Here is a 57,671-nt window from a genome sequence, read left to right as displayed (position 1 = left end):
GCAGGCACTCCTGCAAAGCCTTGCCGATGAGCTGAGTGAAGGATGCCCTTTTTCTGAGGCGCTGAAGCGCTGGCCCGCGGTATTTAGCCCACTGTATGTGTCGATGGTGAAGACCGGCGAGCTAACCGGGAAGCTGGAGACGTGCTGCCGTGAACTTGCCCAGCAACAAAAATCACAGCAGCAACTCAGTGCGAAAGTGAAAAAGGCACTGCGTTACCCGATGGTAATCCTGGCTCTGGCGGTACTCGTGGTGCTGGCCATGGTCACTCTGGTCTTGCCCGAATTCGCCGCCATCTACAAAACGTTTAATACCCCGCTCCCGATGCTGACACAAATAGTCATGGGAATGGCAACGTTTATACAGTCCTATGCCCTCGCGCTGTTCGCGGGGCTACTCCTTCCTGTGAGCATCGCCTGGGCTTGGCGGCAGGATCCACGCTGGCAACACGTACTGCTGCATATCCCCGTCATGGGTGCACTGGCTAAAGGACAAAAGCTGGGGCAAATTTTTACCGTGCTGTCGCTCACGCAGCAGGCGGGCATCGCTTTTTTAAAGGGTCTGGAGAGTGCAGAAGAGACGGTTGAGAGCAGGTACTGGCAGGGGATACTCCGCGCCATCCGGGAAGACGTTGAAAAGGGTTATCCCCTTTGGGCATCCTTTCAAAAGGCGGCGGTTTTTACTCCGCTGTGTATTCAGCTATTACGAACCGGTGAAACGTCAGGTGCGCTCGATATCATGCTGGTAAACCTGGCGCGTCACCACACGGAGCAAACCTTTCAGTCAGCAGATAACCTGGCTGCCGTGCTGGAGCCTGTGCTGCTGATCGTGACGGGTGTGATTATCGGCACGCTGGTGGTGGCAATGTATCTGCCTATCTTCCATCTCGGGGATGCGATGAGTGCGGGATAACGCTGGCACACGGATGCGCGCCAGCTTACGCGATTACAGGCTATTGAAAACGCGGTTTTCCTGTTCCTGAACGCGGATAAAGGTCGTGCGTTTCGTCAACTCTTTCAGGCGGGATGCCCCCACATAGGTGCAGGCCGAACGCAGGCCACCAAGAATGTCACGTGCGGTATTCTCAACCGGGCCGCGCAGCGGCAGCTTCACGGTTTTGCCTTCTGCCGCACGGTATTTTGCAACGCCACCCACGTGACGGGTCATCGCCGATTCAGAGCTCATACCGTAGAACAGCATAAATTTCTCGCCGTTCTCTTCCACCACGGTACCGCCACTCTCTTCATGACCTGCCAGCATACCGCCAAGCATCACGAAGTCTGCGCCGCCGCCGAAAGCTTTCGCGACATCACCCGGGGTAGTACAACCACCGTCACTGATGATCTGGCCGCCCAGGCCGTGCGCAGCATCGGCACATTCAATAACCGCAGAAAGCTGCGGATAACCGACACCGGTTTTCACACGCGTGGTGCACACGGAACCCGGGCCAATGCCCACTTTGACGATATCTGCGCCAGAGAGGATCAGCTCCTCACACATCTCGCCGGTCACTACGTTACCCGCAATGATGGTTTTGTTCGGCCAGGCTTCACGCGCCTTGCTCACGAACTGCACGAAGTGTTCGGAATAACCATTCGCTACATCAATACAGACGAAGTTCAGCGCGGGGTTACTCTTGAGGATTTGTTTGGTCTTTTCGAAATCGGTATCTGAGGTTCCGGTAGAGACCATCACATGCTTCACGACCTCAGCAGAAGCGGATGCCACAAAGGCGTTCCACTCTTCAGGGCTGTAGTGTTTGTGAACTGCCGTGAGGATGTCGAACTGTGCCAGCGCGGTTGCCATCTCGAAGGTTCCCACGGTATCCATATTGGCAGCGATGATCGGCACGCCAGACCAGGTCTGACCGGAATGTTTAAAGGTGAATTGACGTTCGAGTTCAACGTCTGAGCGACTTTTCAGTGTAGAGCGTTTAGGGCGGATAAGAACGTCTTTGAAACCTAACTTCAGATCTTCTTCGATACGCATGTGCGGATTCCTGGGGTTAGAGGCAAATATGTTAAAAGCACAACTCCAGTGACGTTATCATACGCACTAATACCTGCTCCGCAAGACTGCGAAATTCTCTTTTTTTACGCTACAATCCTATAAATTTACCTGGTAAAAAGCCGGTAAAGAGAGCTAAACATTGGCTGGCACACGTTTGAATTTCAACCAACTGATTTTAATAATGAATAATTCCCAGGATTTGATTTAATGGGGTATACCGTCGCATTAACCGGCGGCATCGGTAGTGGCAAAAGTACCGTTGCGGACGCTTTCGCTCGCCTGGGTATCGCGATTATCGATGCCGATATCATTGCCCGTCAGGTGGTAGAACCGAATACACCCGCGTTAAAGGCCATTGAAGAACATTTTGGCCCGGCCATCATCAATGCGGACGGCACGCTAAATCGCCGGCAGCTTCGCGAATGCATTTTTTCCGATTCTGCGGAAAAGGTCTGGCTTAATGCCCTGCTCCACCCCATTATCCACCAGGAAACCCAGCGTCAGATTGCCGCCGCCCGCTCACCGTATGTGCTGTGGGTAGTTCCGTTGCTGGTAGAAAATCAGCTGCAGAAGAAAGCCGATCGGGTTCTGGTCATTGATGTCCTTCCTGAAACGCAAATCCAGCGAACCATAACGCGCGATCGCGTCTCGCGCGTACATGCCGAACAAATTCTTGCCGCTCAGGCCACGCGCGATCAGCGCCTGGCCGTTGCGGATGATGTTATTGATAATAACGGCGCACCAGATGCCATTGCATCGGATGTTGCCCGTCTGCACGCGCAGTATTTGACCTTCGCCGCGCAGGCCGTTGCACAGGAAAAACCATAATGTCGACTCACATCCTTTTTGAGCATCCACTTAACGAAAAAATGCGTACCTGGCTGCGTATCGAATTTCTTATTCAACAACTCTCGCAACACCTGCCTGTCAACGATCACGCCACTGCGTTGCACTTCTTCCGCAATGTGGGCGACCTGCTGGATGTGATTGAGCGTGGAGATGTTCGCACCGAATTACTGAAAGAACTTGAGCGTCAGCAGCGTAAACTGCAGGCATGGGCGGAAGTCCCGGGTGTTGATCAAAGCCGTATCGATTCCCTGCGTCAGCAGTTAAAAAGCAGTAGCAGCACGTTAATGGCTGCCCCTCGCGTTGGCCAGTTTTTGCGTGAAGATCGCTTGATTGCCCTGGTACGCCAGCGCCTGAGTATACCCGGTGGATGCTGCAGCTTTGACCTGCCGACGCTTCATATGTGGCTGCACATGCCGCAAACGCAGCGTGATGCGCAGGTGAATATCTGGCTGGAAAGCCTGGAGCCGATGCACCGGACGTTATCGCTGATCCTCGATCTTATCCGTAACTCTGCGCCGTTCCGCAAGCAGACCAGCCTGAACGGTTTTTACCAGGATAACGGGGACGATGCCGATCTGCTGCGACTGAACCTTTCGCTCGACGTGCAGCTTTACCCGCAAATCTCCGGGCATAAGAGCCGTTTTGCGATTCGCTTTATGCCGCTGGACAGTGAAAATGGCACCGTGCCGGAACGCCTCGATTTTGAACTGGCCTGTTGTTAAGGAGTGCCAATGTCTGACGTAACCATCGTAAACTGCCCAACCTGTGGCAAAAGTGTTGTCTGGGGCGAAGTGAGCCCATACCGCCCATTCTGCTGTAAACGCTGTCAGTTAATTGACCTGGGCGAATGGGCGGCGGAAGAGAAACGCATTCCGAGTGAAGGCACTCTTTCGGACAGCGATGACTGGAGTGAAGAACAGCAGTAAATTAAACGCCCTGCACTAACCGGGTAATCACAGGCTCATTTGCCGGCGGGAATTTGTCGGCATCGCTTGCCTGCAGTTCAACCCAGTTACCCGGTTGCCCCTCTTTGCCCCAGGGATCCCCCTCCCAGTTTTCCACCAGCCAGAACCAAAGCGTAATGTGACGATCGGGAAACTGGTATTCGAGCTTGTCAAACAGCGTTGCGCCAAGCGGGGTGATCCCCACTTCTTCCTGAAGCTCACGGATCAGCGCCTGTTCCGGCGTTTCGCCTGACTCGATTTTCCCGCCCGGAAACTCCCATTTGTTCGCCATATGGGCGTCGGCGGCGCGCTGGGTGATAAAGAACTGGTTTTGCGGGTTGCGAATAATCCCGACGGCAATTTGCAGTATTTTCATATTGTCACTTCCATAAAAAAGGCGCAGATTTCTGCGCCTTTTTGTTTTGTTATGAATTTAGCTCAGACGACCGTGGCACGCCTTGTATTTTTTACCGGAACCACACGGGCACGGATCGTTGCGGCCAACTTTACGATCGCCAGTCTGGGCCGCGATCGCTGCCGCAGCTTCGCTCTCGTCAGTCTGGTGGCTCAGCTGTTGCATCTGTGCCAGACGCTCAGCTTCTTCACGGCGCTGTTGCTCCATTGCTTCCACTTCTTCTGGCATGCGTACCTGAACTTTGCTCAGGGTGCTGATCACTTCATACTTCAGTGACTCCAGCATGGACGCAAACATGGCGAAGGATTCACGCTTATACTCCTGCTTCGGATCTTTCTGCGCGTAACCACGCAGGTGGATACCCTGACGCAGGTAGTCCATCGCCGCCAGGTGCTCTTTCCACAGGGAGTCCAGCGTTTGCAGCATCACGCCTTTTTCGAAGTGACGCATCATCTCAGCGCCAACGACTTCTTCCTTACGCTTGTATACGTCCAGCGCGGTTTCGAAAATACGTTCACGCAGGGTCTCTTCGTGCAGCTCAGGCTCTTTGTCCAGCCACTCTTTGATTGGCAGTTCGAGGTCGAAGTCGTTTTTCAGGCGTTCCTGCAGACCTTCGATATCCCACATTTCTTCCAGAGACTGCGGTGGAATATGCGCGTCGATAGTCGCTTTGAATACGTCTTCGCGAATGCTGTTGATGGTGTCGCTCACGTCGGACACGTCCAGCAGTTCGTTACGCTGGGTATAGATGGCACGACGCTGGTCGTTGGCCACATCATCATATTCCAGCAGCTGCTTACGAATATCGAAGTTGCGGCTTTCCACTTTACGCTGGGCGTTAGCAATCGCTTTGGTGACCCACGGGTGTTCAATGGCTTCGCCAGGTTTCATACCCAGTTTACGCATCATGCCGGAAACACGGTCGGAGGCGAAAATACGCATCAGCGCATCTTCCATAGACAGGTAGAAGCGGGAAGAACCGGCATCGCCCTGACGACCCGCACGGCCGCGCAGCTGGTTATCGATACGACGAGATTCGTGACGTTCGGTACCAATGATATGCAAACCACCGGATGCCAGCACCGCGTCATGGCGTACCTGCCAGTCCGCTTTAATCTGAGCAATCTGCTCCGGCGTTGGGTTTTCCAGCTCGGCAATCTCTGCCTGCCAGCTACCACCCAGCATAATGTCGGTACCACGACCCGCCATGTTGGTGGCGATTGTTACCGCTGCCGGGTAACCCGCCTGCGCAACGATATCCGCCTCTTTGGCGTGGAATTTCGCGTTAAGAACGTTGTGTTTGATGCCCGCTTTGGTCAACTCATTGGAAACCACTTCGGATTTCTCGATGGAGATTGTCCCCACCAGCACCGGCTGGCCATTAGCGGTACGATCGCGAATATCTTCAATGATCGCCTGAATTTTTTCCGCTTCGGTCATGTACACCAGGTCCGGCATATCCTTACGGATCATTGGGCGGTTGGTTGGAACGACCACGGTATCCAGTTTGTAGATGGAGCTGAATTCAAATGCTTCGGTATCTGCAGTACCGGTCATCCCCGCCAGCTTCTCGTACAAACGGAAGTAGTTCTGGAAGGTAATAGAGGCCAGCGTCTGGTTTTCATTTTGAATATCAACGCCTTCTTTGGCCTCAACGGCCTGGTGCAGACCGTCAGACCAGCGACGTCCCTGCATGGTACGGCCGGTGTGCTCATCAACGATGATAACTTCACCGTCTTTCACGATGTAGTCGACATCACGGGTGAACAGCGCGTGGGCACGCAGCGCGGCAGTGACGTGGTGCATCAGCATAATGTTAGTCGGCGAGTACAGAGACTCGCCCTCTTCCATGATGCCTTCAGCCACCAGCAGCTCTTCAATTTTCACCAGACCGCGTTCGGTCAGGTTCACCTGGCGCGCTTTTTCATCGACAGAGAAGTGACCTTCACCCTGGAAGGTGTCGGAATCTTCTTTCTCCTGACGCAGCAGGTGCGGAATGATTTTATCGACTTTACGGTACATCTCGGAGCTGTCTTCGGCCGGGCCGGAGATGATCAGCGGGGTACGCGCTTCATCGATCAGGATGGAGTCCACCTCATCCACCAGCGCATAGTGCAGTTTACGCTGCACGCGCTCTTCAGGGCTAAACGCCATGTTGTCACGCAGGTAGTCGAAGCCGTATTCGTTGTTGGTACCGTAGGTGATATCCGCGTTATAGGCTTCACGTTTGGCGGGGGCCGGCAGACCGGACATGTTGATGCCAACGGTCATGCCCAGGAATTCGAACAGGGGACGGTTGTTTTCGGCATCACGCTGTGCCAGATAGTCGTTGACAGTAACGACGTGAACGCCTTTACCGGTCAGTGCGTTCAGGTAGGCGGGCAGCGTTGCGGTCAGGGTTTTACCTTCACCGGTACGCATTTCCGCGATGCAGCGCTCGTTAAGCACCATACCACCCAGCAGCTGAACGTCGAAGTGACGCATGCCAAACACACGTTTACTGGCCTCACGCACAACGGCGAAGGCTTCCGGGATCAGGCTTTCCAGCGTTTCGCCTTTTTCAAGACGCGCGCGGAATTCTACGGTTTTCGCTTTCAGCTCGTCATCAGAGAGCTTCTCCATCGCCGGCTCCATGCCATTGATGACGGTAACAGCTTTGCGCATACGGCGCAGGGTACGATCGTTACGACTCCCAAAAACTTTTGTTAACAATTTGATTAGCATAATAAATTCTCAAACGCCCCAGGTTGGGCAGATAAATTAAGGTATTGAAAAAAGGTTAATTTAGCTGAGGCGTTGAGGCCCGGCGCGGATGCCGTGGGCCTGGCTAATCCATGTCGAAACGGAGAAGGTCGCAGGAGGAACGTTAGCGATTTGCGAGGTCTGACGCACCATGACGGGTGGTTGACTGTCCTGCGTAAGCAGCGCGTTAAGCGTGTCCAGCAGAGCAAGATGCTGCGCCTGTACCGGCAGCGTCTCTTCAGCAACAGGCAGTGCCTGCGGAGCCATCGCAAATGACAGATGGCGAATAACGGTACGGATCGCATGCTGGTGCCAGTAATCCACCGAGAAATTCGGGCGGCGATTGGCTTCAAGCCACGCCAGGTTAGTAAAATTAACCCGCGTGTTGAGATCGTGTTTGGTTGTGGAGGTCTTCGTCGGCGTCGCCGCTTCCGCACTGTTGCTGAGCGCAGGCAAGCCGAAACTCGCCGCGACCATCCCTAATAAGAGATGCGGCCAGAAGTAACGTCTGCCAAATTGTCGCCAGCGCGTCAGTATTCCGCTCACTTGCTCCACCACATTAAGCCAGCCTTCAACAGGCTGAATTCAATTATTCTTTTAAGCGCCCAGATATTACCACTAAAGCCAATACACAGCAGCAGGAATGACGTATTGCTGCGGGGAAAAACGGTCAAGAATGCAGCTAACGCACAGATTTTCTGCACCGGGCAAACGAGAAGTGACGCTGGGGCAAATAAATGAAGAAAGGTAAAAATAAAAACGACTGGTCTCCCTGGTCGGAGAGAGTACCAGGTTAACCAGTCGATTTTTTACGAAACGGCTTTAACCGTTACGCCAGTACCGTGTTCGGTGCTTTGAAGGCCAGCGGCAGCTCAGCTTCGTCTTCAAAGGTCACATATTCCCAGGCTTCCTGTTTTGCCAGGACTGCCTGCAACAGTTTGTTGTTCAGTGCATGACCGGATTTAAACGCGGTAAATGCACCAATGATGTTGTGACCACACATAAACAGGTCGCCGATAGCATCCAGCATTTTGTGACGAACGAATTCATCTTCAAAACGCAGACCATCTTCGTTCAGTACGCGATAATCGTCAACAACGATGGCACAATCGAAGCTGCCGCCCAGGCACAGGCCGCGGGACTGCAGATATTCGATATCACGCATGAAGCCAAACGTACGGGCACGGCTGATCTGGCGCATAAACGCATCAGCAGAGAAGTTCATCGCATAGCGTTGGGTGCTGGCATCAATCGCCGGATGGTTAAAATCGATGGTAAAGTCCAACGAGAAACCATTGTACGGTTTGAATTCAGCCCATTTGTCGCCATCTTCGACGCGAACGGTCTCTTTGATACGAACAAATTTTTTCGCGCAGTTCAGTTCTTCGATGCCGGCATCCAGCAACAGATAGACGAACGGAGCAGCACTACCATCCATGATCGGGATTTCTGGCGCATCGACTTCAACCATAATGTTGTCGATACCCAGACCCGCCAGGGCGGCGTTCAGGTGCTCTACGGTAGAAATCCGCACGTCATGCTCGTTCACCAGACAAGTACAGAGCATAGTATCACGCACAGATTTGGCATCGGCCGGAAAGTCTACCGGTGGATTCAAGTCGGTGCGACGATAGATGACCCCGGTATTGGCCGGCGCAGGGCGTAACGTCAGTGTGACTTTCTTGCCGGTATGTAAACCGACACCAGTCGCCTGAACGATACGTTTAAGTGTCCTTTGTTTGATCATCGTATAATCTCGCCAAATTAACTATCCAACCGAAAGTGTATATCACTGACGGTGGGCCAGTTTAGCACAAAGAGCGAAAATCCCCAAATTCCAGCCAATTCTTAGTCAGCTTGCTTGCGCAGGAACGCCGGGATATCCAGATAATCTGGCTCTTTCGCCGTTTGCGGAGTGGGGTCGTTAACCACTTTCGCGGCCGGTTTCTGCTCCTGAGTCAGAGGAGACATACCGTGCTGCTGGTAACGATCCATAACCGGCTGCTGAGTCTGTTTGTTGGTCACCAGGGTGATCTCAGGACGCTTGTCCATACCGATACCGGTAGCAACAACAGTAACACGCAGCTCGTCGTTCATTTCCGGGTCAAGGGAAGTACCGATTACCACGGTAGCGTTGTCAGAGGCGAACGCACGGATAGTGTTACCCACGGTTTCAAACTCATCCAGACGCAGGTCGAAGCCAGCGGTAATGTTGACCAGCACGCCGCGCGCACCAGACAGGTCGATATCTTCCAGCAGTGGAGAAGAGATAGCCATTTCAGCCGCTTCTTCTGCACGGTCTTCACCGCTTGCCACGCCAGAGCCCATCATCGCGTAGCCCATTTCGGACATCACGGTACGAACGTCTGCAAAGTCAACGTTCATCAGACCCGGACGGGTAATCAGTTCAGCGATACCCTGCACCGCGCCTTTCAGCACGTCGTTGGCTGCGCCAAAAGCGTCCAGCAGAGAGATACCGCGACCCAGAACTTTCAATAGTTTGTCGTTCGGAATGGTAATCAACGAGTCCACGTGCTTGGACAGTTCAGTGATACCCTGCTCCGCGAAAGCCATACGCTTCTTGCCTTCAAAGTTGAAAGGCTTGGTCACGACAGCAACGGTCAGGATACCTAAATCTTTCGCTACTTCAGCCACAACAGGTGCTGCGCCGGTACCCGTACCGCCACCCATACCCGCTGCGATAAAGACCATGTCCGCACCTTCCAGTGCAGCGCGCAGGGCCTCACGATCTTCTTCAGCCGCATTACGACCGACTTCCGGGTTAGCCCCAGCGCCCAGCCCTTTGGTGATGCCACCGCCGATCTGGATAGTCTGGCCTACAGCCGTCTTACGCAGTGCCTGTGCATCGGTGTTAACTGCAAAGAACTCAACACCTTCAATGCGTTCACGCACCATATGCTCTACGGCGTTACCGCCGCCGCCACCGACGCCGATGACTTTAATCACCGCGTCGTTGGTCAGTTCCATAGGTTCAAACATAATTTCTCTCTCCGTTGTGCCTGTCGCCCGAGACCGCTAATTCTCTCCGGTCTCTTAAAAAAATTAAAACTCTTTTCGCAACCAGTTGTTCAGTCGTTTGACCCACGACCCAACTGAGACGCGTTTTTCCACTTCTGCTTCACCACTGAGATGAGATTCTTTCCCGTAGTGGAGCAGGCCCACGGCCGTTGAATAGTACGGCTCCTGAGCATAATCCGTTAAACCGGTGATATTCAGCGGAGCACCGATACGCACTTGCGTATGGAACACGCGCTGAGCGCAGGCCGCAAGACCTTCAATTTGCGCTGCCCCGCCGGTTAATACAATCCCCGCTGCAAGATGATGTTTCACGCCCTGCTGGCGAAGCTGTTCCTGTAACTGCAAAATCTCTTCGTTGACCAGGTTAAGCAGCTCGGTATAACGCGGCTCAATGACCTCTGCCAACGTCTGGCGCTGCAGGCTGCGCGGTGGACGTCCGCCCACGCTCGGCACTTCAACGCTCTCATCTTTGCCAACGATAGACCCCAGCGCACAGCCGTGGCGTACTTTAATCGCTTCTGCATCACTCGGTGGCGTACCAAAAGCGTAAGCAATATCGCTGGTCACAACGTTCCCGGCATACGGGATCACTTTGGTGTGGCGCAGTGCACCGCCGGTATACACGGCCATGTCCATTGTACCACCACCAATATCGACCACACAGACACCCAGTTCACGTTCATCTTCGGTCAGCACGGAATAGCTCGCTGCAAGACCGGCGAAAATGAGTTGGTCAACTTTCAGGCCACAACGTTCAACGGCTTTTACAATGTTCTTCGCCATATCGTTGTGACATGTGATCAAGTGCACTTTTGCCTGCATACGTACGCCGGAAAGACCGACCGGGTTTTTGATCCCTTCCTGGTAGTCAATCGCATACTCCTGCGGGATCACGTGCAGCACGCGATGCTCATCACGAACGCGCACGGATTTCGCCGTATGCACAACGTTTTCAACGTCTTCCTGCGTCACTTCTTCTTCGGAAATCGGCACCATGCCGATTTCGTTCTGGCAGCTAATGTGCTTGCCCGAAAGCGCCAGATAAACAGAGGAAATCTGGCAATCTGCCATCAATTCAGCCTGATCGATGGCGCGCTGTACGCACTTCACCACCGACTCAAGATCGTTAACCCCACCTTTATCCATACCACGGGACGGGCAACTGCCCACGCCAATGATATTGACCATACCGTCGGGCAGAACTTCCCCTACTAAAGCGGCAACCTTCGCGGTGCCAATCTCCAGTCCAACTACCAGTTTTCTGTCCGTCGCCTTGATCATTGTTGTTCTGCCTGTACCTGTGCCTGATTCTGTTGCTGATTAGGTTCCTCGACCGGAGCCGGTTCCCAACCGACTGCTGCGCCTGAGTCATAGCGCAAATCAACGTAGCTTATCCGTTTGCCGTCAGTCTGTGCCTGCTGCTGTAAAACCGGGTAAAGTTCTACAAATCGCGCCAGACGTTTCATTGTGTCCCCGCGACCCAGGTTGAGCTTAATGCCGTTCGTTAACGTCAGTTGCCAGGAGCGGCGCGCCGTCATTGCAGCATCTTTTAGCGTAAACCTGTCCTTCGCCAGCACCTGCCCCATTTCACGAAAACCTTGTAACACTTCGTTTTCGCTACCTTCCGGGCCATACAACATCGGTAAATTTTGCTTGTTGACACGATCGGCCGGGACGCTGAAGGAATTTCCGTCTACGTCAACCATGTGCTGATCATTCCAACGCGCAATGGGCACATATTCAACCAGATGAATCTTCAATTCATCAGGCCATTGCTTTCTGACACTCGCCTGTTTTATCCATGGCAGACGTTCAATCTGACTCTGGATAATATTGACGTCCTGCGTCATAAAGGTGCCAGGCGATCCCAGCGCCAGAATTGTCTGGCGAATGTCATCGTTACGGGTGTAATGACGCTCACCGGTGACCACCAGCTTCGAAAGCGGCAACCGTTGCGCATCTTCCATCCAGCCCAGAACCATCCAGCCGCTGATAAACACGGTGCACAGCACCCCGAGCAGGAAAATAATACCTGCAAGACGCGTTCCATTACTCCGGCGTGAAGAAGAGTATTCTTCTTCGTCATCGCGGTTGCGCGTGTTCAATGCAGCCTGAGACATATCAGCCCGCCTGGTCCAGAATACGTACGACTAATTGCGAGAAGCTCATCCCCGCCTGACGCGCTGCCATCGGCACAAGGCTGTGGCTGGTCATTCCCGGAGAAGTATTTGCTTCCAGCAGATAAAATTGTCCATCACTGTCGAGCATCACGTCGATGCGGCCCCATCCACGGCAACCCAGAACATGCCAGGCTTTAACCACCAGGGACTGTAAATCGGTTTCACGCTCAGCTTCAAGACCACTTGGGCAGAAATATTGCGTCTCATCAGAGAGATACTTCGCCTCATAATCATAGAAGGTTCCGGCCGGTTGGATACGAATTGACGGTAAAATTTCTTCGCCAAGCATCGCGACGGTAAATTCCGGCCCGCTGAGCCATTTTTCAATCAGAACTTCTTCATCATGTTGAAATGCCAGGGCTAAAGCGGAAGATAAATCCTCAGCTTTCTCAACTTTGGACATGCCAACGCTCGACCCTTCGCGGCTGGGCTTTACAATAACCGGTAAGCCCAGCTCAGCAATGCGTGCATTAACGCTATCGGAGAGGCCCATTTCAAATTCGCGACGCGTCAGGGCAATCCAGGGAGCAACGGGTAAACCCGCGCCCTGCCACAGCAGTTTGCTGCGCAGTTTATCCATAGAAATGGCGGAGGCCATCACACCGCTGCCGGTGTACGGCATGCCGGTGAGTTCCAGCAGCCCCTGAAGGGTGCCGTCTTCGCCACCACGGCCATGTAACGCGATAAAGACTTTATCGAAGCCCATCGCCTTTAACTGGGTTACGTCAGTCTCTTTCGGATCGACCAGGTGCGCATCCACACCACCTTCACGCAGGCCCGCCAGTACAGCGGCACCTGAATTCAGGGAAACCTCGCGCTCGGCGGATGTGCCGCCAGACAGGACAGCAATCTTATCAGCCATGATGCTCATCCTCCTGAGTTTGCGGCTTCAGTTTGATTTCAGCTAAGGTACGGGCGATTTTGCCGATATTTCCCGCGCCCTGAATCAGAATTAGATCGTTGCCGGTCAGCACCGGGGCCAGAATTTCAGCCACCTGGGCAGGATCGGAAACCAAAATAGGGTCTACTTTACCGCGTCCGCGGATGGTACGACATAAAGAACGGCTGTCTGCACCAGGAATAGGAGTTTCGCCCGCTGCATAAACATCCAGCATCAGGAGCGTATCCACCTGTGACAGGACGCTGGCGAAATCGTCATACAGGTCACGGGTACGCGTGAAACGGTGCGGCTGGAAGATCATGACCAGATTTTTTTCTGGCCAGCCTGCACGCGCGGCTTTGATCGTCGCGTCCACTTCCGTCGGGTGGTGACCGTAGTCATCAACCAGCATGGCAGTACCGGGTTTACCGTTCACCGCCTCCAGCGGGTATTCACCGAGGAAGTCGAAGCGACGCCCGGTTCCCTGGAAGCTTTCCAGTGCACGAAGAATGGCTTCGTCATCAATGCCTTCTTCAGTCGCCACGGCCACTGCCGCTGCGGCATTCAGGGCGTTGTGACGCCCTGGTGCATTCAGGGTGACATGCAGCAGTTCTTTGTCCTGACGCGCCAGGGTGAAATGCCCCTGCGCACCCAGCTGTTTGTAATCTTCCACGCGGACATCAGCGTCTTCGCTGAAGCCGTAAGTCGTGATTTGACGTCCGACGCGCGGCAACAGCTCGCGAATCACCGGATCGTCTACACACATTACCGCGCGTCCATAGAACGGCAGGTTGTGCAGGAAATTAATAAAGGTCTGCTTTAAGTTCTCGAAGTCACCCTGGTAAGTATCCATATGGTCGGCTTCGATATTGGTGACGATGGCGACCATCGGCTGCAGATGCAGGAACGACGCATCGCTCTCATCCGCTTCGGCAATTAAATAACGGCTGTGTCCGAGACGCGCATGCACGCCTGCCGCTTTTACCAGACCACCATTGACGAACGTCGGATCGAGGCCCGCTTCTGCATAAATGCTGGAGACCATCGCCGTGGTGGTGGTTTTGCCGTGGGTTCCGGCAATCGCAATGCCATGTCGAAAACGCATCAACTCCGCCAGCATTTCCGCACGGCGGATCACCGGAATACGCGCTTCGTGCGCGGCCACGATTTCCGGGTTATCAGAGGAGATGGCGCTCGACACGACCACCACGCTCGCATCGCGCACGTTTTCCGGGCGATGATTGAAATAGATAGTCGCCCCAAGCGACGCCAGCTGCTGCGTAACAGGGTTTGGCGCCAGGTCAGACCCGCTGATCTGATAGCCTTCGTTAGCTAACACTTCGGCAATACCGCCCATGCCAGCACCACCGATGCCAACAAAGTGAATGTGCCGGACGCGACGCATCTCGGGCACGATAGAACGCAGTTTTGCCAGTTGTTGTGTATTCATTCTCTAAACGCCATCGACTACTTAAAAAATTCGTGCAGCGCAACACGCGCTGCGAGGGTTAAGCCTGGGCTGCCAGGCTCACTTCTTTTGCCACCCGTTCCGTTGCATCAGGAATAGCGGTCGCGCGTGCGCGTTGCGCCATCTCCAGTAATGCCTCTCTGTTCCAGCCCGCCAGGGTGGTGGCGACCGCATCGGCGGTAAATTGTGGCTGTTCAAATATTTTCGCGGCGCCGGCTTTCTCAAGCGGCAGCGCATTCCAGTACTGCTGTCTGTCTTTGTGCTGGAACGGCACAAACAGAGCCGGCAACCCGGCGGCGGCAATTTCGCTCACCGTCAATGCGCCAGAGCGGCAGACCACGACATCGGCCCAGGCATACGCTGCGGCCATGTCGTCGATAAATTCCGTCACTTTATGCTGCGGCTGGCCTTCATCGGCGTAAGCCTGCTCAACCATCTGTTGAGCACCTTTTCCGCTTTGGTGCCAGATTGTCACCGCATCACCCAGCTTTGCTGCAACCTGCGGCATCGTCTGGTTTAAAATGCGTGCGCCCTGAGAACCGCCAACGACCAGCACACGGACCGGCCCTTCACGACCAGGCAGGCGCGCATCCGGTAATGGCAGCGCCAGCACGTCTACGCGCACCGGGTTACCCACCACGTCCGCCTTCGGGAAGGCTCCCGGGAAAGCCTGCATCACTTTGGTGGCAATTTTCGCCAGCCATTTATTGGTCAGACCGGCAATGCCGTTCTGCTCATGCAGCACCACGGGGATGCCCAATGACCAGGCCGCCAGCCCACCCGGGCCAGAAACATAGCCGCCCATCCCCAGCACCACATCAGGCTTAAAACGCTTCATGATGGCGCGCGCCTGACGCCAGGCGTTGAAAATACGCACCGGTGCCAGAAGCTGGGCCTTAATGCCTTTTCCGCGTAAGCCGGAAATGCGAATAAAGTCGATCTCGATACCGTGCTTCGGTACCAGGTCGGCTTCCATGCGGTCCGCGGTTCCCAGCCAGCGTACCTGCCAGCCCTGATCCATTAAATGGTGCGCAACTGCGAGCCCCGGGAACACATGTCCACCGGTACCGCCTGCCATCACCATTAACCGCTTCGGTTGATTCATCGTGAACCTCGTGTAAACGCCTGGGCTTTTTCCAGACGCGTTTCATAATCTATGCGTAACAACATCATGATGGCCGTCGACATAATCAGCAGACTGGAACCACCATAACTGATCAACGGCAACGTCAGGCCTTTGGTCGGCAGCATACCCGCTGCGGCCCCGACGTTAACCAATGCCTGGAAACTAAACCAGATACCTATTGAGCAGGCTAAGAAACCTGAAAAGCGGTGATCGATCTCCAGCGCTTTCCGCCCAATCGACATGGCGCGGAAAGCGACGAAGAATACCATTAATAGCGCTAATACCACACCGATATAACCCAGTTCTTCCCCAATAATGGAGAAGATGAAGTCAGTGTGCGCTTCGGGTAAATACTCCAGTTTTTGTACCGAGTTGCCCAGGCCCTGACCCCAGACTTCACCGCGACCAAAAGCCATCAGCGACTGCGTCAGCTGATAACCGCTGCCAAACGGGTCTTCCCACGGGTTCCAGAATGAGGTCACACGGCGGATACGGTAAGGCTCGGCGAGGATCAGCAGCACAACCGCTGAGATACCCATTCCGATGATGGCGATGAACTGCCACAGCTTCGCCCCGGCCAGGAACAGCATTGCCAGCGTGGTGACAAACAGCACGACCACGGTACCAAGGTCAGGCTGCGCCAGCAGTAAGACCGCCAGCACCAGAATAACGCCCATGGGTTTTAAGAAGCCGCGCAGGTTATTACGCACTTCATCCACTTTACGTACCAGGTAGTTAGCCAGGTAGCAGAACAGAGAGAGCTTGGTAAATTCCGCGGGCTGAATACGCAGTGGGCCAAAGGCAATCCAGCGCGATGCCCCGTTTACAGAGCTCCCCACCACCAGCACGATCAGCAGCATAATGATGGAGGCGATCAGCATCGCGGTACTGTGCCGCTGCCAGAACTCCATCGGCAGACGTAATGTCACCAGCGCCAGACAGAACGCCAGGATGATGTACAGGCCATCACGTTTCGCAAACAGGAATGGATCGTTCGCCAGCCGCTGCCCAACAGGCATTGACGCCGAGGTCACCATGATAAAACCAACCGCCGCCAGTCCCAGCGTGAGCCAGAAGAGCGTACGGTCGTACATAACCAGGCTGTCGTTATCTTTTTGACGAGAGCCCATCACCCAGCCTTTGAGTGCCGCAAACACCCACGCCAGAACGCCAAATCCTGGCAGGCGCGGCATTTTCAGGCGAGGGAGAGATAAACGCATCAGCCTAACTCCTTCGCCAGACGGGTAAAGAGATCGCCACGCTGTTCGAAATTCTTGAATTGATCGAGGCTGGCGCAGGCCGGGGAGAGCAGGACCATATCACCCGGCTTCACGCGAGGGGCAATCAGCCGCATCGCCTGCTCCATGGTCTCGGTTTGCTCGGCAATGTCAGGACGCAGCTCAGCCAGCTCACTGCCGTCGCGACCAAAGCAGTACAAGCGGATATTATTCCCGGCGAGATACGGTTTCAGCGTGGAGAAATCCGCCGATTTACCGTCGCCGCCCAGCAGTAAATGCAGGGTCCCTTCAACGTGCAGGCCGTTCAGGGCGGCCTCGGTACTGCCGACGTTGGTGGCTTTTGAGTCATTAATCCAGCGCACACCGTTATGCTCCAGCGTCAGCTGGAAACGGTGCGCCAGGCCGGTAAAGGTGGTCAATGCTTGCAGGCTGGACGAACGCGGCAGCCCTACGGCATCCGCCAGCGCCAGCGCCGCCAGAGCATTGGTGTAGTTATGCTGGCCGGTAAGCTTCATCTCTTTCACGTTCAGCACTTTCTCACCCTTCACGCGCAGCCAGGTTTCGCCCAGCTGACGGTTAAGATGATAGTCACCCATGGTGATGCCAAAGCTAATGCAGCGATCGTCCGCCCCGCGCACCGGCATGGTCAGGGCGTCATCCGCGTTGACGACGCAGACCTTCGCATTTTCATAAATGCGCAGTTTGGCGGCGCGGTACTGCTGCAGACCAAACGGATAGCGATCCATATGATCTTCAGTAACGTTAAGGATCGTCGCCGCGGCCGCACGAAGGCTGGAGGTCGTTTCCAGCTGGAAGCTGGAAAGCTCGAGGACGTACAATTCACAGCCCTTATCCAGCAGCATTAGCGCTGGCAGGCCAATATTGCCTCCCACGCCCACGTTCATGCCCGCCGCTTTCGCCATCTCACCCACAAGGGTGGTGACGGTGCTTTTACCGTTAGAGCCGGTAATCGCGACAACGGGTGCCTGCGCTTCACGGCAGAACAACTCAATATCACCGACAATCTCAACGCCCGCATCGGCCGCGGCGCTGAGTGAAGGATGCGCCAGCGCCATACCGGGGCTGGCGACAATCAGATCGGCTGCCAGCAGCCAGTCATCATTCAGACCACCAAGGTGGCGTTCAACCTGTTCCGGCAGTTTATCCAGACCCGGCGGAGAAACACGCGTATCCATTACGCGAGGCGTCACGCCGCGCGCGAGGAAAAAGTCCACGCAGGAGAGGCCTGTCAGCCCCAACCCGATGATAACGACTTTTTTGCCCTGGTAATCTGCCATGATTAACGTACCTTCAGCGTTGCCAGGCCAATCAGCACCAGCATCAGCGAAATAATCCAGAAGCGCACAATCACGCGCGGTTCCGGCCAGCCTTTCAGTTCATAGTGATGGTGAATCGGTGCCATACGGAAGATGCGCTGACCGCGCAGCTTGAAGGACCCGACCTGCAAAATCACTGAAAGGGTTTCAACCACAAATACCCCACCCATAATCACCAGCAGGAACTCCTGGCGCAGCAGTACGGCAATAATGCCCAGCGCGCCGCCCAGAGCCAGTGAACCGACGTCACCCATAAAGACCTGCGCCGGGTAGGTGTTGAACCACAGGAAGCCCAGTCCCGCCCCGACAATCGCCGTACAGACGATAACCAGTTCGCCTGCGTGTCGCAGGTATGGAATGTGCAGATAGTTAGCAAAGTTCATGTTACCGGTGGCCCACGCCACCAGCGCAAAACCGGCGGCGACGAAGACGGTTGGCATAATCGCCAGGCCATCCAGACCGTCGGTCAGGTTTACGGCGTTACCGGTGCCCACGATGACGAAGTAGGCCAGCAGAATGTAGAACAGCCCCAGTTGCGGCATCACATCTTTAAAGAACGGCACCACCAGCTCGGTGGCGGGTGTGTCTTTTCCTGCCAGATACAGCGCGAAGGCCACACCCAGCGCAATCACCGACATCCAGAAGTATTTCCAGCGGGCGATCAGACCTTTGGTGTCTTTACGCACGACCTTGCGGTAATCATCAACAAACCCAATGATGCCGTAGCCCACCAGCACGGTAAGTACGCACCAGACGTACGGGTTAGAGGGATAAGCCCACAGCAGTACGGAAACAACGATCGCGGTCAGGATCATGATCCCGCCCATGGTCGGCGTACCCCGCTTGCTGAAGTGCGACTCCGGACCGTCGTTACGCACAACCTGACCGAAGGAGAGTTTTTGCAGACGGGCAATCATGCGCGGGCCCATCCACAAAGAGATGAACAGCGCAGTCAGCAGGCTGACAATGGCGCGAAACGTCAGATAGGAAAAGACGTTAAAGCCTGAATAATATTTGACCAAATGTTCGGCCAGCCAAACTAACATGTCCCGTTCTCCTGTAATGCGTGCACAACCTCTTCCATGGCGGCACTACGTGAACCTTTCACTAACACAGTCACAATTTGTTTTTCTGTCATCAATGCCTTAAGGCGTTCAATCAGCGCGGCTTTATCGGCAAAGTGCTCGCCAACACCGCTGGCATGGCTAATCGCCTGGCTCAGTTTTCCGGCGCTCAGCACGCAATCAATACCTGCCGCTTTCGCCGCGTCCCCCACCTGGACATGACACGCTTCGCTTTCATCACCCAGCTCAGCCATATCGCCCACCACCAGCACGCGATAACCTGGCATCTCAGACAACACCTGCACCGCCGCGGTCATTGAGCCGACGTTCGCGTTATAGGAGTCATCCAGAAGCAGTTTGTTTTCCGCAAGCTGGATCGGGAACAGACGCCCCGGCACGGCGTTTAAATTTGCCAGACCGGTTTTAATCGCCTGATGCGACGCACCAACCGCCATCGACAGCGCCGCTGCCGCGAGCGCATTGGCGATATTATGACGACCCGGCAATGGCAGAAGCACCTCAATGCCCCCGGTTGGGGTATTAAGGGTGAATTCCGTGCCATGCGAAGTCACATGAATATTGGTCGCGGTAAAATCACTGTTGGCCGCGTTCGACGAGAAGCGCCAGGTCTTGCGGGAACCAATGATCTGTTGCCAGTTCAGCCAGTCATTGTTGTCGGCATTCATAATGGCGATACCATCTTCCGGCAGGCCGGTATAGATCTCGCCTTTAGCTTTCGCCACGCCTTCCAGCGAACCAAAACCTTCCAGATGTGCAGCGGCCAGGTTATTCACCAGCGCTGCTTCCGGGCGCGTCAGGCTCACGGTCCAGGCGATTTCGCCCTGGTGGTTTGCCCCTAACTCGATCACGGCAAATTCATGCTCTTTGGTCAGGCGAAGTAATGTCATCGGCACGCCGATATCATTGTTAAGGTTGCCTGCCGTATAAAGCGTATTTCCGCACTGGCTCAGGATGGCCGCAGTCATCTCTTTCACAGAGGTTTTGCCTGATGAACCGGTCAGCGCGACGACACGCGTCGGTACCTGCTGACGAACCCAGGCCGCCAGCTCGCCGAATGCCAGACGGGTATCTTTCACCACGATCTGCGGCAGATCGACAGCGAGTTTACGGCTGACCAGCAGCGCCCCTGCACCATTCTCCCTGGCCTGTTGTGCAAAATCATGCGCGTCAAAACGTTCGCCCTTCAGCGCCACAAACAGACAACCCGGGGTCACTTTGCGGGTATCGGTCGTCACGGCCTCGATGGTCAGCTCGTGACCCAGCAGCTCGCCCTGCAGTACCGCAGCGGCCTGACTTAAGGTGATGCTAATCATGCCACGACTCCCAGCAGACGCGCAGCCGTGACGCGGTCCGAATAATCGAGACGACGGTTGCCAACAATCTGATAATCCTCATGGCCTTTCCCGGCCAGCAGCACAACGTCGTTTTCCTGAGCCTGCATGATGGCGTTGGTCACGGCTTCCGCACGGCCTTCCACCACGCGGGCGCGGCCTGCATCCAGCATGCCCGATAGAATGTCGTTAATAATGGCGCGCGGCTCTTCAGTACGCGGGTTGTCATCGGTCACAACCGGAATATCCGCGAACTGTTCAGCAATGGCACCCATCAGTGGACGTTTGCCCTTATCACGGTCGCCACCGCAGCCAAACACACACCAGAGCTTACCGGTGCAGTGCAGACGCGCCGCTTCCAGTGCTTTTTCTAGTGCGTCCGGCGTGTGGGCATAATCGACCACCACGGTCGGTTTGCCCGGTGCGCTGAACACTTCCATACGGCCGCATACCGGCTGCAGACGCTTAGCCGTTTCCAGCAGCGCGTTCATCGGATAACCCAGCGCCAGCAGCGTCGCCAGCGCCAGCAGCAGGTTGCTGACGTTAAACGCGCCCATCAGACGGCTTTCAATTTCACCGTCACCCCATGAGGAGCTAAAACGAATGGAGGCGCCACTGTCGTGATAATCCACCGCAACCGCCTTCAGCCAGCGGCCGTGGCAGTTCGGGTTGATATGGTCTTCCATCGACACCGCAACCGCATCCGGCAGCTTCGCCAGCCAGCGGCGACCGACTTCGTCGTCAGCGTTGATGATGGCCTGTCCGCTATGGTGGGTGGAGTAGAGCAGCCATTTCGCCGCTTCGTAATGCTCCATATCACCATGATAATCAAGGTGATCGCGGCTCAGGTTAGTGAACACCGAGGCGGCAAACTTCAGCGCCGCCACGCGGTGCTGCACCAGACCGTGGGAAGAGACTTCCATCGCGGCAAAGGTTGCCCCCTGCCCTGCCAGGCCGGCCAGCACGTGCTGTACGTCGACCGCGGAGCCGGTGGTGTTTTCGGTCGGGCTCACTTTGCCCAACAGACCGTTACCGACAGTTCCCATGACCGCACCGGTTTCACCCAGCAGCTGCGCCCACTGCGCCATGAGCTGCGTGGTCGTGGTTTTGCCGTTTGTACCTGTCACGCCCACCAGACGCAGCCGATCGGACGGTTCGTGATAGAAACGTCCGGCCAGCGCAGAAAGACGCTCGTTTAACTGGCTGAGATAGATGACCGGCACCCCGTGCATTTCACGGATTTCACCGTCAGTTGCCTCATCTTTAGCCTCAGCAATAATGGCAGCAACACCTTGCGCAATCGCCTGCGGGATATAACGACGCCCGTCCGCCTGATGACCGACCACCGCCACAAAAAGATCGCCAGAAGCAGCCGCACGGCTGTCCAGTACCATCTCTCGCAGTGCTCGCTCCGGTGCATTAGGCACCCACGGAGCGAGAAGGTCGCGCAAATTACGATCTGCCACCTGTACCCTCGCCTTGATTAATTACAAATTCACTTTTCTCGCCCGTTGCCAGCGCATCCGGTTCGATGTTCATGGTGCGCAACACGCCGCCCATGATGGCCCCGAACACAGGCGCGGAAACGGCGCCGCCGTAGTATTTACCCGCCTGTGGATCGTTAATGACGACCACCAGCGCAAAACGCGGATTACTGGCAGGCGCAACGCCTGCGGTATAGGCAATGTATTTGTTGATGTAACGGCCGTCTGGCCCCACTTTTTTCGCGGTACCGGTTTTGATGGCGATGCGATAGCCTTTGATCGCCGCCTTCACGCCGCCGCCGCCAGGCAGCGCCACGCTTTCCATCATATGAACGACGGTACGAACGATGGATTCCGGGAAGATACGCTCACCCGGAACCGGTGGATCAACTTTGGTAATGGACAGCGGACGATAGACGCCATAGCTGCCAATCGTTGCGTAGACTCGCGCTAACTGTAACGGCGTTACCATTAGCCCGTAGCCGAAAGAGAAGGTGGCCCTCTCTATGTCAGACCACCGTTGTTTTTGAGGATATAAGCCACTGCGTTCTCCGACCAACCCCAAATTGGTCGCCTTTCCAAGCCCAAAACGTGAGTAAGTCTCTACTAACGCTGAGGACGGCATCGCTAACGCCAGCTTTGAAACGCCAACGTTACTCGACTTCTGTAAAACCCCGGTCAGGGTCAATTCGCTGTAGCGCGCCACGTCTTTAATCTCGTGGCCGTTAATACGGTAAGGGATCGTGTTCAGAACCGTGTTTTCATTGACGATGCCACGCTGGAGCGCCGTCATGACCACCATCGGTTTCACCGTGGAGCCCGGTTCGAACACGTCGGTAATCGCCCGGTTACGCATCGCATCTTTTGCGGTGCCGGTAAAGTTGTTCGGGTTATAGGACGGGCTGTTGGCCATCGCCAGCACTTCGCCCGTACTGACGTCCACCAGCACGGCGCTGCCGGATTCCGCCTTGTTGAAGGCGACAGCGTTGTTCAGCTCGCGGTAGACCAATGCCTGCAGACGCTCATCAATACTCAGCGCCAGGTTGTGTGCCGCCTGACTGTCCGTGGAAGAGATATCTTCGATAACGCGGCCGTAGCGGTCTTTACGAACAATTCGCTCGCCAGGCTGGCCGGTGAGCCACTTATCGAAGCTTTTTTCAACGCCCTCAATCCCCTGGCTATCCACGTTGGTAAAGCCAATGAGGTGAGCGGTTACTTCGCCGGAAGGATAGTAGCGGCGGGATTCTTCACGAAGGTGAATACCCGGCAGCTTCAGCTTACGAATGTAGTCCGCCATGTCAGGGTTGACCTGACGCGCCAGATAGATAAAACGCCCTTTTGGATTGGCGTTGACGCGGGAAGCGAGCTGATCCAGCGGCATTTTCAGGGCATCCGAGAGCGCCTTCCAGCGGTTATCAAGCGTAATACCACCCGCATCGTGCAGCTCTTTCGGATCGGCCCAAATGGCTTTAACCGGTACGCTCACGGCCAGTGGACGGCCTGAGCGGTCGGTGATCATCCCGCGGGACGTCGACACTTCCTGAACGCGAAGGGAACGCATGTCGCCCTGTCGAACCAGCATGTCAGGGGCGATAATTTGCAACCACGCCACGCGTCCCAGCAGGAAACCCAGCGCCAGTAAAATGCAGCCGCAAAGCAACGCAAAACGCCAACTGATAAAGTTGGCCTGTTCTTCCTGACGTTTTGGTTTAAGCGTTTTTGCCGCTGCTCTCATGCGTCGCGTTTTCCCTTATTTTTGTACTACAATATTTTCCTGAGAAGGATCAACATGCTGCAATTGCAGCTTTTCCGTTGCGATCCGTTCAACCCGGCTGTGATCGCCGAGCGCATTTTCTTCAAGGATCAGGTTTCGCCATTCAATATCCAGCGCATCGCGTTCCAGTACCATCTGCTCGCGTTGCGCAGTTAATAAGCGTGTGTGGTGGGCAGTCGTGACCACCGTGACGGCCGTGACAATGATGCAAATGAACAGACAGAGTGGCAGTTTCCCAAACCGCAAAAGATCGTCGCCGATCACGCCAGGCAAGGCATGGCGCTCGTTGCTTCCTAACGAATCCTTAACTTTGCTTAGGGTCTCTGTCACTCTGCCGATCATGCGTTCGTCCTCTCTGCAACACGCAGCACTGAACTACGGGCGCGTGGATTCTGTGCCACTTCTTCTTCGCCCGGCATCAACTTGCCTAATGCTCGCAACTGACGGCCACCCAGCTTCCTGAGTTGTTCTTCCGTCATCGGCAGCCCCGCTGGAACCTGTGGACCGCGGCTTTGTTCACGCATAAAGCGCTTCACAATGCGGTCTTCCAGCGAATGGAAGCTGATGATGGATAACCGCCCACCCGGGGCCAGCACGTCGAGCGAGCTTTTTAGCGCCAGCTCTATTTCCTCCAGTTCACTGTTTACCCAGATGCGAACCGCCTGGAAGGTACGGGTCGCGGGATGTTTGTGCTTATCCTTCACCGGCGTCGCTGCCGCGATCACCTCGGCCAGCTCTTTCGTGCGGGTCATCGGCTCAATGCGGTTACGCTCAACGATGGCGCGCGCGATACGCTTGCCAAAACGCTCCTCGCCGAAGGTTTTGATCACCCAAGCAATATCCGCTTCGTCCGCGGTCTGTAACCACTCGGCGGCAGACTGACCGCGAGTAGGATCCATGCGCATGTCCAGCGGACCATCGCGCATAAAGGAGAAGCCGCGTTCAGCATCATCAAGCTGGGGTGAAGAGACGCCAAGATCGAGAAGGATTCCGTCGATCTTGCCCGTCAGGCCACGCTCGGCAACATATTCAGCGAGCGCAGAGAAAGGTCCATGCACGATGGAAAAGCGTGGGTCATCGATGGTTTGCGCAACGGCAATCGCCTGCGGATCGCGATCGATTGCCAGCAGACGCCCTTCCGCTCCAAGCTGGGAGAGGATTAAGCGCGAGTGGCCACCGCGACCAAAAGTGCCATCAATGTAGATGCCGTCCGGACGAATATTCAGGCCGTTAACGGCCTCATCCAGCAGCACCGTTTTATGTTTGTAATTTTCCATCATATTTATAGAGACAAGTCCTGCAGCCGTTCCGATAATGTCGCGGAATCAGACTGCTCAGCGTCGATATCTTCCTTGACCTGTTGATACCAGGTCGTTTCATCCCACAGTTCAAACTTGTTGAACTGCCCGACCAGCATCACTTCTTTGGTCAGACCGGCATGTTGCCGTAACACAGGGGCAATCAGTAACCGGCCTGCGCTATCCATCTGACATTCACTGGCATGTCCCAATAACAACCGCTGCACGCGGCGTTCCTGCGGGTTCATGCTCGACAGTCGCGACAGCTTTTGCTCAATAATTTCCCATTCAGGTAAGGGGTAAAGCAGCAGGCAGGGGGAGTTGATGTCAATGGTGCAAACCATTTGACCCGTAGCGTTCTCAATCAGCTGGTCGCGGTATCGGGTTGGTACCGATAAACGCCCTTTGCTGTCGAGATTGACTAACGTAGCTCCACGGAACATGCCAGTCTCACCCCTCCTCACCACTTTAACCCACAAATTCCCACCTAAAGGAGTTTACGGAGCGAGGGAAAAGCTTGTCAAGCCAGGACTCTCCCTATACAGGCCCGAAAGGCCTCTATTTACAGAGATAAACAGTCCTGGTTAATAACTGCACAACTGGCGAGGCAAAATTAACGTTATGAATATTTGTAAGAAAAAAACCGAATATGCACACTAGCGTTAAGGCTCACTCAATATCATCGCAGATAAATATAAAGTGTCAGTTTGCGACGCGGGCAGCATTTTATGACAGATTCTCAGGGGATAACAGCGCCAGATTCACCCCAGGGCTCGCGAAACGCGGCGGTTGCCGTGCAAGCTGGCACAGGAGAAGGAAAAACGTCTGAATATTCATCGCCGGAAGAGGGTTTGTAACAAAATAATACAAAGACAGGCATTTAAAATCGTTTAAACGTCCTTTAAAGGAACCATTAAACGCCAAAATGAATTAAGAAAAATAGCAGAAGGTAAATTCGCAAGAATTATCCTAATTTCTCTACGGGAATTATCCCGGCGAATTATTTCGTCAAAAGGGGGCAGATTTCTCCGCCCCGTCATTTCATTTATGGCGGCTCAGAATTCCGCGATGGTAAAGATTACGTTTAATTCGCGTCAGACCCGGCTTCGGTTTACGCGGCTCGTCCAGACTTGCCAGCACAATTTCCAGCACGCGTTCAGCCACATCACGATGGCGTTGAGCCACCGCCAGAACCGGGCACTGGAGGAAGTCGAGCAGCTCGTTATCACCGAAGGTCGCGATGGCCAGGTCGGAAGGCAGTTTACCCTCACGGCGTAAGGTCACATCCATCACCCCCTGCAGCAGAGCAAATGAGGTGGTGAATAGCGCCTGCGGCATCGGGTGCGTTTCCAGCCATTTCTCGAAAAGCTGTGCGGCCGCTTCACGTTCATAGCTGTTGGCATAGAGGTAGTGCACCTCACGGGGATCGTCTTTCCAGGCGGTTCTGAACCCCTGTTCACGCAGGAAGCTGACTGACAGTTCAGGCAGCGCCCCCAGATACAGCACCGTTTCAGCCGGGAAGGTTCTCAGCTCTGCCGCCAGCATCTCGGCATCATCCTGATCGGCACCGACGACGCTCGTGAAATGCTCCCTGTCGAGCGCACGATCCAGCGCCACAATCGGGAATGGGTCGTTCGCCCAGCGCTGATAAAACGGGTGTTCAGGCGGTAAAGAGGTGGAGACGATGATGGCATCGACCTGACGCTGGAGCAGATGCTCAATACAGCGCATCTCGTTGTCGGGCTGGTCTTCCGAGCAGGCAATCAGCAACTGATAACCACGCTGGCGCGCCTGACGTTCAAGATAGTTGGCGATACGGGTATAGCTGGTGTTTTCCAGATCCGGGATCACCAGGCCAATAGAGCGGGTGCGTCCGGCACGCAGGCCAGCTGCGACAGCATTCGGATGGTAGTTATGTTCACGAACCACCGCCATAACTTTTTCAACGGTCTTATCGCTGACACGGTACTGCTTTGCTTTACCGTTAATCACATAGCTGGCCGTTGTTCGTGACACGCCGGCTAGCCGGGCGATTTCATCCAGTTTCACAATTGCCCCTTAAAAAATGAAAAGAGTCCATGGCCTTGGCAAGGTTATGGTTAAATCTTTTAACATCTAAACGCAGAATAGCCTTCGCGGCAACCGCTTTTATCTCTGTTGTCGGCTGATTACACAAAAAAAAGCCCGGCTTTGGTGACCGGGCAGAAAGAGGCGAACCTTTTAGACAACTAACGCATGATCTTATCGCCGCGTGACAGGCCAACAACACCCGATCTCGCAACCTCAACAATTTTTGCCACATCCCGTACAGATGCCAGGAAGGCATCCAGCTTGTCACTCGTTCCGGCCAGCTGAACCGTATATATAGAAGGCGTGACGTCTATAATCTGCCCACGGAAGATATCCGTGTTACGTTTCACTTCCTCGCGCCCGTAACCGCTGGCCTGGATTTTCACCAGCATGACCTCTCGCTCAACGTAGGCACCCTGCCCCAGCTCGCTGACGCGCAGAACATCGACCAGCTTATGCAGCTGTTTCTCGATCTGCTCAAGCACTTTGGCATCGCCGACGGTCTGGATGGTCATGCGCGACAGCGTCGGATCGTCAGTCGGCGCAACGGTCAGGCTTTCAATGTTATAGCCGCGCTGTGCAAAAAGGCCAATGACGCGCGACAGTGCGCCAGACTCGTTTTCCAGTAAAACAGATAATATCCGGCGCATATCAGGTTCTCTCCGTTTTGCTTAACCACATTTCATCCATACCACCACCGCGAATATGCATCGGGTATACGTGCTCGGTGCCATCAACAATGACATCCATAAAAACGAGGCGGTTATTTTTAACGTGCTCAAGCGCTTCACCGAGCTTCGTTTCGAGCTCTGCCGGATCGGTCACTCGCATCCCAATATGGCCGTAGGCTTCAGCCAGACGAACAAAGTCAGGCAGTGACGTCATGTAGGACTGAGAGTGACGACCAGAGTAGATCATATCCTGCCACTGCTTCACCATCCCGAGATAACCGTTATTCAGGTTCAGCACCAGTACCGGCAGCTCATACTGAAGGGCCGTCGACAGCTCCTGGATGTTCATCTGAATACTGCCGTCTCCCGTCACGCAGACGACGGTTTCGTCAGGCAGAGCCAGCTTGACGCCCAGTGCGGCAGGCAAGCCAAAGCCCATCGTTCCTAACCCTCCGGAGTTAATCCAGTGGCGCGGTTTATCAAACGGATAATAAAGGGCCGCGAACATCTGATGCTGACCCACGTCAGACGTCACGTATGCCTCGCCTTTCGTCAGCCGCCAGATAGTTTCGATCACCGCCTGCGGCTTAATGCTGTCGCTTTGCGTGTCATACTTCAGGCACTGACGCGCGCGCCATTGTTCGATCTGCTGCCACCAGTCACGGATCTCATCCAGCGGCTGGGAAGGGGGCTCCTGTGCCAGCAGATCCAACATTTGCTCCAGCACCTGGCGGGCATCACCGACGATCGGCACATCCGCAGACACCGTTTTCGAAATAGAAGTGGGATCGATATCAATATGAAGCACGGTGGCGTTCGGGCAGTATTTCGCCAGATTGTTGGTGGTGCGATCGTCAAAGCGCACGCCGACGGCAAAGATCACATCGGAATGGTGCATCGTCATGTTGGCTTCATAGGTACCGTGCATACCCAGCATCCCCAGAGCCTGACGGTGAGTTGCCGGGAAAGCGCCCAGCCCCATCAGCGACGACGCAACGGGAAGATTGAGTTTCTCGATAAACTCCCGAAGCTGCCCTTCACAGGCAGAATTGATTGCCCCACCACCGACATAGACTACCGGTTTTTTGGCGGCCAGCAGCGTTTGCAAGGCACGTTTGATCTGCCCCTTGTGGCCCTGCGTCGTTGGGTTGTATGAGCGCATACTCACCGACTCCGGCCAGACATAAGGAAGCTTGTTCGCCGGGTTCAAGATATCTTTCGGCAGATCGACCACCACCGGGCCGGGACGCCCGCTTGCTGCCAGCCAGAAGGCTTTTTTCAATATCCCCGGGATGTCTTCAGTTTGCTTAACCAGGAAGCTGTGCTTCACAACGGGACGTGAAATTCCCACCATGTCGCACTCCTGGAACGCGTCGTAGCCGATCAGTGACGTCGCCACCTGGCCGGATAGAATAACCAGCGGGATAGAGTCCATATACGCCGTGGCAATGCCGGTGATGGCGTTTGTCGCGCCGGGACCGGACGTCACTAATACCACGCCTACTTCACCTGTCGCGCGGGCCAGCCCGTCAGCCATATGCACCGCCGCCTGCTCGTGGCGTACTAAAACATGGTCAATGCCGCCTACCGTATGAAGCGCATCATAAATATCCAGGACTGCGCCTCCGGGATAACCGAACACTTGCTTCACGCCCTGATCGATTAACGATCGGACGACCATTTCCGCGCCAGACAACATCTCCATGCTTTGCCTCCAGGCATTTTGTTATAGACGAGATGCAGAATTCATTTCCGCACCGTCTTACGACTGGGTTAAACCAATCTTATATTTTGCAGAGTGATCGTTACCTTAACCGCTCGTTATGAGGCAGGCAATTAGCAGACCGGGTGAGCTAAACGGTTCGCAAAGCAGAAAAAACAGGTATTAAGGAAGGATATGGTCAATTCATCTGGTATTAGAGGATGAGATGATTAATCATCGCTGAAAAGCGCGTCGATTCAGGAAATCATCTATTTTTGCGAGCCAGAGAGCAGTAAGAAAAAATTCACAACAGAATAAAATAACAATAACAGAGAAAAAACCAGGATAAATCACACGCGAGGATGCAATTTATCCTGATGCGCTTATCGACGGCAAATACTGATCAGTAACTCTTCCATCCACTGGTGCCCTTTATCCCGACCGGCGGCTTCATGCCAGGAGAGATAGCAGGTACGGCTATTCAGCTTGAGCGGCAACGGCAACATTTGCAGTTGTAGTTGACCGGAAAACTCTTCAGCCAGCCAGCGTGGTGCAATAGCCACCAGATGTGTCTGCGAGACCACGTTCAATACGCTGACCATTGCCATTCCCTGATAAGCAACGCTTGCCTGTTTATCCGCCGTGTCATACCACGGCAGGCTAAAGGAAGCATATCTGTCGAGCGCAACAACAGCATGCTGCTCGCTATAAACGTCACTTTCCCGAAGCGGAGAATTGAGTCGGGGGTGTTTTTTACTGGCGACCAACACCATTTCATCTTTAAAGAGCGGAACGCAAGAAAATTCAGGACGTCGAAATTCTTCATATCCCAGAACGAACTCGGTCTCCTGGTAGCGTAACTGATGCTCTGTGTTTTGATTTAAGGATGATTTAAAAACCAGATGGATATTGGGAGCGATCTCTTCAACTTTATTATAAATAATCGACGTCAAATAATTATCTAACGGACTGCAAACACAAAGATTGAATACACGCTCACTGCTTAAAGGTTCAAAGCCTGACCCTGGCAGCTCGTTCTGAACCAGCTGCAACGCCTGACGGATAGAGCCGAATAACTGGAATGCCCGTGCGGTAGGCTGTATTCCTCTCCCGTAACGAACGAATAACTCGTCGTTAAACATAACCTTAAGTCTGGCAACAGCATTACTGACCGCGGGCTGAGACATCCCCAACGTATGGGCCGCCCGGGTGATATTCTGCTCCTGCATGACAGCATCAAATACCGTGAGCAGATTAAGGTCCACCGTACGTAACTGCGGTTTAATCCCATCAGTAGTTTGAGGTTGTTTAATATTAATTTCTGGCACTTCTGACTCCACTGTCACGCTACACTCCCTTTGCCAACGTACTGTAATAATTCCGAAGAATATGATTTACCATGCATATACGATCAGCGAAAGAGAATTATTTTAAATTCGGAAAATATAAAGAACAGTTTAGCGAAAATGACTTTTCTTCGCTGACAAACGATAAAATAAACACCACTGCAAATGATATACTTCACTTTAGGATTTGAATGAAACCATAAACTAGACCAATATACAATCGCCAGCGGGTTAATGATGTCTTAAGTATTATTAAACTGTTATTGCAACCCCGATTAAATAAGTTAACAATCTGTAATAACCATTAGACATCCGAAGTGATAAAAAACATTCACCGCATTTATAACTTAATGATATCAAACCCATTTGCGTCCCACACAATTGGGTAGCGAACTTTTAATTTATTCATCACAATTATATTCAATTATTTCTGCAACCTTTTTCTCAGTCCAAAATTAGACAATTTGTAGGGTCGGAAAAGCAAAACCCAGCACAATTAGCTAAAGCACATATCCTGTCAACCAGGCCAGCCGGGTGCGTTTTTGCCTGCAGGGGTTGACATGCACAGTCGTATCCAGTACCACTAAAAGCATATTGAATTTAACGGAGCACGATTCATGATTCGCACCATTCGTTTCACCGGTCTACTACTACTAAACGCATCCACTGTGCGCGGTAGACTGGCGGGCGAAATTCAGCGTTGAATCGTCACCAGTAAGACTAAAAACCCGCGCCACTGCGCGGGTTTTTTTATGCTCGTAGCAAGGCGCCCTAAGACTGACAAGGACCTAACCCATGAGCCAGCAAGTCATTATTTTCGATACAACTTTACGTGACGGTGAACAGGCATTACAGGCAAGCCTGAGTGTGAAAGAGAAACTGCAGATCGCGCTGGCTCTCGAACGTATGGGTGTCGACGTGATGGAGGTCGGTTTCCCTGTCTCTTCTCCGGGTGACTTCGAATCCGTGCAGACCATTGCGCGTACCATTAAGAACAGCCGCGTCTGTGGCCTGGCACGCTGTGTGGAAAAAGATATCGATGTTGCAGCCGAGTCGTTGAAGGTTGCCGAAGCATTCCGTATTCATACCTTTATTGCTACCTCTCCTATGCACATTGCCACCAAGCTGCGCAGCACGCTGGATGAGGTCATTGAGCGCGCGGTCTACATGGTCAAACGTGCCCGTAACTACACGGATGACGTTGAATTCTCCTGTGAAGATGCTGGCCGTACGCCGATTGAAGATTTGGCGCGCGTGGTGGAAGCTGCCATCAATGCGGGCGCTAAAACCATCAATATCCCGGACACTGTCGGCTACACCATGCCGTTTGAGTTCTCCAACATCATTACCGGTCTGTATGAACGCGTACCAAACATTGATCAAGCGATTATCTCCGTACATACCCACGATGACCTGGGGCTGGCCGTTGGCAACGCCATCGCTGCGGTGCACGCCGGTGCACGTCAGGTAGAAGGCGCGATGAACGGCATCGGTGAACGTGCAGGTAACTGTTCACTGGAAGAAGTGATCATGGCGATCAAAGTGCGCAAAGACATCATGAACGTGCATACCCGCATCAATCACAACGAAATCTGGCGTACCAGCCAGACCGTCAGCCAGATCTGCAACATGCCGATCCCGGCTAACAAGGCGATTGTGGGTACTGGCGCCTTTGCGCACTCCTCCGGTATTCATCAGGATGGCGTGCTGAAAAACCGTGAAAACTACGAAATCATGACCCCGGAATCCATCGGCCTGAACCAGGTTCAGTTGAACCTGACCTCCCGTTCCGGTCGTGCGGCGGTGAAACACCGTATGGAAGAGATGGGTTATAAGGACAGCGATTACAACATGGATCAGCTGTACGACGCCTTCCTGAAGCTGGCCGATAAAAAAGGTCAGGTATTCGACTATGACCTGGAAGCGCTGGCCTTCATCAATAAACAGCAGGAAGAGCCTGAGCACTTCCGCCTCGATTACTTCAGCGTGCAGTCAGGCTCCAGCGACATTGCGACTGCCTCGGTCAAACTGGCCTGTGGCGAAGACATTAAGGCCGAAGCGGCAAACGGCAATGGCCCGGTTGATGCCATTTACCGCGCAATTAACCGCGTCACCGAGTACGACGTAGAGCTGGTGAAATATGACCTGACGGCCAAGGGCCACGGTGAGAATGCCCTGGGTCAGGTTGATATCGTGGTCACCCACAATGGCCGTCGTTTCCACGGTGTGGGCCTGGCGACGGATATTGTTGAATCCTCCGCGAAGGCGATGGTCCACGTGCTGAACAACATCTGGCGCGCCGCTGAAGTTGAAAAAGAGTTGCAACGCAAAGCTCAGAATAAAGAGAACAACAAGGAAACCGTGTAATGTCGAAGAATTACCATATTGCTGTGTTACCGGGTGACGGTATTGGCCCGGAAGTGATGGCACAGGCGCTGAAAGTACTGGAAGCCGTTCGTTCGCGTTTTGCGATGAAAATCTCCACCAGCCACTATGATGTGGGCGGTATCGCCATCGATAATCACGGTACTCCGCTGCCAAAAGCGACCGTTGAAGGGTGTGAAAATGCGGATGCAGTGCTGTTTGGCTCCGTGGGTGGCCCTAAATGGGAACACCTTCCGCCCGCCGGGCAGCCTGAGCGAGGCGCGCTGCTGCCACTGCGTAAACATTTTAAATTGTTCAGCAACCTGCGTCCGGCGAAGCTGTACCAGGGGCTGGAAACGTTCTGTCCGCTGCGTGCAGATATCGCGGCTAACGGCTTTGACATCCTGTGCGTGCGTGAACTGACCGGCGGGATCTACTTCGGGCAGCCTAAAGGGCGCGAAGGCAGCGGTCAGCATGAAAAAGCCTTTGATACCGAGGTCTATCACCGTTTTGAAATTGAACGTATCGCCCATATCGCCTTTGAGTCGGCGCGCAAACGCCGCCATAAAGTGACGTCTATCGATAAAGCGAACGTTCTGCAGTCTTCTATTTTGTGGCGTGAAATCGTCAGTGAAGTCGCGAAACAGTATCCGGATGTCGAACTGTCCCATATGTACATCGACAACGCGACCATGCAGCTGATTAAAGATCCGTCGCAGTTTGACGTTCTGCTGTGTTCCAACCTGTTCGGCGATATTCTCTCGGACGAATGCGCAATGATCACAGGCTCTATGGGGATGTTGCCATCAGCCAGCCTCAATGAAGAGGGATTTGGCCTGTACGAACCTGCAGGCGGCTCCGCGCCCGATATCGCCGGCAAAAACATTGCCAACCCGATTGCGCAGATCCTCTCCCTGGCCTTGCTGTTGCGCTACAGCCTTGATGCCGGTGATGCAGCAACCGCAATTGAAAACGCCATTAACCGTGCGTTAGAAGAAGGTGTCCGTACCGGTGATTTAGCACGCGGCACGGCGGCAGTCAGTACCGATGAAATGGGCGACATTATTGCCCGCTATGTCGCTGAAGGGGTGTAATCATGGCGAAAACGTTATATGAAAAATTGTTTGATGCGCACGTAGTTTACGAGGCACCAAACGAAACCCCACTGTTGTATATCGATCGCCATCTGGTGCACGAGGTTACCTCCCCTCAGGCATTCGACGGGCTGCGTGCGCATAAGCGCCCGGTGCGCCAGCCAGGTAAAACCTTCGCGACAATGGATCACAACGTCTCCACGCAAACCAAAGATATCAATGCGTCGGGCGAAATGGCGCGTATCCAGATGCAGGAGCTGATCAAAAACTGCAACGAATTTGGCGTCGAGCTCTACGATCTGAACCACCCGTATCAGGGTATCGTCCACGTGATGGGGCCAGAACAAGGCATCACCCTGCCAGGCATGACCATTGTCTGCGGTGACTCCCACACGGCCACCCACGGCGCGTTTGGGGCCCTGGCGTTCGGTATTGGTACCTCTGAAGTCGAACATGTTCTGGCGACGCAGACCCTGAAACAGGGCCGCGCCAAAACCATGAAGATTGAAGTGAAAGGCAAAGCGGCCCCGGGCATTACCGCCAAAGACATCGTGCTGGCCATCATCGGTAAAACCGGCAGCGCAGGCGGCACCGGTCACGTGGTGGAATTCTGCGGTGAAGCCATCCAGGCACTGAGCATGGAGGGCCGAATGACGCTCTGCAACATGGCCATTGAGATGGGGGCAAAAGCGGGCCTGGTTGCGCCAGACGAAACAACCTTCAGCTATGTGAAGGGCCGTCTGCACGCGCCGAAAGACCAGGATTTTATTGAGGCGGTTGCGTACTGGAAAACCCTGAAAACCGACGATGGTGCGACGTTTGACACCGTGGTTACGCTGCAGGCGGAAGACATTGCGCCACAGGTCACCTGGGGAACCAACCCGGGCCAGGTGATTTCCGTTAACGATAATATTCCTGACCCGGCCTCTTTCAGCGATCCGGTCGAGCGCGCCAGTGCGGAAAAAGCGCTGGCCTATATGGGTCTGAAGCCAGGCATTCCGTTGACTGACGTGACCATTGATAAAGTGTTTATCGGCTCCTGCACCAACTCCCGTATCGAAGATTTACGCGCGGCGGCCGAGATTGCCAAAGGCCGTAAAGTGGCACCGGGCGTTCAGGCGCTGGTCGTGCCGGGTTCCGGCCCGGTGAAAGCCCAGGCGGAAGCTGAAGGCCTGGATAAGATCTTTATCGAAGCGGGCTTCGAATGGCGCCTGCCTGGCTGCTCCATGTGCCTGGCCATGAACAATGACCGCCTGAATCCTGGCGAGCGTTGTGCCTCCACCAGTAACCGTAACTTTGAAGGCCGTCAGGGCCGCGGTGGGCGTACTCACCTGGTCAGCCCGGCAATGGCCGCCGCTGCGGCAGTGACCGGTCATTTCGCCGATATTCGCAGCCTGAAATAAGGAGACAATCATGGCAGAGAAATTTACCCAACATACGGGCCGGGTTGTCCCACTGGACGCCGCTAACGTCGACACTGACGCCATCATTCCAAAGCAGTTTTTGCAGAAGGTGACCCGTACCGGGTTTGGCGCGCATCTGTTTAACGACTGGCGTTTCCTGGACGACAAAGGCGAAGTGCCCAATCCCGAGTTCGTGCTGAACTTCCCGGAGTTTAAAGGCGCATCGATTCTGCTGGCGCGTGAAAACTTTGGCTGCGGCTCTTCCCGTGAACATGCACCCTGGGCGCTCACCGACTACGGGTTTAAAGTGGTTATCGCCCCAAGCTTTGCCGATATCTTCTACGGCAACAGCTTCAATAACCAGCTGCTGCCGGTGACGCTGAGCGATGCGCAAGTGGACGAATTGTTCGCCCTGGTGAAGGCAAATCCTGGGATTTCGTTTGAAGTGGATCTGGAAGCGGAAGTGGTGAAAGCGGGTGATAAATCCTACAGCTTCAGCATTGACGCCTTTCGTCGTCACTGCATGCTGAATGGCCTGGACAGTATTGGCCTGACGCTGCAGCACGAAGATGCCATCTCCGCCTATGAGCAAAAACAGCCTGCGTTTATGGGGTAGGCTGCGTACCATCCCGGTGAAGATCAACATCGTCCAACAAAATGGTGCAGTACACCATCAATGTTAATTGATGTGGGCCTCATTACTGTTTGCCTCTTGCGTCAGCCTGAGGCAAACAGCCTCGGCTGACGCCACGCGCGCTATGCGCCTTCTCAGACCCTGTCAGAAAATCGTTTTATTGCGTGAAGCCGCCTTTCAGAATCACACATCTTTTACCCGGCAGGTTAGCACCAGCGTCACCACGGAAATGGCCGCAATCATCCAGTACACTGACGCGTGACCGTAGGTTTGTGACAACGCCCCCTGAATCACCCCTGCCAGAATAACGCCCGTTGAAATGCTGTTGGTAAAGAGCGTAGTGGCAGAGCCTGCCCGTCCCGGCATTAAGTCCTGGAACCAGAGCATCCCAATCCCGGCCACGATGCCAATAAACACGGCGTTAAACAGCTGCAGCGCAAGCAGTGCTTCGCGCGAATGGAAGACGATCAGCCCCAGATAAAAAAGCACTCCCGCCGCCACGGCGACGATCATCATGCGGCGTTTTCCAAAACGCTTAACGTAATAACCCGCCAGGATCATCGCCGGAATTTCCAGGCCGGCAGCCGTCCCCATCAGGATCCCCGCAAGCTTGTCCGGCAACCCCAGATCGCTGCTGATCCACAGCGGCATATCAATGATGTACATGGTGTTGCAGGTCCACATCAGCATGGACGCGATAAACAGCATGCGGACGTTTTTATCCTGCCAGCCGCTCACCTGGGTGATGGGTTTATCGGTCGTCTGCTCCACTCGCGCCACCGAGGGTAGCGCAAAGGCAATCAGTATCAGGCTGATGACAAAAATGCCGGCAGCGATGGAAAACATGGTGGTAAAGCCATAGTTCAGCGCCAGCATAAACGCCAGCGGCGGGCCGATCACCCAGGCCAGAGAGAGCTGCGCACGCATGACCGAGCTGAACATCACCACTTCCCGCGCCGAGTTATCCGCGTATTCACGGGCCAGCGCGAACAGCTGCGGCATGGCGGTATTGGCGAGCGACGCCAGAAGCACGCCGCAGGTAATCAGCGTCAGGTAATGGCGATTGAAGGCAAACAGCAGCGCGTTACCCACGGCCATGGCGCAGCAAAAGAGGATCAGTTTGCGACGATCGCCCCGATTGTCCGATCGTTTTGCCAGTGCCAGACTGACCAGGATCCCGGCGATGGCGTTCACGGTATAAAACAGCCCCACCCAAAACGGCTGCGCCCCCACCTCACGGCTGAGAAACAGACTCAGCGTCGGAGCCTGCAATGCCCCCGCCACGCCCATCATAAAGGCCACCAGCATAAAAGCGGCATACACGCCGTTCAGGCGTCGCCCCATCGTCATCAACCAGAGCATGCGCAAGTCCTTGTGAAAGCGAATCGAAAGTGGGTGAATAGTAAACGAAAAAAGCCAGCAAAAACATTTTGCTGGCGGGTGATAAGCACCAATACTCAGTCACACATGATCGAGGCGAGTTAGCAAGAAGAGGTCGGTTTCGTAACGTCCCACTGCATCAGATCTTCCAGGATTTTCAACCGTTGCTCTGCACACTGGCGGGCCAGCCAGGACGCTCCCTGCGTCGCTGAAAAATAACGCTGATAAAACTGACGTGCGGTAGACCTCTTCATAATTTACCTCCTCACTTCATCGGGAAGAATTATTGGCCTAATATAGGGATTAATAAATTGCTGATTTTTTGTCAGGAGTTCCCCTTTTATGCCATCTGGTCGTCTGCAACAACAATTTATCCGCCTCTGGCAATGCTGCGAGGGGCGATCGCAGGAGACCACGCTGAACGAGCTGGCGGACCTGCTCAGCTGTTCGCGCCGGCACATGCGCACGCTGCTTAATACCATGCAGCAGCAGGGCTGGCTCAACTGGGAGGCCGAGGCGGGTCGCGGAAAACGCTCGCGCCTGACCTTCCTGTATACCGGGCTGGCGTTGCAGCAGCAGCGGGCGGAAGACCTGCTGGAACAGGACCGCATCGACCAACTGGTGCAGCTGGTGGGGGACAAAGCGGCAGTACGCCAGATGCTGGTGTCGCATCTCGGGCGCAGCTTTCGTCAGGGTCGCCACATTCTGCGGGTGCTCTACTATCGACCGATGAAAAACCTGTTACCCGGCACGGCGTTACGCCGCTCTGAAACCCATATGGCCCGACAAATATTCAGCGGCCTGACGCGCATAAATGAGGAAAATGGGGAACTGGAAGCGGATATTGCGCACCACTGGCAGCAACTTTCTCCTCTTCACTGGCGCTTCTTTCTACGTCCTGGTATTCATTTCCATCACGGCCGCGAGCTGGAGATGGTCGATGTGATTGCCTCTTTAGAGCGCGCCTGCACGCTACCGCTCTATTCCCATATTTCACGCGTTCACTCCCCTACGGCATGGACACTGGATGTTGAACTGTCTCAGCCGGACAAATGGCTTCCGTGGCTGCTGGGCTATGTACCGTCGATGATTTTGCCCGGTGAATGGGAATCGATGAATAATTTTGCCAGCCTGCCGATCGGCACCGGCCCCTACTCTGTATCGCGCAATAACAACAACCAGCTGAAAATCCGCGCTTTTGATGACTATTTTGGCTACCGGGCGCTGATCGACGAAGTGAACGTGTGGGTATTACCGGATCTCAATGAAGAGCTGAGCGCCGGGCTGACGCTGGAAGGGCCCACCACGGGCGAAAAGGCCGTGGAGAGCCGGCTCGAAGAAGGGTGCTACTACCTGCTGTTCGACAGCCGTACCCATCGCGGGGCAAACCATGAGGTGCGCAAATGGATAAGCCACGTGTTGTCGCCCTCCAGCCTGATTTATCATGCGGAGGAGCAGTACCAAACCTACTGGTTCCCGGCGTATGGTCTGCTTCCTCGCTGGCATCACGCCCGTCCGACATACTGCGACAAGCCCGCCGGGCTGGAGTCCATCACCCTGACCTACTATCGCGAGCACGTTGAGCACCGCTTTATCGCCAGAATCATGACCCGACTGCTGGCCGCCGTTGGGGTGAGGCTGGATGTCAAAGAGGTGGATTACGATGAATGGCATCAGGGGGAGATCGTCAGCGACATCTGGCTTAACAGCGCCAACTTTACCCTGCCGCTTGATTTCTCGCTCTTCTCTCATCTGTATGAGGTCCCGCTTATCCAGCACTGCATAGACCGGGACTGGCAGCAGGACGCGGCACGCTGGCGCGCCGGCGACATGAATCTGGCCTCATGGTGCCAGCAGTTGCTGGCTGAACAAGCGATCGTGCCGTTAATCCACCACTGGCTGATGATCCAGGGGCAGCGTAGTATGCGCGGTGTCAGAATGAATACGCTGGGCTGGTTTGATTTTAAATCCGCCTGGTTTTCGCCGCCGGAGCCATAACACTTTCGTAATATTTGCCAAATCATTACAATAGCGCCGTTCTCAACGGGGTGCTGCATCACTGATGTGCGCTGAGATAATACCCGTCGAACCTGATCCGGATAACGCCGGCGAAGGGATTTGAGGCTGTCACTCAAAATCCTTTGCCACTCAACCTTGAGGTGCAAAGTGTTAAAAAAAGTTCTCCCCCTTCTGGCGCTGTTTGCGCTGCCTGCTGTCGCGAAGCCCGTCCTGACAGTCTACACCTACGACTCCTTCTCAGCCGACTGGGGTCCGGGCCCGGTGGTGAAAAAAGCCTTTGAAGCTGACTGTCAGTGCGAACTGAAGTTTGTGGCGCTGGAAGATGGCGTCTCGCTGCTTAACCGCCTGCGCATGGAAGGCAAAAACAGTAAAGCCGATGTGGTGCTTGGGCTGGATAACAACCTGCTGGAGGCCGCCTCGAAAACCAGACTATTTGCCAAAAGCGGCGTCGCCACCGATGCCGTCAGCGTCCCGGGCGGCTGGCAGAACGACACCTTTGTGCCGTTCGATTACGGTTATTTCGCGTTTGTTTACGACAAAAACAAGCTTAAAAACCCGCCGAAAAGCCTGAAGGAACTGGTCGAAAGCGAGCATAAATGGCGCGTTATTTATGAAGATCCTCGCACCAGTACGCCAGGCCTGGGTCTGCTGCTGTGGATGCAGAAAGTCTACGGCGATGACGCTCCGCAAGCGTGGCAGAAGCTGGCCGCCAAAACCGTCACCGTGACAAAAGGCTGGAGTGAAGCCTACGGTCTGTTCCTGAAAGGGGAAAGTGATCTGGTTCTGAGCTACACCACCTCCCCGGCTTACCACATTATCGCCGAGAAGAAAGACAATTACGCCGCCGCCGGTTTTGCTGAAGGGCACTATCTGCAGGTCGAAGTGGCAGCCCGCACGGCATCCAGCAAACAGCCCGAACTGGCTGAGAAGTTCCTGAAATTTATGGTCTCCCCGGCATTCCAGAACGCGATTCCAGCGGGTAACTGGATGTACCCCGTGACCAGCGTGACGTTACCAGCGGGCTTTGAGAAACTGACCAAACCGCAAACCTCGCTGGAGTTTACGCCTCAGCAGGTTGCCGCGCAGCGAGCAGCATGGGTAAGTGAATGGCAACGCGCCGTCAGCCGTTAATTCCCGGCTGGTTAATTCCTGGGCTGCTCGCCGCCATATTGATGGTGGCGGTCAGTCTGGGCGCATTCCTTGCCTTATGGTTTAACGCGCCAGAGAGCGACCTGTTCGCGCTCTGGCACGACAGTTATCTCTGGCACGTTATCCGTTTCTCTTTCTGGCAGGCCTTTCTCTCTGCGCTGCTGTCGGTTATCCCCGCCATTTTCCTGGCACGCGCGCTTTATCGCCGCCGTTTCCCCGGCAGGCAGGCCCTGCTGCGCCTGTGCGCCATGACGCTGATCCTGCCGGTCCTGGTGGCCGTGTTTGGCATCCTGAGCGTCTATGGCCGTCAGGGGTGGCTGGCTTCACTTTTCAGCCTGATGGGTCTGGAGTGGCGCTTCTCGCCCTACGGACTGAAGGGCATTCTGCTGGCGCACATCTTTTTCAATATGCCGATGGCGACCAGACTCTTTTTACAGGCACTGGAAAACATCCCCGGTGAACAGCGCCAGCTTGCCGCCCAGTTGGGCATGCGCGGCGTATCCTTCTTCCGCCTGGTCGAATGGCCGTGGCTGCGTCGTCAGATCCCGCCGGTTGCGGCTCTGATCTTTATGCTCTGTTTCGCCAGTTTTGCCACCGTGCTTTCACTCGGCGGCGGCCCGCAGGCCACCACCATCGAACTGGCAATTTACCAGGCGCTCAGTTACGACTATGACCCCGGCCGCGCCGCGCTGCTGGCGATGGTGCAGATGGTTTGCTGCCTGTGCCTTGTGCTGCTGAGCCAGCGTCTGAGCAAAGCCATCCCGCCGGGCAGTAATCAGATAACCGGCTGGCGCGACCCGCAGGACAGCATGCATAGCCGGATCGCTGATCTGCTGCTTATCACGCTGGCGCTGCTGCTTCTGCTTCCGCCGCTGATGGCCGTCATCGTCGATGGCCTGAACCTGAATCTCGTTACCGTGTTGCAGCAGCCCGTTCTCTGGCAGGCAACGTGGACCTCGTTACGGATCGCGCTCGCCGCCGGGCTGCTGTGTGTCATGCTGACCATGATGCTTTTATGGAGCAGCCGCGAGCTTTATGCGCGTCAGGCCCGTAAAGCCGGGCACGCCCTGGAGCTGACAGGCATGCTGATCCTGGCGATGCCCGGCATTGTACTGGCGACGGGGTTCTTTTTACTGTTCAACAGCACTATTGGCCTGCCGGAAAACGCCGACGGCATCGTGATTTTCACCAATGCCCTGATGGCGATCCCCTACGCGCTGAAGGTGCTGGAAAATCCGATGCGAGACATCAACAGCCGCTACGCGCTGCTGTGCCAGTCGCTCGGTCTGCAGGGCTGGCAGCGGCTAAAGATTATCGAACTGCGTGCGCTGAAACGCCCGCTGGCCCAGGCCCTGGCCTTCGCCTGTGTGCTCTCAATTGGTGATTTTGGTGTCGTGGCGCTCTTCGGTAATGAAGATTTCCGCACCCTGCCGTACTGGCTGTACCAGCAAATTGGCTCCTATCGTAGCCAGGAGGGAGCCGTCACGGCGCTGCTGTTACTGGTGCTCTGCTTTGCCTTATTTACCGTTATCGAAAAACTTCCGGGGCGTAATGTTAAAACTGACTGATGTAACCTGGCTCTACCAGCATCTGCCAATGCGCTTCTCCCTTTCGGTTCGTCAGGGAGAGATGATTGCGGTTCTGGGTCCGAGCGGGGCCGGAAAGAGTACTTTGCTCAATCTGATTGCCGGTTTTCTGCAACCGGCGAGCGGGTCGATAGTGATTGAAAACCGCGACCATACGCGCACGCCACCCGCCCGACGTCCGGTGTCGATGCTGTTCCAGGAAAATAATCTGTTCATGCACCTGACGGTGCGGCAAAACATCGCCCTGGGTATGGATCCTGGCCTGAAACTCAACGACGGTCAGCGCCAGAAGCTGGAGCTGATTGCCGCTCAGATGGGCATTACCGCGTTTATTGATCGCCTCCCCGAAGCCCTCTCCGGCGGGCAGCGTCAGCGGGTGGCGCTGGCGCGCTGCCTGGTGCGCGAGCAGCCCATACTGCTTCTGGATGAGCCCTTCTCTGCACTCGATCCTGCCTTGCGCCAGGAGATGCTTACCCTGGTGCAGGACGTGTGCCAGCGTCAGCAACTGACAATGCTGATGGTTTCGCACAGCATTGAGGATGCCGCGCGGATTGCGCAACGATCGGTGGTCATTGCAGAAGGGCGAATTGCCTGGGATGGCGGCACAGAGGAACTGCTCAGTGGTCACGCAGGGGCGTCTTCATTGTTGGGCATTAGTGCGGGCTGACCCTCTCCCACGGGAGAGGGAAACAGATTAACGGCTCACCACCTTCAAGAGGATTTCACCGTACACCGGCATCAGCGGGTGGCGAATCAGGGCGACCAGCGCCACCACGGCAACCCCCAGCATTAACGGCGCGAGCCACAGCAGGCGCGAGCGTGGCAGATAACGCGTCAGGCGATCAACATTCGCTTTCGCGCTGCGCCACAGTCGCCAGCACAGCCAGGCAGCGATCCACAACAGCAGGGCCGTAGCCAGCAACAACCACTTAAATTCACCGCTTTGCATTCCGTCAGGAATATCAACGGTGGCCCCTGCCAGGATCCCCGGCAGAAAATAGAACGGCGGCCAGAAAACACAGCCGATGATGTTCGGCACCACGAATTTCGCAACCGGCAGATCCAGCATCCCCGCGACCATCGGCACCAGCGGACGCGTTGGTCCAACAAAGCGACCGACGAGGATCGTGAACATGCTGTGCTGATGCAGCGCGTGTTCGGTTTTATCCAGCAAGGCTTTGTTCTTTTTCATGAACGACCAGCGGTGCAGCGGTTTCTTAAAGCGCCAGCCCAGCCAGAAGGAGATCCAGTCGCCGAGTAAACAGCCGATAATCCCCGCCATCCACGCCTGCCAGAAATTCACTTCACCGCTGCCAATCAACGCGCCCAGCCCCGCCATCATCACCGTGCCGGGGAGGATCAACCCAACAAGTGCAAGCGATTCCAGAAACGCCACCAGCGCAACGGCGATAAGCGAATACATAACGGACTGGGTGATAAAATGTTCCAGCAATGCCTGCATAACTATTCCGGTCAGAAAACGAATCAGGGATTCTGCTTAGCGCCCTGCACCGCGTCAAGACAACAATTGTCTGAATAGTTTACAGGTTGCTTCGACAGTTCACCTGCTTGTTTATCTTTTTTTACCGTTTATTCACATCCTGCCCGGAATTCACTGGGGCTGGCACCGGTGCATTTTTTAAATACCCGGGAGAAATAGAGCTGATCTTCAAAGCCCACATTGCGCCCCACGGTGGCAATAGGCATGCGGGTGGTGCTGAGCAGGAGCTTCGCCTGGCTGATACGCTGGTCCTCACGCCAGCTCAGGACGCTAACGCCCAGCTGCTGACGGAACAGATGTGACAGCCGCGACGGTGAGAGACACACATGCTGGGCGACGCTGGCGATATCGAACTGGCTGTCGGCCAGATGGTCGCTGATGTACTGGCAGGCGTCGCGCACGCGGTTGTCCAGCGGAGGATTAAGTGACGCGTTTATCGCCTCCATCCGGCGCAACAGCACCTGTTCAAGCAGGTTAATCGCCAGCAGTTCGGCATACCGGCCACCCGCCTGCCCCGCTTCAATAATTTGGGCAAAGAGTTCGCGGAACTGAGCCAGATGAACCTCGTCCGGGCGATAAAAACCGGTGTGCGCAAAAATAGCCGGCCACGAGAGCCACTCCTGCCAGTAGGCGCGCGGGCGGAAGTAGACCCACTGGTGATACCACTCTTTGGCCTCCGGGTGGCGCCCGTAGTGGTGGATCTCCCCCGGCGGAAACAGCAGCATATCGCCCGGACGGCAGACAAACTGCTGATCGTTATTTTTGATAATCCCTTCCCCACGCACCGTCAGGTTCAGAATATACCCTTTCATCCCGAGCGGTCGGTCGACATAAAAATCGAGATATCCCTCAGCCTCAATAGGGGTCAGCCCCGCCACCAGGTGAGCATTAAACGAGTAGCCCGGTAATAAGGGATCGTTTTGCGTTTCGGCCATAGATTCAGTTCTCCCAAGGGTCCTGAAGGAAACCAATTGTCCATATCGATAAAAGCAGTATAAAAATGGCCCGCGAAAAGATCCAAAAAGCATCACGCCTCTTTTACGTCCGCCATGTTTCAGCCTTTTCCCCTGATTTCTCCGCCCACGGGGGCAGATCAGCAGTAACAAAAGTGTCTATAAGTGCGGCAGAAATGTCCACATTGATTATTTGCACGGCGTCACACTTTCTATTGCAACAGCAATTTAGTCCATAAGATTAGCGGATCCTGCCTGACGATTTTCGCCTCCAGTCTCTAATGTTCTCTCATACCTGTTTTTTGATGGAGCAACACCATGGCAATTGCGATTGGCCTCGATTTTGGCAGCGACTCGGTTCGCGCTCTGGCAGTGGACTGTACAAGCGGCCAGGAAATAGCAACCAGCGTTGAGTGGTACCCGCGCTGGCAAGAGGGGCGCTACTGCGATGCGCCAAATAACCAGTTCCGTCACCATCCACGTGACTACATTGAGTCAATGGAAGCGGCAATCAAAACCGTGCTGGCTGAACTGACCGACGCCCAGCGGGCAGAAATCGTCGGGATTGGCGTCGACAGTACCGGCTCAACGCCTGCCCCTGTGGATGCCGAAGGCCATGTTCTGGCGCTGCGCCCGGAGTTTGCTGATAACCCAAACGCCATGTTCGTGCTGTGGAAAGATCACACCGCCGTTGAAGAGGCCGAAGCCATTACCCGCTTGTGTCACCAGCCCGGTAAAACGGACTACTCGCGCTACATCGGCGGTATTTACTCCAGTGAATGGTTCTGGGCCAAGATCCTCCACGTAACCCGCGCGGACGCATCCGTTGCGCAGGCCGCGGTATCGTGGATTGAACTGTGCGACTGGGTACCAGCCCTGCTCTCCGGTACCACGCGTCCGCAGGATATCCGCCGCGGACGCTGCAGCGCCGGACACAAATCCCTGTGGCATGAAAGCTGGGGTGGCCTGCCACCGGCGGCGTTCTTCGATGAACTCGATCCCGTCATCAACAAGAGTCTGCAATACCCGCTGTTTACCGACACCTTCACCGCCGATATTCCGGTGGGTACGCTTTGTGAAGAGTGGGCGACGCGCCTGGGTCTGCCGCAAAACGTGGCCATCTCCGGCGGGGCGTTTGACTGCCACATGGGTGCGGTGGGCGCTGGCGCCCAGCCAAACACGCTGGTGAAGGTTATCGGCACCTCTACCTGCGACATTCTTACCGCGGATAAAGCCAGCGTAGGCGATCGGGCGGTAAAAGGCATCTGCGGCCAGGTTGACGGTAGCGTCGTACCGGAGTTTATCGGCCTGGAAGCGGGTCAGTCCGCCTTTGGCGATATCTACGCCTGGTTTGGCCGTGTGCTGGGCTGGCCGCTGGATCAGCTGGCCGCGGCGCATCCTGAGCTGAAGACCCAGATTACCGAAAGTAAAAAGCAGCTTTTGCCGCAGCTCACCACCGCGTGGGCAAAGAATCCTTCTCTCGATCACCTGCCGGTAGTGCTCGACTGGTTCAACGGTCGCCGTACGCCATTTGCCAACCAACGCCTGAAAGGGGTGATCACCGATCTTAACCTCGCCACCGACGCGCCAGCGCTGTTTGGCGGCCTGATTGCCGCAACTGCCTTTGGGGCGCGCGCCATTATGGAGTGCTTCACCGAGCAGGGCATTGACGTCAACAACGTGATGGCACTGGGCGGCATCGCCCGTAAAAACCCGGTAATCATGCAGGCCTGCTGTGACGTGCTGAACCGTCCGCTGCAGATTGTCGCCTCCGATCAGTGCTGCGCCCTCGGTGCAGCGATCTTCGCGGCCGTTGCGGCAGGCGTTCATGCCGATATCCCGACCGCGCAGCAGCACATGGCGAGCGCTGTCGAAAATACCCTCCAGCCGCGTGCTCAGCAGGCGCAGCGTTTTGAACAGCTTTATCAGCGCTATCAGCAATGGGCAAAAAGCGCCGAACTTCACTATCTCCCTGTCGCCGCCCCGGCCAAACACACCGCGGACACTACGGCAACCCTGACACATTAAGGACACAATAATGACCATTTTTAATAATTATGAAGTGTGGTTTGTCATTGGCAGCCAACATCTGTACGGGCCGGAAGCGCTGCAACAGGTGACGAAACATGCTGAGCACGTGGTCAACGCGCTCAATGCAGAGGCTAAACTGCCGTGCAAACTGGTGCTCAAACCGCTCGGCACGACCCCGGATGAGATTACGAACATCTGCCGCGACGCGAACTACGACGATAAATGCGCTGGCATGGTGGTGTGGCTGCACACCTTCTCGCCGGCCAAAATGTGGATCAACGGTCTGGCCATCCTCAATAAACCACTGATGCAGTTCCATACCCAGTTCAACGCGTCCCTGCCGTGGGACAGCATTGATATGGACTTTATGAACCTGAACCAGACCGCGCACGGCGGCCGTGAGTTCGGCTTTATCGGCGCACGTATGCGCCAGCAGCATGCGGTCGTCACCGGCCACTGGCAGGATCAGCATGCGCAAAAACGTATCGGCTCCTGGATGCGCCAGGCGGTGTCCCGACAAGATACTCGTCATCTGAAAGTGGTGCGTTTCGGCGACAACATGCGTGAAGTGGCGGTCACCGACGGCGATAAAGTTGCCGCACAGATTAAATTTGGTTTCTCGGTGAATACCTGGGCCGTGGGCGACCTGGTGCAGGTAGTGAATGAAATCAGCGATGGCGACGTAAGCGCGCTGGTCGACGAATACGAAAGCAGCTACCGTCTGACCCCTGCGGCACAAATTCACGGTGACAAACGCCAGAACGTGCTGGATGCAGCACGTATCGAACTGGGCATGAAACGCTTCCTGGAACAGGGTGGCTTCCATGCTTTTACCACCACCTTTGAAGACCTCCACGGCCTGAAACAACTGCCCGGCCTGGCGGTACAACGTCTGATGCAGCAGGGCTACGGCTTTGCCGGCGAAGGCGACTGGAAAACTGCCGCTCTGCTTCGCATTATGAAAGTGATGTCAACCGGTCTGCAGGGCGGCACCTCCTTTATGGAGGACTACACCTACCACTTCGAAAACGGCAACGACCTGGTACTGGGCTCGCATATGCTGGAAGTGTGTCCTTCCATTGCCGTTGAAGAGAAACCGATCCTCGACGTGCAGTACCTTGGCATTGGCGGAAAAGCCGACCCGGCACGTCTGATCTTCAACACCCGTACCGGTCCTGCCATCAACGCCAGCCTGATTGACCTGGGCGACCGTTTCCGCCTGCTGGTGAACTGTGTGGATGCGGTTGAAACCCCGCATTCTCTGCCAAAACTGCCGGTCGCCAACGCCCTGTGGAAAGCGCAGCCTGACCTGCCAACCGCCTCGGAAGCCTGGATCCTGGCCGGTGGCGCGCACCACACCGTCTTCAGCCACGCGCTGGATCTGAACGACATGCGTCAGTTCGCCGAACTGCACGACATCGAACTGACCGTCATTGATAACGATACCCGCCTGCCCGCGTTCAAAGACGCGCTGCGCTGGAACGAAGTCTATTACGGTTCAAAACGTTAACAGGGGAACCTTTGGCCTGCCGCAGGGCGGGCCTCTTTTCCTGGAGGATTGCATGTTAGAAGATCTCAAACGTCAGGTACTTGAAGCCAACCTGGCGCTGCCCAAACACAATCTGGTGACGCTGACCTGGGGCAATGTCAGCGCCGTTGACCGCGAGCACGGCGTCTTCGTGATAAAGCCGTCAGGGGTGGATTACACGGTAATGACCGCAGAAGATATGGTTGTCGTCAGCATCGCCACGGGCGAAGTGGTGGAAGGAAAGAAAAAACCCTCCTCCGACACGCCAACGCATCGCCTGCTCTACCAGGCCTTCCCGACCATTGGCGGTATTGTGCATACCCATTCGCGTCATGCGACCATCTGGGCGCAGGCCGGCCAGTCCATTCCGGCTACCGGAACCACGCACGCAGACTACTTTTACGGCACCATTCCCTGCACCCGTTTGATGACTGATGAAGAGATCAACGGCGAGTATGAGTGGGAAACCGGCAACGTTATCGTCGAAACGTTTGAAAAACAGGGTATCGACGCTGCGCAAATGCCCGGCGTGCTGGTGCACTCCCATGGACCTTTTGCCTGGGGCAAAAACGCCGAAGATGCGGTACATAACGCGATTGTGCTGGAAGAGGTCGCGTATATGGGCATCTTCTGCCGCCAGCTGGCACCGCAGCTTCCGGATATGCAGCCAACCCTGCTGGATAAACACTACCTGCGTAAACATGGCGCAAAAGCCTATTACGGGCAGTAAACTGTATATATACCCAGCATAAAATATTCAACCAGGCTATAATCAAGCCTGGTTTTGTTTTATGGGATAGCGGCGTGGCGCAGGCGCAAGAAGGTTTTTTACTTACCCGACACTGGCGGGATACTCCTCAGGGCACCGAGGTGGCATTCTGGCTGGCGACGGACAACGGCCCGCTGCACGTGACCCTGCCGCCGCAGGAATCCGTGGCTTTTATCCCGAACGATCATGTTGAGAAAGTAAAGCAACTGCTGCGCGGTGAAAATGGCTGGCGCCTGACACCGCTTGAACTGAAAGATTTCCACCGTCAGCCCGTACATGGCCTCTACTGCCGCGCCCATCGCCAGCTGATGCGTTATGAAAAACTGCTGCGCGACGCTGGCGTGACCCTGTACGAAGCCGATATCCGCCCGCCAGAACGTTTTTTGATGGAGCGGTTTATTACCGCCCCCGTCTGGGTCGACGGCACCGCGCAAAACGGCAGCCTTATTAACGCCCGTCTCAAACCCAACCCTACCTACCGGCCGCCGTTGAAATGGGTCTCGCTGGATATCGAAACCACTCGCCACGGTGAGCTGTACTGTATCGGCCTGGAAGGCTGCGGGGATCGGGTTGTTTATATGCTTGGCCCCCCGAATGGCAAGGCGTCCGCGCTGGATTTCCGGCTGGAGTATGTCAACAGCCGGCCACAGCTTCTGGAAAAGCTTAACCAGTGGTTTGCCGATCGCGATCCCGATGTGTTGATCGGCTGGAACGTGGTGCAGTTCGATCTGCGCGTGCTGCAAAAACATGCTGAACGTTACCGCATCCCCCTGATGCTGGGGCGCGGAAACAGCGAGCTGGAATGGCGCGAGCACGGTTTTAAAAACGGTGTATTTTTCGCGCAGGCCAATGGCCGCCTGATTATCGACGGCATTGAGGCGCTCAAATCTGCCTTCTGGAATTTTTCCTCTTTCTCTCTGGAAACGGTGGCGCAGGAGCTGCTCGGCGAAGGGAAATCCATCGACAATCCGTGGGACAGGATGGATGAAATCGACCGGCGTTTTAACGAAGACAAACCGGCGCTCGCCACCTACAACCTGAAAGATTGTGAACTGGTGACGCAGATTTTCCACAAAACGGAGATCATGCCCTTCCTGCTCGAGCGCGCGACGGTGAACGGCCTCGCCGCTGACCGGCACGGTGGCTCCGTGGCTGCCTTTAGCCACCTCTATTTCCCGCGTATGCACCGGGCGGGCTATGTCGCCCCCAACCTCGGTGACGTGCCACCGCAGGCAAGCCCGGGCGGTTACGTGATGGATTCCCGGCCCGGGTTGTATGACTCCGTGCTGGTGCTGGACTACAAAAGCCTCTATCCGTCCATTATTCGCACCTTCCTGATCGATCCCGTCGGGCTGGTGGAAGGGATGGCGCAGCCTGACGATTTGCACAGCACAGAAGGTTTTCTCGGGGCCCGCTTCTCACGGGAAAAGCACTGTCTGCCGGAAATCGTGGGAAACATCTGGCACGGTCGCGACGAGGCTAAGCGTCATGGCAACAAGCCCCTTTCTCAGGCGCTGAAAATTATCATGAACGCGTTTTACGGGGTTCTGGGGACTAGCGCCTGCCGCTTCTTCGACCCACGACTGGCGTCATCTATCACCATGCGCGGGCACGACATCATGCGCCAGACCAAAGCGTTGATTGAATCCCAGGGTTATGACGTTATTTATGGCGATACGGATTCCACCTTTGTCTGGCTTAAGGGCGCGCATTCAGAAGAGGATGCCGCGCGAATCGGCAAATCACTGGTGGCTTTTGTGAACGCCTGGTGGCAGGAAAGTTTGCAAAAAGAGCGGTTAAGCAGCGCGTTAGAACTGGAGTTTGAAACCCATTTCAGCCGCTTTTTAATGCCCACCATTCGCGGTACCGACCAGGGCAGTAAGAAGCGCTACGCCGGTCTTATTCAGGAAGGTGACAAGCAGCGAATGGTCTTTAAAGGGCTGGAAACCGTACGCACCGACTGGACGCCGCTGGCGCAGCAGTTTCAGCAAACGCTTTATCTGCGTATCTTTCGCAACGAGCCTTATCAGGACTACGTGCGTGAAACAATTGCCAGTCTGATGGCCGGTGAACTCGACGCCCAGCTGGTGTACCGCAAGCGCCTGCGCCGCCCGCTGGCGGAATACCAGCGCAACGTTCCGCCGCACGTCCGCGCGGCGCGTCTGGCGGATGAGGAGAACGTGCGCCGGGGGCGTGCCCCGCAGTATCAGAACCGGGGTACCATCAAATACCTCTGGACCACCAGCGGCCCGGAACCCGTGGATTACCAGCATTCGCCTCTGGATTACGAGCACTATCTTACGCGTCAGCTTCAGCCGGTCGCGGACGGAATTTTGCCCTTCATCGACGACGACTTTGCTACACTAGTGACAGGGCAACTTGGCCTATTTTGACACGTGACGAAATGGCTGCCATCCAGTACCATAGCGCCCTTTCCATTCCCGGACCCATTTTTCAATGACTGTCTTTTTTGACGGTGGTTGAACTATTGCCTGCAATTTACGATTAGAGCCGAACAAATATGCCTTTTACACTTGGTCAACGCTGGATCAGCGATACAGAAAGCGAACTTGGATTAGGAACCGTGGTTGCCGTGGATGCACGAATGGTTACCCTCCTTTTCCCTGCTACCGGTGAAAACCGCCTGTACGCCCGCAATGATTCCCCTGTGACCCGCGTGATGTTCAACCCGGGTGACACCGTGACCAGCCACGACGGCTGGCAGCTAAAGGTCGAAGACGTAAAAGAAGAGAATGGACTGCTCGCCTACATCGGGACTCGCCTGGACACCGACGAGGCCAATGTCATCCTGCGTGAGGTGCTGCTCGACAGCAAACTGGTATTCAGTAAGCCGCAGGATCGCCTGTTTGCCGGGCAAATCGACCGTATGGATCGCTTCTCCCTGCGCTATCGTGCGCGCAAGTTCCAGAGTGAACAGTACCGTATGCCGTGGAGCGGCCTGCGCGGTCAGCGTACCAGCCTTATTCCCCACCAGCTGAACATCGCCCATGACGTGGGCCGCCGTCACGCACCTCGCGTTCTGCTGGCAGATGAAGTGGGCCTGGGGAAAACCATTGAAGCGGGCATGATCCTGCATCAACAGCTGCTTTCCGGCGCAGCCGAGCGCGTGCTGATTGTGGTACCGGAAACCCTGCAGCATCAATGGCTGGTCGAGATGCTGCGCCGCTTTAACCTGCGTTTCGCTCTGTTTGATGACGAGCGCTATGCAGAAGCCCAGCACGATGCGGACAACCCGTTTGAAACGGAACAGCTGGTGATCTGCTCTCTGGATTTCGTACGCCGCAGCAAGCAACGTCTTGAGCATCTGTGCGACGCCGAATGGGACCTGATGGTGGTCGATGAAGCGCACCATCTGGTCTGGAGCGAAGATGCACCAAGCCGGGAATACATGGCTATCGAACAGCTTGCCGAGCGCGTACCAGGCGTCCTGCTTCTGACCGCAACGCCGGAGCAGTTAGGTCTGGAGAGCCACTTCGCCCGTTTGCGCCTGCTCGATCCAAACCGCTTCCATGACTTTGAGCAGTTCGTTGAAGAGCAGAATAACTACCGTCCGGTCGCCGATGCCGTTGCCCTGCTGCTGGCGGGTAAACATCTTTCGAATGACGAGCTCAACACCCTGAGCGATCTGATTGGCGAGCAGGATATTGAGCCTCTGCTGCAGGCGGCCAACAGCGACAGTGACAACGCGGATTCCGCGCGTAAAGAACTGATCGATATGCTGATGGATCGCCACGGCACCAGCCGCGTCCTGTTCCGTAACACCCGTAACGGGGTGAAAGGTTTCCCGAAACGCGAACTGCATACCATCAAATTGCCACTGCCGACGCAGTACCAAACGGCCATTAAAGTTTCCGGCATTATGGGCGCGCGCAAAACTGCAGAAGAGCGTGCACGCGACATGCTCTACCCGGAACAGATTTACCAGGAATTTGAAGGCGATACCGGCACCTGGTGGAACTTCGACCCGCGTGTTGAGTGGCTGATGGGCTATTTGACCGCGCACCGTTCTCAGAAAGTGCTGGTGATCTGCGCCAAAGCAGCCACCGCGCTGCAGCTGGAGCAGGTCCTGCGCGAACGCGAAGGTATTCGTGCCGCCGTGTTCCACGAAGGGATGTCCATCGTCGAGCGTGACCGTGCTGCGGCATGGTTTGCAGAAGAGGACAGCGGTGCCCAGGTCCTGCTGTGCTCCGAAATCGGGTCTGAAGGCCGTAACTTCCAGTTTGCCAGCAACCTGGTGATGTTCGATTTGCCGTTCAATCCGGATCTGCTGGAACAGCGTATCGGCCGTCTGGATCGTATTGGCCAGGCGCATGATATTCAGATCCACGTTCCTTACCTGGAAAAAACCGCCCAGTCCGTACTGGTGCGTTGGTTCCACGAAGGTCTGGATGCGTTTGAGCATACCTGTCCGACCGGCCGCCCGATTTACGATCAGGTGCACGCCGATCTGATCGGCTATCTGGCCGCGCCAGAGAACACCGACGGGTTTGATGAACTGATCAAAGCCTGCCGTGATAAGCATGAAGCGCTGAAATCACAGCTGGAACAGGGCCGTGACCGCCTGCTGGAGATCCACTCCAACGGCGGTGAAAAAGCCCAGGCGCTCGCTGAAAGCATTGAAGAGCAGGATGATGACACCAGCCTGATCAGCTTCTCCATGAACCTGTTCGACATCGTTGGCATAAACCAGGACGATCGTGGCGAGAATTTGATTGTCCTGACCCCGTCCGACCATATGCTGGTCCCGGATTTCCCTGGCCTGCCGGAAGATGGATGCACCATCACCTTTGAACGTGATGTGGCGCTGTCGCGCGAAGATGCGCAGTTCATCACCTGGGAGCACCCGCTGATCCGCAACGGTCTGGATTTGATCCTCTCAGGCGATACCGGCAGCAGCACCATCTCGTTGTTGAAAAACAAAGCGCTGCCAGTGGGTACTCTGTTGCTGGAACTGATTTACGTTGTCGAAGCGCAGGCGCCGAAACAGCTGCAGCTCAACCGCTTCCTGCCGTCAACGCCTGTGCGTCTGCTGCTGGACAAAAACGGCACGAACCTCGCCGCTCAGGTTGAATTCGAGAGCTTTAACCGCCAGCTGAGCGCGGTGAACCGCCATACCGGCAGTAAGCTGGTCAACGCGGTACAGCAGGATGTGCACGCTATTCTGCAGCTGGGTGAAACGCAGATCGAAAAAGCGGCCCGGGCGCTGATTGATGCCGCACGTCAAGAAGCCGACGACAAACTGTCCGCGGAACTCTCCCGTCTGGAAGCGTTGAAAGCGGTAAACCCAAACATCCGCGATGACGAACTGGCGGCGATCGAGAGCAACCGTCAGCAGGTGCTGGAAAGCCTTAATCAGGCTGGCTGGCGTCTGGATGCCCTGCGTCTTATCGTTGTGACGCATCAGTAAACGGAGCGCAAGATGGTGATGGAGCCTTACAATCCACCTCAGGATCCCTGGCTGGTGGTGCTTTATCAGGATGAGCACATTATGGTGGTCAACAAGCCCAGCGGCTTGTTGTCCGTGCCAGGGCGTCTGGATGAGCACAAAGACAGTGTGATGACGCGTATTCAGCGTGATTATCCTCAGGCGGAGTCTGTCCATCGTCTGGACATGGCCACCAGCGGTGTGATTGTAGTGGCGCTGAATAAAGCGGCGGAACGCGAGCTGAAACGCCAGTTCCGCGATCGCGAGCCGAAAAAGCAGTATGTCGCACGTGTCTGGGGGCATCCTCAGCCGGCGGAAGGTCTGGTGGATTTACCGCTGATCTGCGACTGGCCAAACCGACCAAAACAAAAGGTCTGTTACGAAACCGGCAAAGCAGCACAAACCGAGTATGAAGTGCTGGAGTACGCGCCAGATAACACTGCGCGCGTACTGCTTAAACCGATTACCGGGCGCTCGCACCAGTTGCGTGTCCATATGCTTGCGCTGGGGCACCCGATTCTGGGGGACAGATTTTACGCGCCGCCCGATGCACTGGCACTGGCGCCACGCCTGCAGCTGCATGCGCAGACGCTCACCATCACCCATCCGGTTTTTGGCAATGCAATGACGTTTAAAGCCCCGGTCGACTTCTGAAAAAAAGGCCCGACAGTGTCGGGCCTTTTTTTATTTGAAACTTTTCTTCTCTTTAATCAACTCGTACGCTTTCTGAATTTCCTGCGCTTTTTGCTTCGCCATCTCCATCATCTCCGGCGGTAAACCTTTCGCGACCAGTTTGTCCGGGTGGTGCTCACTCATCAGCTTACGATAGGCACGCTTGATAGTGGTCACATCGTCCGATGGCTTCACCCCCAGCACGTTACAGGCATCCTCCAGCGTCGGACCCCGCTGCGCCTGCTGCCAGGCACCGCCAGAGGACTGCTGGTGATAGCCGCCGCCAAACTGCGCACCGCCCTGCATCATACGCAGGAACTGGTCGAACTGCATACGGGAGATGCCCAGTTCTTCCGCAATAACGTATAAAACATCGCGTTCATTCGGATGAAGTGAACCATCGGCAAACGCCGCCTGGATTTGGATCTCCAGAAACATCCGAATTAAATCAAAACGGCCGAAGCAGATGCTGCGGAACTGACGCATTTTATCGCGCAGCGGATAGTTATCCGCTTTGCCGATGCGAAACGCATTTTGTGCCGCGAGACGGGAGTCACCATGCAGATTCATGCGGTCCATAAAGACGCTGGCTATCTGAATATCGGCTTCCGTCACACGCCCTTTTGATTTGGTTAAGTGCCCCATCACCTCAAACGTGGTGGAGAAAAAGAGGGACTGACGCTCACGCTGATTGGCAAACCAGGCCATTTTGCGGCTGCGAGCCTTATCAAACATATGGCCGATAATAAGCCCCAGTACGATCCCCCAGAACCCGGCACCCATGATGATGGCGAACGCAACGCCGATTATTTTACCCCAATACTGCATATACTCCCCGGTTAGTCATGTTCCTGGCCGACGCAACGTCATCATCACAGTGTTCAAGCCACGGTCAATTGAAGGACATCGCCTATAATTTGCTTTATCATACTCGTCATTCGATAGCGAGCCTAACACTCTGGCGCGCAAACGGGCAGGATTAACGCTGGTACTGCGCTGATGAGTAAGATAGTCTCTGAGCGTTTGTAAGCCGTAGCCACTGATGACGGAACAATAAAATACAACGTATGAAAAAACGTATCCCCACCCTCCTGGCCACAATGATTGGCACCGCCCTGTACAGCCAACAGGGACTGGCGGCCGATCTCGCCTCGCAGTGTATGCTTGGCGTCCCAAGTTATAATCGTCCACTGGTAAAGGGCGATACGAATAGCTTGCCGGTAACCATTACTGCCGATAGCTCTAAAGGCACATATCCTGACAATGCGACATTTACTGGCAATGTGGATATTAACCAGGGCAACAGCCGTCTGCAGGCAGATGAAGTGCAATTACACCAGAAGCAGCCGGAAGGTGCGGCCGAGCCGGTACGAACGGTGGATGCGCTGGGTAATGTGCACTATGACGACAATCAGGTCATCCTGAAAGGTCCGAAAGCCTGGTCAAACCTGAATACCAAAGACACTAACGTCTGGGAAGGTGATTACCAGATGGTAGGTCGCCAGGGGCGCGGTGATGCAGACCTGATGAAACAGCGCGGCGAAAACCGCTATACGATTCTCGAAAACGGCTCCTTCACGTCCTGTCTGCCCGGGTCTAATACCTGGAGCGTGGTCGGAAGTGAAGTCATCCATGACCGTGAAGAGCAGGTTGCCGAGATCTGGAACGCCCGCTTTAAGCTCGGTCCGGTACCTGTTTTCTACAGCCCTTATCTGCAGCTTCCTGTGGGTGACAAACGCCGCTCAGGTTTCCTGATCCCGAATGCCAAATACAGCACCACGAACTACTTTGAGTTCTATCTGCCGTATTACTGGAACATCGCGCCCAACATGGACGCCACGATCACGCCGCACTATATCCATAAGCGCGGCAACGTTATGTGGGAAAACGAGTTCCGCTACCTGACGCAGGCGGGTACTGGCCTGATGGAACTGGATTATCTGCCGTCGGATAAAGTCTTCCAGGATGAGCATCCAACAGAAGGTGATAAACACCGCTGGTTGTTCTACTGGAAACATGCCGGGGTGATGGACCAGGTCTGGCGGTTTAACGTCGACTACACCAAAGTCAGCGACCCTTACTATTTCAACGACTTTGACTCCAAATACGGGTCCAGTACCGATGGCTACGCCACGCAGAAATTCAGCGTGGGATA

General features: G+C 55.2%; 49 protein-coding genes and 1 riboswitch (1 of these 50 cut by a window edge). Of the genes, 20 read left to right on the top strand and 29 right to left on the bottom strand.

From position 1 onward, the window contains the following. Nucleotides 1–910, top strand: the 3' portion of a protein-coding gene (gene hofC / locus JTA15_RS21240; protein ID WP_219372695.1) for a protein transport protein HofC. Its footprint begins 275 nt before the window's first position; the window shows 910 of its 1,185 coding nt (coding positions 276–1,185); its start codon lies off the left edge, out of view; its stop codon occupies nt 908–910. Between the two features lie 33 nt (nt 911–943). On the opposite strand, the gene JTA15_RS21235 is transcribed toward hofC, so the two are convergent. After that, nucleotides 944–1,987 carry a GMP reductase gene (locus JTA15_RS21235; RefSeq protein WP_032679625.1) on the bottom strand — a complete coding sequence of 348 codons (1,044 nt, stop codon included), beginning with the start codon at nt 1,985–1,987 and terminating at the stop codon, nt 944–946. A gap of 228 nt (nt 1,988–2,215) precedes the next feature. On the opposite strand from JTA15_RS21235, the gene coaE reads away from it, so the two are divergent. Genes coaE through yacG form a run of 3 tightly spaced genes read left to right on the top strand, consistent with a single transcriptional unit; the run spans nt 2,216 to nt 3,783 of the window. Further along, on the top strand, nt 2,216–2,836 hold the full coding sequence (coaE, locus tag JTA15_RS21230; protein WP_219372694.1) for a dephospho-CoA kinase: 621 nt from the start codon (nt 2,216–2,218) through the stop codon (nt 2,834–2,836). Then, nucleotides 2,836–3,579, top strand: coding sequence for a cell division protein ZapD (gene zapD, locus JTA15_RS21225; protein WP_014168639.1), 744 nt, complete (start codon nt 2,836–2,838; stop codon nt 3,577–3,579). Before coaE ends, zapD begins: the two co-directional genes overlap by 1 nt. 9 nt (nt 3,580–3,588) lie before the next feature. Further along, entirely contained in the window at nt 3,589–3,783 is a 195-nt protein-coding gene (gene yacG, locus JTA15_RS21220; RefSeq protein WP_020882580.1) for a DNA gyrase inhibitor YacG, read from the top strand. A 1-nt stretch (nt 3,784) separates the two neighbouring features. Here yacG and mutT read toward each other — a convergent pair whose 3' ends face one another. The 23 genes from mutT to leuO all read right to left on the bottom strand — a co-directional run bounded on the left by mutT (nt 3,785) and on the right by leuO (nt 30,969). Continuing rightward, entirely contained in the window at nt 3,785–4,177 is a 393-nt protein-coding gene (mutT, locus tag JTA15_RS21215) for an 8-oxo-dGTP diphosphatase MutT (RefSeq protein WP_014168637.1), read from the bottom strand. Between the two features lie 57 nt (nt 4,178–4,234). Next, nucleotides 4,235–6,940, bottom strand: coding sequence for a preprotein translocase subunit SecA (gene secA / locus JTA15_RS21210; protein ID WP_014168636.1), 2,706 nt, complete (start codon nt 6,938–6,940; stop codon nt 4,235–4,237). A gap of 60 nt (nt 6,941–7,000) precedes the next feature. After that, nucleotides 7,001–7,504 (bottom strand): secA translation cis-regulator SecM, encoded by a 504-nt coding sequence (gene secM / locus JTA15_RS21205; RefSeq protein WP_165569255.1) that lies wholly within the window; start codon nt 7,502–7,504, stop codon nt 7,001–7,003. 283 nt (nt 7,505–7,787) lie between these two features. Further along, nucleotides 7,788–8,705, bottom strand: a complete 918-nt coding sequence (gene lpxC, locus JTA15_RS21200) for a UDP-3-O-acyl-N-acetylglucosamine deacetylase (protein WP_014168633.1) — start codon at nt 8,703–8,705, stop codon at nt 7,788–7,790. 101 nt (nt 8,706–8,806) lie between these two features. Continuing rightward, the gene (gene ftsZ / locus JTA15_RS21195) at nt 8,807–9,958 is read right to left on the bottom strand and encodes a cell division protein FtsZ (RefSeq protein WP_008501978.1); all 1,152 of its coding nucleotides are present in this window, start codon (nt 9,956–9,958) and stop codon (nt 8,807–8,809) included. A gap of 63 nt (nt 9,959–10,021) precedes the next feature. Further along, on the bottom strand, nt 10,022–11,278 hold the full coding sequence (gene ftsA / locus JTA15_RS21190) for a cell division protein FtsA (protein WP_006173845.1): 1,257 nt from the start codon (nt 11,276–11,278) through the stop codon (nt 10,022–10,024). Then, nucleotides 11,275–12,117: a cell division protein FtsQ gene (ftsQ, locus tag JTA15_RS21185; RefSeq protein WP_014168632.1), complete on the bottom strand. Its 843-nt coding sequence runs from the start codon at nt 12,115–12,117 to the stop codon at nt 11,275–11,277. The genes ftsA and ftsQ overlap by 4 nt, the downstream gene beginning before the upstream one ends. A 1-nt stretch (nt 12,118) precedes the next feature. Further along, nucleotides 12,119–13,039 (bottom strand): D-alanine--D-alanine ligase, encoded by a 921-nt coding sequence (locus JTA15_RS21180; protein ID WP_068795209.1) that lies wholly within the window; start codon nt 13,037–13,039, stop codon nt 12,119–12,121. Next, complete coding sequence (murC, locus tag JTA15_RS21175; RefSeq protein ID WP_014168630.1) at nt 13,032–14,507, bottom strand: UDP-N-acetylmuramate--L-alanine ligase; 1,476 nt, start codon at nt 14,505–14,507, stop codon at nt 13,032–13,034. Before murC ends, JTA15_RS21180 begins: the two co-directional genes overlap by 8 nt. A 58-nt stretch (nt 14,508–14,565) precedes the next feature. Further along, complete coding sequence (gene murG / locus JTA15_RS21170) at nt 14,566–15,630, bottom strand: undecaprenyldiphospho-muramoylpentapeptide beta-N-acetylglucosaminyltransferase (RefSeq protein WP_020882577.1); 1,065 nt, start codon at nt 15,628–15,630, stop codon at nt 14,566–14,568. After that, nucleotides 15,627–16,871, bottom strand: a complete 1,245-nt coding sequence (gene ftsW, locus JTA15_RS21165) for a cell division protein FtsW (protein WP_014168628.1) — start codon at nt 16,869–16,871, stop codon at nt 15,627–15,629. The genes murG and ftsW overlap by 4 nt, the downstream gene beginning before the upstream one ends. Then, the gene (murD, locus tag JTA15_RS21160) at nt 16,871–18,187 is read right to left on the bottom strand and encodes a UDP-N-acetylmuramoyl-L-alanine--D-glutamate ligase (RefSeq protein WP_219372693.1); all 1,317 of its coding nucleotides are present in this window, start codon (nt 18,185–18,187) and stop codon (nt 16,871–16,873) included. Before murD ends, ftsW begins: the two co-directional genes overlap by 1 nt. Before the next feature lie 2 nt (nt 18,188–18,189). After that, nucleotides 18,190–19,272 (bottom strand): phospho-N-acetylmuramoyl-pentapeptide-transferase, encoded by a 1,083-nt coding sequence (gene mraY, locus JTA15_RS21155; RefSeq protein WP_008501985.1) that lies wholly within the window; start codon nt 19,270–19,272, stop codon nt 18,190–18,192. Continuing rightward, nucleotides 19,266–20,624: a UDP-N-acetylmuramoyl-tripeptide--D-alanyl-D-alanine ligase gene (gene murF / locus JTA15_RS21150; protein WP_219372692.1), complete on the bottom strand. Its 1,359-nt coding sequence runs from the start codon at nt 20,622–20,624 to the stop codon at nt 19,266–19,268. The genes mraY and murF overlap by 7 nt, the downstream gene beginning before the upstream one ends. Further along, the gene (murE, locus tag JTA15_RS21145; protein ID WP_052445461.1) at nt 20,621–22,108 is read right to left on the bottom strand and encodes a UDP-N-acetylmuramoyl-L-alanyl-D-glutamate--2,6-diaminopimelate ligase; all 1,488 of its coding nucleotides are present in this window, start codon (nt 22,106–22,108) and stop codon (nt 20,621–20,623) included. The genes murF and murE overlap by 4 nt, the downstream gene beginning before the upstream one ends. Then, on the bottom strand, nt 22,095–23,861 hold the full coding sequence (locus JTA15_RS21140) for a peptidoglycan glycosyltransferase FtsI (RefSeq protein WP_014168624.1): 1,767 nt from the start codon (nt 23,859–23,861) through the stop codon (nt 22,095–22,097). The genes murE and JTA15_RS21140 overlap by 14 nt, the downstream gene beginning before the upstream one ends. A 15-nt stretch (nt 23,862–23,876) precedes the next feature. Continuing rightward, nucleotides 23,877–24,242 (bottom strand): cell division protein FtsL, encoded by a 366-nt coding sequence (gene ftsL, locus JTA15_RS21135; protein WP_008501989.1) that lies wholly within the window; start codon nt 24,240–24,242, stop codon nt 23,877–23,879. Next, nucleotides 24,239–25,180 carry a 16S rRNA (cytosine(1402)-N(4))-methyltransferase RsmH gene (rsmH, locus tag JTA15_RS21130; RefSeq protein ID WP_219372691.1) on the bottom strand — a complete coding sequence of 314 codons (942 nt, stop codon included), beginning with the start codon at nt 25,178–25,180 and terminating at the stop codon, nt 24,239–24,241. Before rsmH ends, ftsL begins: the two co-directional genes overlap by 4 nt. 2 nt (nt 25,181–25,182) lie before the next feature. Beyond that, nucleotides 25,183–25,641 carry a division/cell wall cluster transcriptional repressor MraZ gene (mraZ, locus tag JTA15_RS21125; RefSeq protein WP_025205427.1) on the bottom strand — a complete coding sequence of 153 codons (459 nt, stop codon included), beginning with the start codon at nt 25,639–25,641 and terminating at the stop codon, nt 25,183–25,185. A gap of 598 nt (nt 25,642–26,239) precedes the next feature. After that, on the bottom strand, nt 26,240–27,247 hold the full coding sequence (gene cra, locus JTA15_RS21120; protein ID WP_014168621.1) for a catabolite repressor/activator: 1,008 nt from the start codon (nt 27,245–27,247) through the stop codon (nt 26,240–26,242). A gap of 179 nt (nt 27,248–27,426) precedes the next feature. Then, the gene (gene ilvN, locus JTA15_RS21115) at nt 27,427–27,918 is read right to left on the bottom strand and encodes an acetolactate synthase small subunit (protein ID WP_003856371.1); all 492 of its coding nucleotides are present in this window, start codon (nt 27,916–27,918) and stop codon (nt 27,427–27,429) included. A gap of 1 nt (nt 27,919) precedes the next feature. Next, nucleotides 27,920–29,644: an acetolactate synthase 3 large subunit gene (gene ilvI / locus JTA15_RS21110; RefSeq protein WP_219372690.1), complete on the bottom strand. Its 1,725-nt coding sequence runs from the start codon at nt 29,642–29,644 to the stop codon at nt 27,920–27,922. Between the two features lie 380 nt (nt 29,645–30,024). Continuing rightward, complete coding sequence (gene leuO / locus JTA15_RS21105; protein WP_032669418.1) at nt 30,025–30,969, bottom strand: transcriptional regulator LeuO; 945 nt, start codon at nt 30,967–30,969, stop codon at nt 30,025–30,027. 635 nt (nt 30,970–31,604) lie between these two features. Here leuO and leuL point away from each other — a divergent pair. The 5 genes from leuL to leuD all read left to right on the top strand — a co-directional run bounded on the left by leuL (nt 31,605) and on the right by leuD (nt 36,464). Then, a complete protein-coding gene (gene leuL / locus JTA15_RS21975) occupies nt 31,605–31,691 on the top strand; it encodes a leu operon leader peptide (protein ID WP_071530973.1) in 87 nt (28 codons plus the stop codon). 91 nt (nt 31,692–31,782) lie between these two features. Further along, nucleotides 31,783–33,354: a 2-isopropylmalate synthase gene (gene leuA, locus JTA15_RS21095; protein ID WP_014168617.1), complete on the top strand. Its 1,572-nt coding sequence runs from the start codon at nt 31,783–31,785 to the stop codon at nt 33,352–33,354. Next, on the top strand, nt 33,354–34,445 hold the full coding sequence (leuB, locus tag JTA15_RS21090) for a 3-isopropylmalate dehydrogenase (RefSeq protein ID WP_020882572.1): 1,092 nt from the start codon (nt 33,354–33,356) through the stop codon (nt 34,443–34,445). Before leuA ends, leuB begins: the two co-directional genes overlap by 1 nt. Before the next feature lie 2 nt (nt 34,446–34,447). After that, nucleotides 34,448–35,848: a 3-isopropylmalate dehydratase large subunit gene (gene leuC / locus JTA15_RS21085; protein WP_020882571.1), complete on the top strand. Its 1,401-nt coding sequence runs from the start codon at nt 34,448–34,450 to the stop codon at nt 35,846–35,848. Between the two features lie 10 nt (nt 35,849–35,858). Further along, nucleotides 35,859–36,464, top strand: coding sequence for a 3-isopropylmalate dehydratase small subunit (gene leuD, locus JTA15_RS21080; protein WP_014168614.1), 606 nt, complete (start codon nt 35,859–35,861; stop codon nt 36,462–36,464). Between the two features lie 201 nt (nt 36,465–36,665). On the opposite strand, the gene JTA15_RS21075 is transcribed toward leuD, so the two are convergent. Both JTA15_RS21075 and sgrT read right to left on the bottom strand, forming a co-directional pair. After that, nucleotides 36,666–37,844, bottom strand: coding sequence for a sugar efflux transporter (locus tag JTA15_RS21075; protein ID WP_020882570.1), 1,179 nt, complete (start codon nt 37,842–37,844; stop codon nt 36,666–36,668). 119 nt (nt 37,845–37,963) lie between these two features. Further along, a complete protein-coding gene (gene sgrT, locus JTA15_RS21070) occupies nt 37,964–38,116 on the bottom strand; it encodes a glucose uptake inhibitor SgrT (RefSeq protein WP_014168612.1) in 153 nt (50 codons plus the stop codon). Between the two features lie 88 nt (nt 38,117–38,204). Between sgrT and sgrR the strand changes: the two genes are divergently transcribed. The 4 genes from sgrR (at nt 38,205) to thiQ (ending at nt 43,283) form a co-directional block, all read left to right on the top strand. After that, the gene (gene sgrR / locus JTA15_RS21065; RefSeq protein ID WP_014168611.1) at nt 38,205–39,860 is read left to right on the top strand and encodes an HTH-type transcriptional regulator SgrR; all 1,656 of its coding nucleotides are present in this window, start codon (nt 38,205–38,207) and stop codon (nt 39,858–39,860) included. A 36-nt stretch (nt 39,861–39,896) separates the two neighbouring features. Next, nucleotides 39,897–39,997, top strand: a riboswitch (TPP riboswitch). Between the two features lie 31 nt (nt 39,998–40,028). Further along, nucleotides 40,029–41,012: a thiamine ABC transporter substrate binding subunit gene (gene thiB, locus JTA15_RS21060; protein ID WP_181239590.1), complete on the top strand. Its 984-nt coding sequence runs from the start codon at nt 40,029–40,031 to the stop codon at nt 41,010–41,012. After that, on the top strand, nt 40,988–42,598 hold the full coding sequence (thiP, locus tag JTA15_RS21055; protein WP_219372689.1) for a thiamine/thiamine pyrophosphate ABC transporter permease ThiP: 1,611 nt from the start codon (nt 40,988–40,990) through the stop codon (nt 42,596–42,598). Before thiB ends, thiP begins: the two co-directional genes overlap by 25 nt. Beyond that, the gene (gene thiQ / locus JTA15_RS21050; RefSeq protein ID WP_219372688.1) at nt 42,582–43,283 is read left to right on the top strand and encodes a thiamine ABC transporter ATP-binding protein ThiQ; all 702 of its coding nucleotides are present in this window, start codon (nt 42,582–42,584) and stop codon (nt 43,281–43,283) included. The genes thiP and thiQ overlap by 17 nt, the downstream gene beginning before the upstream one ends. Before the next feature lie 27 nt (nt 43,284–43,310). Here the strand turns inward: thiQ and JTA15_RS21045 are convergent, their stop codons facing one another. Both JTA15_RS21045 and araC read right to left on the bottom strand, forming a co-directional pair. Next, complete coding sequence (locus JTA15_RS21045) at nt 43,311–44,078, bottom strand: DedA family protein (protein ID WP_014168607.1); 768 nt, start codon at nt 44,076–44,078, stop codon at nt 43,311–43,313. 128 nt (nt 44,079–44,206) lie between these two features. Beyond that, nucleotides 44,207–45,052 (bottom strand): arabinose operon transcriptional regulator AraC, encoded by an 846-nt coding sequence (araC, locus tag JTA15_RS21040; protein ID WP_025205437.1) that lies wholly within the window; start codon nt 45,050–45,052, stop codon nt 44,207–44,209. A gap of 336 nt (nt 45,053–45,388) precedes the next feature. On the opposite strand from araC, the gene araB reads away from it, so the two are divergent. The 6 genes from araB to rluA all read left to right on the top strand — a co-directional run bounded on the left by araB (nt 45,389) and on the right by rluA (nt 55,498). Then, on the top strand, nt 45,389–47,098 hold the full coding sequence (araB, locus tag JTA15_RS21035) for a ribulokinase (protein WP_219372687.1): 1,710 nt from the start codon (nt 45,389–45,391) through the stop codon (nt 47,096–47,098). Between the two features lie 10 nt (nt 47,099–47,108). After that, nucleotides 47,109–48,611 (top strand): L-arabinose isomerase, encoded by a 1,503-nt coding sequence (araA, locus tag JTA15_RS21030; RefSeq protein WP_014168604.1) that lies wholly within the window; start codon nt 47,109–47,111, stop codon nt 48,609–48,611. 52 nt (nt 48,612–48,663) lie between these two features. Further along, nucleotides 48,664–49,359 (top strand): L-ribulose-5-phosphate 4-epimerase, encoded by a 696-nt coding sequence (gene araD, locus JTA15_RS21025; protein WP_032679615.1) that lies wholly within the window; start codon nt 48,664–48,666, stop codon nt 49,357–49,359. 74 nt (nt 49,360–49,433) lie between these two features. After that, the gene (polB, locus tag JTA15_RS21020) at nt 49,434–51,791 is read left to right on the top strand and encodes a DNA polymerase II (RefSeq protein WP_219372686.1); all 2,358 of its coding nucleotides are present in this window, start codon (nt 49,434–49,436) and stop codon (nt 51,789–51,791) included. Nucleotides 51,792–51,919: 128 nt separating this feature from the next. Next, nucleotides 51,920–54,826 (top strand): RNA polymerase-associated protein RapA, encoded by a 2,907-nt coding sequence (gene rapA / locus JTA15_RS21015; protein ID WP_040018606.1) that lies wholly within the window; start codon nt 51,920–51,922, stop codon nt 54,824–54,826. Nucleotides 54,827–54,838: 12 nt separating this feature from the next. Further along, nucleotides 54,839–55,498, top strand: coding sequence for a bifunctional tRNA pseudouridine(32) synthase/23S rRNA pseudouridine(746) synthase RluA (gene rluA, locus JTA15_RS21010; RefSeq protein WP_014168600.1), 660 nt, complete (start codon nt 54,839–54,841; stop codon nt 55,496–55,498). A gap of 30 nt (nt 55,499–55,528) precedes the next feature. On the opposite strand, the gene djlA is transcribed toward rluA, so the two are convergent. After that, on the bottom strand, nt 55,529–56,344 hold the full coding sequence (djlA, locus tag JTA15_RS21005; RefSeq protein WP_014168599.1) for a co-chaperone DjlA: 816 nt from the start codon (nt 56,342–56,344) through the stop codon (nt 55,529–55,531). 239 nt (nt 56,345–56,583) lie between these two features. Here djlA and lptD point away from each other — a divergent pair. After that, nucleotides 56,584–57,671 (top strand): LPS assembly protein LptD (lptD, locus tag JTA15_RS21000; protein ID WP_255580130.1); only part of this gene is annotated, 1,088 nt, incomplete at its 3' end.

This window comes from Enterobacter sp. BIDMC 29 (genome assembly GCF_019378755.1).
GTDB lineage: Bacteria > Pseudomonadota > Gammaproteobacteria > Enterobacterales > Enterobacteriaceae > Enterobacter > Enterobacter ludwigii.
This window is presented reverse-complemented; position numbering and strand designations above follow the sequence as displayed.

Bases quoted from the DNA above. Each gene is read 5' to 3' on its own strand.
- murF (WP_219372692.1), bottom strand. From the start codon at position 20,624: ATGATTAGCATCACCTTAAGTCAGGCCGCTGCGGTACTGCAGGGCGAG.
- thiQ (WP_219372688.1), top strand. From the start codon at position 42,582: ATGTTAAAACTGACTGATGTAACCTGGCTCTACCAGCATCTGCCAATG.
- JTA15_RS21235 (WP_032679625.1), bottom strand. From the start codon at position 1,987: ATGCGTATCGAAGAAGATCTGAAGTTAGGTTTCAAAGACGTTCTTATC.
- leuA (WP_014168617.1), top strand. From the start codon at position 31,783: ATGAGCCAGCAAGTCATTATTTTCGATACAACTTTACGTGACGGTGAA.
- JTA15_RS21075 (WP_020882570.1), bottom strand. From the start codon at position 37,844: ATGCTCTGGTTGATGACGATGGGGCGACGCCTGAACGGCGTGTATGCC.
- ilvI (WP_219372690.1), bottom strand. From the start codon at position 29,644: ATGGAGATGTTGTCTGGCGCGGAAATGGTCGTCCGATCGTTAATCGAT.
- murG (WP_020882577.1), bottom strand. From the start codon at position 15,630: ATGAATCAACCGAAGCGGTTAATGGTGATGGCAGGCGGTACCGGTGGA.
- rapA (WP_040018606.1), top strand. From the start codon at position 51,920: ATGCCTTTTACACTTGGTCAACGCTGGATCAGCGATACAGAAAGCGAA.
- leuC (WP_020882571.1), top strand. From the start codon at position 34,448: ATGGCGAAAACGTTATATGAAAAATTGTTTGATGCGCACGTAGTTTAC.
- leuB (WP_020882572.1), top strand. From the start codon at position 33,354: ATGTCGAAGAATTACCATATTGCTGTGTTACCGGGTGACGGTATTGGC.
- rluA (WP_014168600.1), top strand. From the start codon at position 54,839: ATGGTGATGGAGCCTTACAATCCACCTCAGGATCCCTGGCTGGTGGTG.
- JTA15_RS21140 (WP_014168624.1), bottom strand. From the start codon at position 23,861: ATGAGAGCAGCGGCAAAAACGCTTAAACCAAAACGTCAGGAAGAACAG.
- mraY (WP_008501985.1), bottom strand. From the start codon at position 19,272: ATGTTAGTTTGGCTGGCCGAACATTTGGTCAAATATTATTCAGGCTTT.
- mutT (WP_014168637.1), bottom strand. From the start codon at position 4,177: ATGAAAATACTGCAAATTGCCGTCGGGATTATTCGCAACCCGCAAAAC.
- araC (WP_025205437.1), bottom strand. From the start codon at position 45,052: ATGGCCGAAACGCAAAACGATCCCTTATTACCGGGCTACTCGTTTAAT.
- yacG (WP_020882580.1), top strand. From the start codon at position 3,589: ATGTCTGACGTAACCATCGTAAACTGCCCAACCTGTGGCAAAAGTGTT.
- mraZ (WP_025205427.1), bottom strand. From the start codon at position 25,641: ATGTTCCGTGGAGCTACGTTAGTCAATCTCGACAGCAAAGGGCGTTTA.
- ftsL (WP_008501989.1), bottom strand. From the start codon at position 24,242: ATGATCGGCAGAGTGACAGAGACCCTAAGCAAAGTTAAGGATTCGTTA.
- murD (WP_219372693.1), bottom strand. From the start codon at position 18,187: ATGGCAGATTACCAGGGCAAAAAAGTCGTTATCATCGGGTTGGGGCTG.
- leuL (WP_071530973.1), top strand. From the start codon at position 31,605: ATGATTCGCACCATTCGTTTCACCGGTCTACTACTACTAAACGCATCC.
- djlA (WP_014168599.1), bottom strand. From the start codon at position 56,344: ATGCAGTATTGGGGTAAAATAATCGGCGTTGCGTTCGCCATCATCATG.
- sgrR (WP_014168611.1), top strand. From the start codon at position 38,205: ATGCCATCTGGTCGTCTGCAACAACAATTTATCCGCCTCTGGCAATGC.
- leuD (WP_014168614.1), top strand. From the start codon at position 35,859: ATGGCAGAGAAATTTACCCAACATACGGGCCGGGTTGTCCCACTGGAC.
- araA (WP_014168604.1), top strand. From the start codon at position 47,109: ATGACCATTTTTAATAATTATGAAGTGTGGTTTGTCATTGGCAGCCAA.
- araB (WP_219372687.1), top strand. From the start codon at position 45,389: ATGGCAATTGCGATTGGCCTCGATTTTGGCAGCGACTCGGTTCGCGCT.
- ftsZ (WP_008501978.1), bottom strand. From the start codon at position 9,958: ATGTTTGAACCTATGGAACTGACCAACGACGCGGTGATTAAAGTCATC.
- thiP (WP_219372689.1), top strand. From the start codon at position 40,988: ATGGCAACGCGCCGTCAGCCGTTAATTCCCGGCTGGTTAATTCCTGGG.
- ftsW (WP_014168628.1), bottom strand. From the start codon at position 16,871: ATGCGTTTATCTCTCCCTCGCCTGAAAATGCCGCGCCTGCCAGGATTT.
- murC (WP_014168630.1), bottom strand. From the start codon at position 14,507: ATGAATACACAACAACTGGCAAAACTGCGTTCTATCGTGCCCGAGATG.
- JTA15_RS21045 (WP_014168607.1), bottom strand. From the start codon at position 44,078: ATGCAGGCATTGCTGGAACATTTTATCACCCAGTCCGTTATGTATTCG.
- JTA15_RS21180 (WP_068795209.1), bottom strand. From the start codon at position 13,039: ATGGCTGATAAGATTGCTGTCCTGTCTGGCGGCACATCCGCCGAGCGC.
- rsmH (WP_219372691.1), bottom strand. From the start codon at position 25,180: ATGATGGAAAATTACAAACATAAAACGGTGCTGCTGGATGAGGCCGTT.
- ftsQ (WP_014168632.1), bottom strand. From the start codon at position 12,117: ATGTCTCAGGCTGCATTGAACACGCGCAACCGCGATGACGAAGAAGAA.
- sgrT (WP_014168612.1), bottom strand. From the start codon at position 38,116: ATGAAGAGGTCTACCGCACGTCAGTTTTATCAGCGTTATTTTTCAGCG.
- araD (WP_032679615.1), top strand. From the start codon at position 48,664: ATGTTAGAAGATCTCAAACGTCAGGTACTTGAAGCCAACCTGGCGCTG.
- ilvN (WP_003856371.1), bottom strand. From the start codon at position 27,918: ATGCGCCGGATATTATCTGTTTTACTGGAAAACGAGTCTGGCGCACTG.
- zapD (WP_014168639.1), top strand. From the start codon at position 2,836: ATGTCGACTCACATCCTTTTTGAGCATCCACTTAACGAAAAAATGCGT.
- secA (WP_014168636.1), bottom strand. From the start codon at position 6,940: ATGCTAATCAAATTGTTAACAAAAGTTTTTGGGAGTCGTAACGATCGT.
- ftsA (WP_006173845.1), bottom strand. From the start codon at position 11,278: ATGATCAAGGCGACGGACAGAAAACTGGTAGTTGGACTGGAGATTGGC.
- coaE (WP_219372694.1), top strand. From the start codon at position 2,216: ATGGGGTATACCGTCGCATTAACCGGCGGCATCGGTAGTGGCAAAAGT.
- lpxC (WP_014168633.1), bottom strand. From the start codon at position 8,705: ATGATCAAACAAAGGACACTTAAACGTATCGTTCAGGCGACTGGTGTC.